The 57,671-nt window shown below is 70.1% G+C and carries 34 protein-coding genes and 3 pseudogenes (1 of these 37 only partly in view); 25 read left to right on the forward strand and 12 right to left on the reverse strand.

Going from position 1 to position 57,671, the window contains the following annotated elements; genetic code table 11:
- The 18 genes from OG912_RS39720 to OG912_RS39805 all read left to right on the forward strand — a co-directional run.
- Positions 1-2,174 carry the 3' portion of a non-ribosomal peptide synthetase gene (locus OG912_RS39720; RefSeq protein ID WP_327713881.1) on the forward strand. It extends 1,645 nt beyond the left edge of the window, so only the last 2,174 of its 3,819 coding nucleotides appear in the window; its start codon lies off the left edge, out of view; the stop codon is at positions 2,172-2,174.
- A gap of 79 nt (positions 2,175-2,253) precedes the next feature.
- The gene (locus tag OG912_RS39725) at positions 2,254-2,976 is read left to right on the forward strand and encodes a thioesterase II family protein (RefSeq protein ID WP_327713882.1); all 723 of its coding nucleotides are present in this window, start codon (positions 2,254-2,256) and stop codon (positions 2,974-2,976) included.
- A gap of 266 nt (positions 2,977-3,242) precedes the next feature.
- The gene (locus OG912_RS39730; protein WP_327713883.1) at positions 3,243-4,253 is read left to right on the forward strand and encodes a threonine ammonia-lyase; all 1,011 of its coding nucleotides are present in this window, start codon (positions 3,243-3,245) and stop codon (positions 4,251-4,253) included.
- A gap of 275 nt (positions 4,254-4,528) precedes the next feature.
- Positions 4,529-4,825 carry a Dabb family protein gene (locus OG912_RS39735; protein WP_327713884.1) on the forward strand — a complete coding sequence of 99 codons (297 nt, stop codon included), beginning with the start codon at positions 4,529-4,531 and terminating at the stop codon, positions 4,823-4,825.
- 10 nt (positions 4,826-4,835) lie between these two features.
- The gene (locus OG912_RS39740; RefSeq protein ID WP_327713885.1) at positions 4,836-6,263 is read left to right on the forward strand and encodes a phenylacetate--CoA ligase family protein; all 1,428 of its coding nucleotides are present in this window, start codon (positions 4,836-4,838) and stop codon (positions 6,261-6,263) included.
- A complete protein-coding gene (gene ilvE, locus OG912_RS39745) occupies positions 6,260-7,291 on the forward strand; it encodes a branched-chain-amino-acid transaminase (protein WP_327713886.1) in 1,032 nt (343 codons plus the stop codon). Before OG912_RS39740 ends, ilvE begins: the two co-directional genes overlap by 4 nt.
- A complete protein-coding gene (locus OG912_RS39750; RefSeq protein WP_326740914.1) occupies positions 7,288-7,929 on the forward strand; it encodes a prephenate dehydratase domain-containing protein in 642 nt (213 codons plus the stop codon). The genes ilvE and OG912_RS39750 overlap by 4 nt, the downstream gene beginning before the upstream one ends.
- Complete coding sequence (locus OG912_RS39755; RefSeq protein WP_327713887.1) at positions 7,917-8,906, forward strand: ornithine cyclodeaminase family protein; 990 nt, start codon at positions 7,917-7,919, stop codon at positions 8,904-8,906. The genes OG912_RS39750 and OG912_RS39755 overlap by 13 nt, the downstream gene beginning before the upstream one ends.
- Positions 8,907-8,931: 25 nt before the next feature.
- Positions 8,932-9,225: a DUF1330 domain-containing protein gene (locus OG912_RS39760; RefSeq protein WP_326740912.1), complete on the forward strand. Its 294-nt coding sequence runs from the start codon at positions 8,932-8,934 to the stop codon at positions 9,223-9,225.
- Complete coding sequence (locus tag OG912_RS39765; protein WP_327713888.1) at positions 9,222-10,073, forward strand: PhzF family phenazine biosynthesis protein; 852 nt, start codon at positions 9,222-9,224, stop codon at positions 10,071-10,073. Before OG912_RS39760 ends, OG912_RS39765 begins: the two co-directional genes overlap by 4 nt.
- A gap of 194 nt (positions 10,074-10,267) precedes the next feature.
- A complete protein-coding gene (locus OG912_RS39770; protein ID WP_326740910.1) occupies positions 10,268-11,206 on the forward strand; it encodes an ATP-binding cassette domain-containing protein in 939 nt (312 codons plus the stop codon).
- Positions 11,207-11,235: 29 nt separating this feature from the next.
- Complete coding sequence (locus OG912_RS39775) at positions 11,236-11,964, forward strand: ABC transporter permease (protein WP_442806636.1); 729 nt, start codon at positions 11,236-11,238, stop codon at positions 11,962-11,964.
- A gap of 401 nt (positions 11,965-12,365) precedes the next feature.
- Positions 12,366-12,677, forward strand: coding sequence for an acyl carrier protein (locus tag OG912_RS39780; protein ID WP_327713889.1), 312 nt, complete (start codon positions 12,366-12,368; stop codon positions 12,675-12,677).
- Positions 12,674-13,924: a cytochrome P450 gene (locus OG912_RS39785; protein WP_327713890.1), complete on the forward strand. Its 1,251-nt coding sequence runs from the start codon at positions 12,674-12,676 to the stop codon at positions 13,922-13,924. The genes OG912_RS39780 and OG912_RS39785 overlap by 4 nt, the downstream gene beginning before the upstream one ends.
- Complete coding sequence (locus OG912_RS39790; RefSeq protein WP_327713891.1) at positions 13,921-14,658, forward strand: thioesterase II family protein; 738 nt, start codon at positions 13,921-13,923, stop codon at positions 14,656-14,658. Before OG912_RS39785 ends, OG912_RS39790 begins: the two co-directional genes overlap by 4 nt.
- 133 nt (positions 14,659-14,791) lie before the next feature.
- Positions 14,792-28,909, forward strand: a complete 14,118-nt coding sequence (locus OG912_RS39795; RefSeq protein WP_327713892.1) for a type I polyketide synthase — start codon at positions 14,792-14,794, stop codon at positions 28,907-28,909.
- 1 nt (position 28,910) lies between these two features.
- Positions 28,911-32,036 (forward strand): type I polyketide synthase, encoded by a 3,126-nt coding sequence (locus tag OG912_RS39800; protein ID WP_327713893.1) that lies wholly within the window; start codon positions 28,911-28,913, stop codon positions 32,034-32,036.
- A 117-nt stretch (positions 32,037-32,153) separates the two neighbouring features.
- Positions 32,154-35,330 (forward strand): AMP-binding protein, encoded by a 3,177-nt coding sequence (locus OG912_RS39805; protein ID WP_327713894.1) that lies wholly within the window; start codon positions 32,154-32,156, stop codon positions 35,328-35,330.
- Between the two features lie 60 nt (positions 35,331-35,390).
- Here the strand turns inward: OG912_RS39805 and OG912_RS39810 are convergent, their stop codons facing one another.
- The 3 genes from OG912_RS39810 to OG912_RS39820 form a co-directional block, all read right to left on the reverse strand.
- Complete coding sequence (locus tag OG912_RS39810; protein WP_327713895.1) at positions 35,391-36,170, reverse strand: thioesterase II family protein; 780 nt, start codon at positions 36,168-36,170, stop codon at positions 35,391-35,393.
- A 344-nt stretch (positions 36,171-36,514) separates the two neighbouring features.
- Complete coding sequence (locus OG912_RS39815; RefSeq protein WP_327713896.1) at positions 36,515-37,360, reverse strand: DUF4097 family beta strand repeat-containing protein; 846 nt, start codon at positions 37,358-37,360, stop codon at positions 36,515-36,517.
- Between the two features lie 109 nt (positions 37,361-37,469).
- Positions 37,470-38,003, reverse strand: a complete 534-nt coding sequence (locus OG912_RS39820; protein ID WP_327713897.1) for a hypothetical protein — start codon at positions 38,001-38,003, stop codon at positions 37,470-37,472.
- 414 nt (positions 38,004-38,417) lie between these two features.
- On the opposite strand from OG912_RS39820, the gene OG912_RS39825 reads away from it, so the two are divergent.
- Both OG912_RS39825 and OG912_RS39830 read left to right on the forward strand, forming a co-directional pair.
- Positions 38,418-38,942, forward strand: a complete 525-nt coding sequence (locus OG912_RS39825) for a hypothetical protein (RefSeq protein ID WP_326740899.1) — start codon at positions 38,418-38,420, stop codon at positions 38,940-38,942.
- Between the two features lie 89 nt (positions 38,943-39,031).
- Positions 39,032-40,177 carry a serine hydrolase domain-containing protein gene (locus OG912_RS39830; protein WP_327713898.1) on the forward strand — a complete coding sequence of 382 codons (1,146 nt, stop codon included), beginning with the start codon at positions 39,032-39,034 and terminating at the stop codon, positions 40,175-40,177.
- Positions 40,178-40,203: 26 nt separating this feature from the next.
- Here OG912_RS39830 and OG912_RS39835 read toward each other — a convergent pair whose 3' ends face one another.
- From OG912_RS39835 to metK, 5 genes are all read right to left on the reverse strand, one after another.
- The gene (locus OG912_RS39835; protein ID WP_326740897.1) at positions 40,204-40,455 is read right to left on the reverse strand and encodes an acyl-CoA carboxylase epsilon subunit; all 252 of its coding nucleotides are present in this window, start codon (positions 40,453-40,455) and stop codon (positions 40,204-40,206) included.
- A gap of 36 nt (positions 40,456-40,491) precedes the next feature.
- Positions 40,492-41,922 carry an adenosylhomocysteinase gene (gene ahcY, locus OG912_RS39840; RefSeq protein WP_327713899.1) on the reverse strand — a complete coding sequence of 477 codons (1,431 nt, stop codon included), beginning with the start codon at positions 41,920-41,922 and terminating at the stop codon, positions 40,492-40,494.
- Entirely contained in the window at positions 41,912-42,769 is an 858-nt protein-coding gene (gene metF / locus OG912_RS39845) for a methylenetetrahydrofolate reductase [NAD(P)H] (protein ID WP_327713900.1), read from the reverse strand. Before metF ends, ahcY begins: the two co-directional genes overlap by 11 nt.
- Positions 42,766-46,236 carry a methionine synthase gene (metH, locus tag OG912_RS39850; protein WP_327713901.1) on the reverse strand — a complete coding sequence of 1,157 codons (3,471 nt, stop codon included), beginning with the start codon at positions 46,234-46,236 and terminating at the stop codon, positions 42,766-42,768. The genes metF and metH overlap by 4 nt, the downstream gene beginning before the upstream one ends.
- 165 nt (positions 46,237-46,401) lie before the next feature.
- On the reverse strand, positions 46,402-47,610 hold the full coding sequence (metK, locus tag OG912_RS39855; protein WP_327713902.1) for a methionine adenosyltransferase: 1,209 nt from the start codon (positions 47,608-47,610) through the stop codon (positions 46,402-46,404).
- Positions 47,611-48,040: 430 nt separating this feature from the next.
- Here metK and OG912_RS39860 point away from each other — a divergent pair, with 430 nt between their 5' ends.
- Complete coding sequence (locus OG912_RS39860) at positions 48,041-48,745, forward strand: thioesterase II family protein (protein ID WP_327713924.1); 705 nt, start codon at positions 48,041-48,043, stop codon at positions 48,743-48,745.
- Between the two features lie 422 nt (positions 48,746-49,167).
- Positions 49,168-51,411 (forward strand): MMPL family transporter, encoded by a 2,244-nt coding sequence (locus tag OG912_RS39865; RefSeq protein WP_327713903.1) that lies wholly within the window; start codon positions 49,168-49,170, stop codon positions 51,409-51,411.
- 792 nt (positions 51,412-52,203) lie between these two features.
- Here the strand turns inward: OG912_RS39865 and OG912_RS39870 are convergent.
- The 3 genes and pseudogenes from OG912_RS39870 to OG912_RS39880 all read right to left on the reverse strand — a co-directional run.
- Complete coding sequence (locus tag OG912_RS39870) at positions 52,204-53,457, reverse strand: hypothetical protein (protein WP_327713904.1); 1,254 nt, start codon at positions 53,455-53,457, stop codon at positions 52,204-52,206.
- On the reverse strand, positions 53,454-54,554 hold the full coding sequence (locus OG912_RS39875) for a HesA/MoeB/ThiF family protein (RefSeq protein ID WP_327713905.1): 1,101 nt from the start codon (positions 54,552-54,554) through the stop codon (positions 53,454-53,456). Before OG912_RS39875 ends, OG912_RS39870 begins: the two co-directional genes overlap by 4 nt.
- 235 nt (positions 54,555-54,789) lie before the next feature.
- A pseudogene (locus OG912_RS39880) lies at positions 54,790-54,959 on the reverse strand (pentapeptide repeat-containing protein); the annotation flags it as partial.
- Positions 54,960-55,043: 84 nt separating this feature from the next.
- On the opposite strand from OG912_RS39880, the gene OG912_RS39885 reads away from it, so the two are divergent.
- On the forward strand, positions 55,044-55,535 hold the full coding sequence (locus tag OG912_RS39885; protein ID WP_327713927.1) for a hypothetical protein: 492 nt from the start codon (positions 55,044-55,046) through the stop codon (positions 55,533-55,535).
- 43 nt (positions 55,536-55,578) lie between these two features.
- Here the strand turns inward: OG912_RS39885 and OG912_RS40205 are convergent.
- Positions 55,579-56,367: pseudogene (locus tag OG912_RS40205) on the reverse strand (IS5 family transposase).
- Positions 56,368-56,703: 336 nt separating this feature from the next.
- On the opposite strand from OG912_RS40205, the gene OG912_RS39905 reads away from it, so the two are divergent.
- The gene (locus OG912_RS39905; protein ID WP_327713906.1) at positions 56,704-57,252 is read left to right on the forward strand and encodes a hypothetical protein; all 549 of its coding nucleotides are present in this window, start codon (positions 56,704-56,706) and stop codon (positions 57,250-57,252) included.
- Between the two features lie 108 nt (positions 57,253-57,360).
- Positions 57,361-57,632 (forward strand): annotated as a pseudogene (locus OG912_RS39910) (helix-turn-helix domain-containing protein); the annotation flags it as partial.
- Positions 57,633-57,671 lie beyond the last annotated feature (39 nt).

The raw sequence follows: 57,671 nt of genomic DNA on the forward strand, positions 1-57,671 counted from the left end.
ACTACATCTTCGAGCACGCGGACCCGCTGCTGGTGCTCGACGCCGAGGCGCTGGCAGGCGTGGACTGGCCGGCCCTTGCGGACACGGCTCCGGACGTCGTCGTCCGGCCCGAGAACGCCCAGTACGTGATCTACACCTCGGGGTCGACGGGGAAGCCGAAGGGCGTCGCGATTCCGCGCGGCGCGGTGGCGAACTACCTGGCCACCAACCAGCGGCGGTTCCCGCTGTCGCCCGGGGACCGGATGCTGTTCAGCACCACCGTGGCGTTCGACATGGCGAACACCGAGCTGTACCAGCCGTTCATCTCCGGCGCGACCATGGTGATGGCCGGCAAGGACGTCGTCACCGACCCGGCGGCCGTGCTGAAGCTGATACGCCGTCACCGGGTCACCGCGGTGCAGGCCACGCCGGCCTTCTGGCAGATGCTGCTGATGCACGACCCGGAAGCGGCGAAGGACCTGCGGATCATCATCGGCGCGGAAGCCGTGCCGGTACGCCTGGCCGAGACACTGGCACGGCAGGCCGCCGAGGTGTTCAACATGTACGGCCCCACCGAGACGGTGACGTGGTGCACCGAGGCACGCGTGAAGGTGGGGGAGGGCGTCCCGATCGGCAGGCCGGTCGGGAACACCCAGGTGTACGTGCTCGACCCACGGCTGCGTCCGGTCCCGCGCGGTGTGCCGGGCGAGCTGTACATCGCCGGCGCCGGAATGGCCCGTGGCTACCAGGGCCGGCCGGACCTGACCGCGGAGCGGTTCGTGCCGTGCCCCTTCGGCCCGGACGGCGCGCGGATGTACCGCACCGGGGACCTGGTGCGCTGGGACCGAAACGGTCAGCTGGAGTACATCGAGCGCACCGACTTCCAGGTGAAGATCCGGGGCTACCGGATCGAGCTGGGCGAGATCGAACACGCTCTGACCGGGCACCCCGGGGTGGCGCAGGCGGCGGCCGTGGTGCGGGAGAACCAGGACGGCGACAAGCGCATCGTGGGCTATGTGATGCCCGAGCCCGCTGTCGCGGAGGCCGCCGGCGGTGTCCAGGCGCTGGTCGACGAACTGCCCGCGTTCCTGCGGGGGCGGCTGCCCGACTACATGGTTCCCGCCACGCTGATCCCGCTCTCGGAGATCCCGCTGACCCCGAACGGGAAGCTCGACCGCATGGCACTGCCCGCCGAGGAAACCGGCACGGACACCGAGGTCAGCCGGGGGCCGCGCAACGCCCATGAGGAGAAGGTGTGTTCCTTCTTCAGCGAGCTGCTGGGCGTGGAGCGGGTCGGCGTCGACGACGACTTCTTCGCACTCGGCGGACACTCGCTGCTGGCGACCCGGCTCAGCGCCCGAATCCGCGACGAGTTCGGCATCGAGGTGCCGCTCAGGACGATCATCAAATTCCCCACGGCGGGCGAGCTGGCGTCGGTACTGCTCGTCGCCACCCCCGGGGACTCCTCCGACTCCCTGGAGGTCGTGCTCCCGCTGAACACCGATCCCGGTACGGGCAAGCCGCCGCTGTGGTTCTTCCACGGCGGAGGCGGCCTCGGCTGGACGTACTTCAGCTTCGCCGCGTACGTACCGGACTATCCCGCCTACGCCCTGCAGGCCCGTGGCTCCGACGGCGTGGACAAGATGGCGGACTCGGTGGAGGAGATGGTCGAGGACTACGTCACCGAGATGCTGAAGATCCAGCCGGAGGGGCCGTTCCACCTGATCGGCTGGTCCTACGGCGGCACGGTCGTCCAGGCCGTCGCCGAGGCGCTCCACCGGCGCGGGCACGAGATCGCCTTCGTGGCCATTCTGGACTCCCAGCCGGGCGGGCACGGCTTCACGGAGATCCACGCAGGCAAGACGCTGACGGACTACCGGGTGGAACTGGAGGAGTTCTTCGGCCAGTACATCGGCACCGACAACCGGCAGGACTTCCTGGACTCCATGGCGAGGGTCCTCGCCAACAACACGAGCCGCATGATGGATTTCGAATCGCCGGTCTACCCCGGCGATGTCATCTTCTTCAGCGCGACGCTCCAGGACCAGTCGTACGCGCACCTGTGGAAGCCGTACGTCCTCGGTTCCATCGAGGTGCACGAGGTGCGCGCCACACACCACGAGATGAACATGCCCTCGGCCGTGGCCGAGGTCATGGCGGTCATCAACCGCAAGCTGGCGGAGCTGCCGGCGTGATCGGACGGCGGTCTGCCGGAACCGGTTCGACGAACCATCGTATGGATGATTGGGGTTGGTCGGGGTGACAGAACCCGGCATGTCTGCAAAGCACAAGGACCAGGCGACGCTGCTGTGCGTGCCGTTCGCGGGAGCGGGTCCTTCGTTCTTCCACCCGTGGCGGCAGCTGGCGGGCGACCGCTGGCGCGTGACCTCGCTCGAACTGCCCGGAAAGGAGCGGCGGATCCTGGAGGACCCGTACCGGAACGTCATCGAGGCGGCCAAGGGCTCGATCGACGACGTCGTCGCGGACCTCGGCGAAGGGGCCCGGACTGTGCTGTTCGGGCACAGTCTGGGTGCGGTGCTCGCCTACGAGCTGGCGCACCTGCTGAGCGCGCGCGGCGTACACGTCGAGCGGCTGGTCGTCAGCGGCTCGCCGGGGCCCTGGACGCAGCGCGAGCGGCGGGCGGCGGGCCTCCCCGACGAGGAGTTCCTCGCCCGCGTCGAGGAGTTCGCGGGGTTCAGGCACGAGGCCCTGGACCACCCGGAGATGCGGGAACTGGTCCTCCCCGTGCTGCAGGCCGACTGCGAGATGCACGAGAGCTACGTCCCGAGCACCGACGAACCGCTGTCGGTGCCGATCTGCTCGCTGCGCGGCGACTCCGACGGCCTGGTCACCGCGGAGGAGGCCCGCCAGTGGCGGGACGCGACCACGTCGGGTGAGTTCAGCTATGTGGAGTTCCCCGGCGACCACATGTACCTGGTCGACCTCGGTGCGCAGGTGCTGGACGTGATCGAGCGGGAATCCAGCGGCGGTCGCTAGCTTGGGCGGGCGGTGGACGTGTGCACCGAGGCCGGCGCGCATGTCCACCGGATACCCGGCGCCGCCGCGGCCCCGCCACGACGCAGGGCATGCGTGTTCCGCCGCCGGGACACGCATGCGCTCTCCGTCACGGGCCCACGCGAACGACCGCGGGCAGCGGAGCGCCGGGACACCGCCGATACCGAGAGCCACCGCTTCGCTCGCCGCCCACGCAGCGTCCTTCCCGCGAAGGCACCCCGAGTCCGCAGAAGAAACGGAGACACATCATGTCGATCGGTGCGCAGGCCGTGGCCGTCGTCGAGCAGCCGTCGCCGCTGACCCATGAAGGAGTGGACGACGCCCGGCGGCGCATCGCCGGCCGCGTGACGCAGACGCCCGTCGTACACAGCGAGGAACTGGACCGGGTGGCCGGTGCCCGGCTGTGGCTGAAGGCGGAGAACCTCCAGCGCGGCGGCTCCTTCAAGATGCGCGGCGCGCTGCTGGCCGTGGAGCGGCTGGCGGGAGCCGGCAGCATCGGCGTGGTCGCGCAGTCCACCGGCAACCACGCCATAGCCGTGGCTCTCGCCGCAGTTCAGTACGGGCTTCCGGCGGTGCTGGTGCTGCCCGTCGACGCCGCCCCGGCCAAGGTGCGGCGCATCAGGGACATCGGCGCCCAGGTGCTCCAGGCGGGAACCACCCTGGCCGAGCGGATCGCGGTCGTCGAGGAACTCAAACACACCCGCGGCCTGGACGAGATCGACCCCTACCAGAACCCGGACGTGGTGGCCGGTCAGGCCACCGCCACCGCCGACCTGCTGCACCAGGTGAGCGCGGCCGCCGGCCGCCTGGACGCGGTGGTGGTGCCCGTGGGCGGCGGCAGCGCGGTGGCCGGCGCCTGCCTGGCCACCGCCGGCCAGAACATCGACGTGTACGGCGCCGAGCCCAGCGCCGTCCCCGCCCTGACCGCGGCCCTGCGAGCCGGGGGGCCGGTCACCGTCGACGTCCGGCCCACCATCGCCGACGGGCTGCGCCCCGACCGCATCGGCCAACTCCCCTACGACCTGGTCCATGACACCGTCGCCGGCGTCTTCACGATCGAGGAGAGCGCCATCGCCGAAGCGCTGCGCCTGATCCTCGTGCACGCCCGGCTGGTCATCGAGCCCGCCGCCGCAACCGCTGTGGCCGGCGCCCTGCGCCTTGCCGCCGAGGGCGGTGCCCGGGACATCGGGGTGCTGGTCTCGGGCGGCAACGTCGACACCGGCCTCGTGGCATCCCTCCTGGGGGACCGGGCCTCCTGAATCCGACTGAATCCGCTTTACCGCTGCCGAACCATTTCCCTGTCCCGCCGGCGGGACAGTCCGGCCGGCGGGCGAAATGGGCTTGCGCATCTCCCCGTCCGTCGCAGCTGACGACGGATCACATCGACCGTGCATCCTACGGGCGGTCCGGGCAGGGCGACAGGGCCCGGCCCGTGGTCCGGAAATCGAAAGTTTTTGGTTGAACGGTTTCGGGCGGAGCGGCATGCTCGTCAATACGCCTGAAAACCAGCCGACATGCTGCACGAAAGGCACTCGTGATCACACACATTGTTCTTTTCAAGCTCAAGGACGGCATCGAGCGCTCCGCGCCTTCCGTGGTCGAGGCCGTGGAGTTCGCCAGGGGGGTCGGCAGCAACGTTCCGGAACTCGTTGACTGGCGTGTGGGCTGGAACACCGTTGACCGGGACATCTCCTACGACTTCGTCGCGCTCGGGGTGCTGCCGGATCTCGCCGCACTGGAGAAGTATCAGGCGAACGAGTACCACCAGGAGTCCGCGCGGAAATGGCGGGCGATATCCGACTGGGTCGTCGCCGACCTGGAAGACCTCTGAAGGAGGATGGGTGTTCACGCAATACGACCCGGAATCCGCTGCGCTCACGGACGAGCTGCGCGGTCTGTTCGACGAGTTCGGTGCGGGGAAGTGGTCGGCCGAAGACCTGGAAAGGCATCAGACCGACAAGCTGCGCGAAGTGCTCGCCTATGTCCGCGCCAATTCTCCGTTCTACCGGGAGAAGCTGAGCGGGATATCTGACGAGGTCATTTCGGGGCTGCGGATCGAAGATATCCGGAACCTCCCCTTCACCACCAAAGCGGATCTGCAGGAGGCCCAGTTCGACCTGCTCTCGCTCCCCGTCTCCGCGGCCTGGACCTTCTACGAGACCACCGGCACCACCGGAAGGCCCACCCCGTGTCCCCGCACCAACGGGGACACCATCCACAACAACTCGGTGCTCACCGCCTACTACCGGGACATCCTCGCGCCGCACGGTGACGGCCAGGTCATCGGCATCTCCGGCCCCACCGAACTGCACGCCACCGGGGACACGTTCGGGGACGTGTGCCGCAACCTGGGTCACGCCGTCGCCAAGATGTGGCCGCACTCGCCGGTGATCGGATTCGACCGCGCCCTGGAGGTCATGCGGCTGCTGCCGGTGACCGGGCTCTTCTGCACCCCGGGCATGGCCCTGCGGCTGGCCCAGAAGGCGGTCGAGGCGGGCCTCGACCCCCGGCGCGACTTCTCCCTCAACGTGCTCATGCTCACCGGCGAGCTGCTGTCACCCAGCCTGCGGGACAACATCGGCGAGCTCTGGGGGGCCGAGGCGCACAACTGCCTCTACGCGTCGCAGGAGGCCTCCGTCCTCGCGGCGGCCACCGCCGACGGAACGCTGCGCATCGCACCGCTGATCAACCTCTACGAGGTGATCGACCCCGTCACCGGTGAGGCGGTGGCGCCAGGACCCGACGGGGTGCGCTACGGCGAACTCGTCATCACGAACCTCTACACCGGCGCGAAGCCCCTCGTCCGCTACCGCACCGGGGACATGGTGCGGATGACCGAGGCCGGGCTCGGCGCCGCCGTGCCGGCGCACTCCGTCGAGCCCGTCGGACGCGTCCGCGACCGGCTCCGCCTCAACGGGCACCTCGTCAACGGCTACGACCTCGAGAACCTGCTGCTGCGCCACTTCCGTGGCTACCTCGACTACCGGATCACCGTTTCCCACGACGACGCGGGTGCCGACCTGCTGTCGCTGACCCTGAACACCGACCCGGACCGGGACCTGGGCGACGACATCGAACGGGCCGTGGCGAGCTGCCGCGAGGAACTGGACACCGCGCTGAGCGTGGACTTCGGCGACCCAGGACCCATCACCAGCACAGGAGCCATGGTCAGCTGGAAGGCCGCCCGCGTGGTGGACCTCCGCGCCCAGGGCGCCGACGCCTCGGCCGAGTCCCACTCGGCCGAGCGGATCGCCGGGACGAGGGCATGACGGCCGGCCCGTCCCTGGCCGACTCCGCCCCCCGGCAGCGGCCGACGCAGCTCGGACTCGGGGCATGGGCGTACGACCGCGGAGAGTTCGTCCCGGCGACCGCCCCCCGGCTGCCGCTCTCCACCCAGGGCCTGCATTACGGGACCGCGGTCTTCGAAGGAATCCGCGCCTACCCCTCGGACAGCGGGCTGCGGCTGTTCCGGGCGCGCGAGCACTACGAACGCCTGCTGCGCGGGTGCCGGATCCTGCGCATCACCGGTATCCCCCCGACGGTCCAGGAGCTCATCGACATCACGGTCGAGTTGCTGCGCAGGAACGCACACGACGGAAACGTCTACATCCGTCCCCTGGCGCACAAGCTCTCCCTGCTGCCGGGCACGCCGCCCGGGGTCTCGCTGGCCGGGGTGTCCGACGCGCTGTCCCTCACCACGTTCGGATATCCGACCTCCGGAAAAGCCGAGGAGGTGCGCTGCGCCCTCAGCGCCTGGCGGCGCCCCGCCGGCGACGCGCTTCCCGTCCAGGCCAAGGTCGCCGGCGGCTATGTGACCAGCGCCCTCGCCTGCGACGAGGCGCGCGCGACCGGATACGACGACGCCATCCTCCTGGACCGCTGGGGCAACGTCGCCGAAGCGAGTACCGCGAACGTGTTCATGGTGCGCGACGGCGTGCTCGTCACCCCGCCGGCCACCGGCGACCTGCTGCCCGGCATCACCAGGGACACCGTGATCACCCTGTGCCGGGAGAGCGGGACGACGGTCCTGGAACGCACCCTCAGTCTTGCGGACCTCTACACCGCCGACGAGGTGTTCCTCACCTCGACCGGCAAGGGAGTGGCCTCCGTGGTCGAGCTGTCCGGCCGCAACATCGGCAGCGGCACCGCAGGACCGGTCACGGCCCGTGTGGCCGCGCTCTACCACTCCGCGACGGGGGCCGGGGACGTCGGCCATCCGGAGTGGCTCATCACCGTCCCGCCGTCCGAGCACCTGCCCCACCACCCACGCACGCCAAGCGAAGGGACCAACCGATGATGCCGTCCGACCTGATCTCCCTCCTGCGCCCCGGCTCCCACCAGCCGGTGGTCATCGGCACGCTCGGACCGCCCGGAACGAGCAGCGAGGTGGCGGCCAAGCGGTACATCGCCCAGGTGACCGGACCCGACGGACCGCGCGTCGACATCCGGATGTACGACACCTACGAGGGGGCGGGAGAAGCGCTCCAGGCCGGTGAGGTGAGCCATATCGTCGTGGCCAACGCCTACAAGGCCGTCTTCCAGTTCTACATGGACCCGACCCTCGAACTGGCCGGGGTGTTCGTGATGGACACCCCGCTGTACGGAATCGCCACGCGGCGGGGAGCCGGACCGGCGCCGGACGTCCCGGTCATCTCCACCCACCCCTCGCCCGAGCCGATCATCGCCCAGCTCCTGCCCGAACGGCACGAGAGCTTCAAGGTGATCCACGAGGACTCCACCAGCGCCGCCGCCCGCGCGGTCGTGGACGGAAGCGCCGATCTCGCGCTGACCACCCTGCCGGCCGCGCAACTGCACGGCCTGGAGTTCATCTCCCGGACCCGGTCCATCTGCATGGTCTGGTCGGTGTTCGGCGCCGCCGCGGTGCGTACGCACAAGAACAAGAACAAGAAGGAGAGCACCCCGTGCTACTCCTGAATGGGGACCAGGTACGCCAGGCCCTGCCCGTGGCGCAGGCGCACCGGGTGGTGGCCGAGGTGATGCGCAGCTACAGCGCGGGCGACGTCGTCCAGCCGGTGCGCACCGTGCTCGGATCCGGCCGGGACACCTCGCTGTTCGCCGCCATGCCGTGCCACGTCGTCGGAGAGCTCGACGCGGGATACGGAATGAAGGCGGTGCTGCACGCGCCCGGCAACCACGCCCGGGGGCTGCCGACCCACGTGGGTCTGGTGGTGGTGTTCGACCCCGAGACCGCACAGCCGCTGGCCCTGATCGACGGTGCGTCCGTCACCGCCCTTCGTACGGCCGCGGCCTCCGCCGTGGCGACCGAGGCCCTGGCCGCCCCGGACGCCGGCGACCTGGCCCTGATCGGGGCCGGCACCCAGGCGCGCAGCCATCTGCTCGCGCTGCGGGACATCCGGCCGCTGCGCAGGGTCCGGCTGTGGAACCGGGGCCGCGCACGGGCCGAGGAGTTCGTGGCCTGGGCGCGGGAGACGGCGGGCATCGACGTCGAGCTGACGGCCACGCCCGCGGACGCGCTGTACGGCGCCGACCTGGTGTGCACGACGGTCGACACGGTCGAACCCGTGGTCCGGGCGGCAGACCTGGCGGACGGCGTGCACATCAACGCCGTCGGCTCCTCCGTCCCGGGCAAGCGCGAGCTGGACGCGGGTGCGGTGGCCTCGTGCACGGTCTTCGTGGACAGCAGAGAGGGCGCCCTGCGCGAGTCCTCCGAGATCGCGGCGCCCGTCGAGGAGGGGCTGGTCCCCGCAGACCGGCCGCTGACCGAGATCGGCGAGGTGCTCCTGGGCAAGAGCCCCGGGCGCACCGGCCCCGCCGAGCGCACGCTCTACAAGTCGCTGGGCATGGCCGCGCAGGACGTCGCCTCCGGATTCGCCGTCGTCCGTGCCGCACGGCTTCTCGGCATCGGCACCGACGTCGAGTTCACCTGCTGAGACCCCACGGAGAAGGACACACCGCATGACGGCACTACTGATCGGCAACGTCGGAGTCATCGGCGACGAGCAGCGCATGGCGGAGTACCGCGCGAAGGTGCTCGACACGCTGCGCCTGTACGGCGGAGGGTTCGTGATCCGGGGCGGGGAGTTCGAGGTGCTGGAGGGCGGGTGGCATCCCGAGCACATGTCGGTGATGGGGTTCCCCACGGCCGAACACGCCCGTCGCTGGTACGCCTCGCCCGAGTACCGTGCCATCGTCCCGCTCCGGGACGGCACGCACATGGACCTGGTCCTGGTCGAGGGGGAGGGCGCGTGACGACGCCGTCGCGCCGCCGGCGTCGCTTCGCTCAGGTCGATGTGTTCACCGAGGTCCCCTACGTCGGCAATCCCGTCGCCGTCGTCCTGGACGGCGACGGGATCTCCGACCGGGACATGGCACAGATCGCGCAGTGGACCAACCTGTCCGAGACGACGTTCGTCGTCCCGCCCACCTCCGGCGAGGCCGACTACAGGCTGCGGATCTTCACCCCGGGCGGTGAGATCCCGTTCGCCGGTCACCCCACGCTGGGTTCCGCGCACGCCTGGCTGGAGTCCGGAGGCACACCGAAGAAGCCCGGGGAAGTCACCCAGGAGTGCGGACTCGGGCTCGTACCGGTGCGGATCTCCGAAGACGGCCTCGGCTTCCGGGCCCCCGCCCTGCGCCGCAGCGGCCCCCTGGAAGACGGGCATCTGGACCGCATCGCCCGTGGGCTGGGCATCGACCGCGCACGGATCGTCGGCCACCAGTGGGTCGACAACGGGCCCGGCTGGGCCGCCGTGCAACTCGCCTCGGCCGATGAGGTACTGGCCCTGAAGCCGGACGAGCAGCACATGGGCGAGCTGGTGCTCGGCGTGGTCGGCGCGTATCCCGAGGACTCGCCCGTGCAGTTCGAGGCCCGTGCCTTCGCGCTGCCCAAGGGTGTGCGCGAGGACCCCGTCACCGGAAGCCTCACGGCGGGGCTCGCCCAGTGGCTCATCGGCGCCGGGAAGGCCCCGCGCGACTTCCGGGTCGGCCAGGGCACCTGCCTGGGACGCCAGGGCGTGCTCACCGTGGAGAGTCACGGCGAGGACATCTGGGTCGGCGGCGCGAGCGTGACCTGCGTCCGCGGCACCCTCGAAGCGTGAGAGCGGCGGTACGAACCGGCACCGGCCGACGGCGGCCGGCCGGTGGGTGCTGTCGTCGGGGTCTGCGGGCGGGCGTTCAACCGGCCGCATTGTGCGCCGGTTTGCCCCCGTACGACGCATGGAATCGCCCGAGCCGGCGGGCATGACAGAGCGGTGACAGGCGGGCGACAGGCCCGCCCGCGACGGTGAGTGGCATGAGACGAACAGCGATTGCAGTTTCAGGGCTGCGGAAGGCATACGGGGACAAGACCGTCCTCGATGGCATCGACTTCGATGTCGCCGCGGGATCGGTCTATTCCCTGCTCGGGCCGAACGGCGCGGGCAAGACCACGACCGTGAACGTCCTGGCGACGCTGCTGACGGCCGACGCCGGTTCGGTGCAGGTCGCCGGGCACGACGTGGCGACCGCGACCAAGCAGGTGCGCGCCGCCATCGGCGTGACCGGTCAGTTCGCCGCGGTGGACGACCTGCTCTCGGGCCGCGAGAACCTGCAGATGATGGTGGCCCTCAAGCGTGTGCGCTCCGGCGGCCAGCTGGTCACGCGACTGCTTGAGCAGTTCGACCTGGTGGAGTCGGCGGACAAGATGGCGCGGACCTACTCCGGCGGTATGCGCCGGAAGCTGGACCTCGCCATGACGCTGGTCGGAAGCCCGGAGATCATCTTCCTGGACGAGCCGACCACGGGTCTCGACCCGCGCAGCAGGCGCACGATGTGGGGGATCGTCCGTGAGCTCGTGGCCGACGGCACCACGATCTTCCTCACCACCCAGTACCTGGAGGAGGCCGACGAACTCGCCGACCGCATCGCGGTCCTGAGCGAGGGCAAGTTCGTCGCCGAGGGCACCTCCGAGGAGCTGAAGCGGCTCATCCCCGGCGGGTACGTACGCCTGCGCTTCAACGACGCGGCCAACTACCACTCCGCCGCCACCGCGCTGCGCGACGCCACGGCGGACGAGGAGACACGCTCGGTGCAGATCCCCAGCGACGGCACCCAGCGCGAGCTGCGCTCCATCCTCGACTGGCTGGACTCGTCCGGCATCGAGGCGGACGAACTGACCGTGCACACCCCCGACCTCGACGACGTCTTCCTCGCCCTGACCGAGCGCACGAGCAAGGAGGCGATCTCCAAGTGAGTACTGTCTCGACGGCCCTGGCCGACTCCATGATCATGCTGCGCCGCAACGTGAAGCACACCACGCGGAACCCCGTCACGGTGTTCAACGCGATCCTGTTCCCGATCGTGATGATGCTCATGTTCGTCAAGGTGTTCGGCGGCGGTTTCAGCGTCGGCGTCCCCTACATCGACTACGCGACGCCCGGCCTGCTCGTGATGACCATCAGCTACGGGATGGGCGCCACCGCGACGGCCGTGAACGACGACATGGCCAAGGGCATCATCAACCGCTTCAAGACGATGGACGTCTCCCGCGGAGCCATGCTGACCGGACACGTCGTCATCACCACGGTGCGCTGCCTGGTGGCCTGCGCGGTCATCGTCGCGGTGGCCTTCGCGATGGGCTTCGACCCCAGCGCGAGCGCCTCGGACTGGCTCGGCGCCCTCGGTCTCGTCGCACTGGTCAGCTTCGCGGCCAGCTGGCTCATCATCGCCATGGGCCTGGCCGCCAAGACCGCGGCGGGGGCCGGCATGGCCGCCACCCCGCTGATCATGCTGCCGTTCCTCAGCAGCGCGTTCGTGCCCGCCGACACGATGGGCACGGGCGTGAAGCAGTTCGTGGAGTACCAGCCCTTCACCCCGATCATCGAGACGCTGCGCGGCCTGCTGATGGGCGGCGTGTCGAGCGGCGACACGATCGCGGCCATCGCCTGGTGCGTCGGGTTCACCGTCCTCGGGTACGTCTGGTCGGTCTCCACGTTCAAGAAGCGAGCCTGACGCGGACCGGCTGAGAACAGCTTGTGCGCGTCCCCTCCCGCGCCGCCTCGACGCCCGTGTCGCCGAGGCGGCGCCGGGCTGTCCGGCCGGGTGCCGGCGCAAGACCGACGGCGCCGTCACCGGGCCGGCTTTCGGACAGCGGGCACGGCGCCGGCGGCCGGTATCAGCATGCAGAGTCAGTGACCGCTCTCAACCCCGTCCGGTCGGCGAGCGCCGCACACCACCGTCACGGGATGGGCGGAAGACGATCACGAGAGACTCGTCGAGCGGCCCCTGGGGAGCTGTCTCGCCGGCGGGACAGCGCAAGGACCCAGGCTCCGTGACGGTGGTGACGATCCGTGGGCGGGGCCAGTCGTGGCCGGCCGGGGCACTCCCGGCAGGCGAAGGAAGGGAAACGGGCAATGGAATCGTCGTCGCAGGTCCACGAGCGAGCCGGACAGGACGAGGCAGCAGAACGCCAGGCCGGTTCGCCGGGCGCGCCGGTGTCACTCGTGCGGGAGATCTCGCAGATGTGGGGAGAGCACTTCAGCGGCCACGAGGTCGGCGCGGATGACGACTTCTTCGCGCTCGGCGGCAACTCGCTGACCGGAATCAAGATCATCGAGCAGGTGGTCCGGGACTACGGCGTCCAGCTGTCCGTACGCGACTTCTACCTGGCGCAGACCCCGGCCCGGGTCGCCGAGCTGATCGAGAAGGGGAGGGCACGGACGTGAGGCTGACGCCGGGGCCCGCGCGCGACGTCGACCTCGACAGCGTCGACCTCTTCGACCTCGACCTCTACACCTCGGGCGACCCGCACCCGGTGTGGGGCGTGATGCGCGAGAAGGCGCCCCTGCACCACCAAGTCCTTCCGGACGGCCGGGAGTTCTGGTCACTTACCCGCTACGAGGACGTCCGCCGCGTGCTCTCGAACCATCGCGAGTTCACCTCGGAGCGCGGCACGGTCCCCACCCATCTCGGGACGGACGACGTCGCGGCCGGCGTGCTGATGACGTCCACCGACCCGCCGCGGCACACCGAGGTCCGCAGGCCGCTCGGCGCCAAGCTCACGGCGCGGGCGGTGAAGTCCTGGGAGGACTCGATCCGCGCGACGGTCGTGCGCTTCCTGGAGCCCGCCCTCGACGGCGAGGTCTTCGACCTGGCCGAGAAGGCGCTCCTCCTGCCGGCGCTGGTCACCGGCCCGCTGCTGGGCATCCCGGAGCAGGACTGGGCGGAGCTCGTCCAGCTGACCGCGATGGTGACGGCCCCCTCGGACCCGCACTTCCAGCTGGGCAGCGAAGCCGCGACCCTCGCCATCTCCCACCACGAGCTCGTCACCTACGTCAAGGACTGGGTCAGGACGCGGCGGGCGACCGGCGAGGAGGGCGAGAGCCTGCTCCACCACCTCATGAGCGTGCGCCCGGGCGGCAAGCAGCTGAGCGACGAGGAGATCGCCCTCGACGGCTACAGCATCCTGCTCGGCGCCAACGTGACCACGCCGCATACCGTCTCCGGCACCGTGCAGGCCCTCATCGAACGGCCCGAGCAGTTCGACAAGGCGGCCGCCGACCTGACGCTCGTTCCCAACCTCGTCGAGGAAGGGCTGCGCTGGACGTCGGCCGCGTGCAACTTCATGCGGTACGCGGTGGACGACGTCGAGATCGGCGGCGGCACCATCCCGGCCCGCGGCGCGGTCGTGGCCTGGATCGGATCGGCCAACCGGGACGAGACCCTCTTCCCCGACCCGCACACCTTCGACATCACCCGGGCCGGTGCCAAGCGCCAGGCCGCGTTCGGCTTCGGGACGCACTTCTGCATCGGCGCCCCGCTGGCCCGGATGACGCTGCGCATCTTCTTCGAGGAGCTGCTCCAGCGCTTCGAATCGATCGAGCTCGCCGGCGAACCGCAGCACCTGCGGTCGTACTTCATCGCCGGGATGACCCACCTCCCCGTCGTCGCCCAGAAACGAAAGACGCCATGACATCCGGATCCACCACCGCCCCCTCGCCGTGGTTCGTCCGGCCGCGGTCCGCCGAGCACGCCGCACGGATCTTCTGCCTCCCCTTCTCCGGGGCCGGGGCCTCCGCGTTCAGCGCCTGGCCCGCCGCGATCGACGACGCCGAGGTCTGCCCCGTGCAGTTCCCCGGCCGCGAGAACCGGCTGGGCCACCCGCACTACGGCACGTACGAGAAGCTGGCCGACAGCCTGGCCGAGGAGTTGGAACCGCTCCTGGACCGGCCCTACGCGCTCTTCGCGCACTGCGCGGGTGCGATGCCCGCGTACGAGACCGTACTCAGGCTCGCCGAACGCGGCCTGCCCGGACCGGAGCGCCTCTTCGTGTCGGGCCAGCCCGCCCCGCACGACGCCTCGCGCGACCGGATGCTCACCATGACCGAACCCGAACTGCGCGCCGAACTCGCTTCGTTCGTCCGTGGCCGCGGCATCGAGCCGAGGCCGGACATGATCGACATGGGCATGATGGTGCTGCTCCGCGACCACGCGGCCGCGGGCGCCTACCGGCGGTCCGAGCCGGTCAAGGTGGGCTGCCCCATCGTCGTACTGCACTGGCGGGACGACTCCGACGTGAGCCTCGCCGAGCTCGAAGGGTGGAGCGCCTACGCGGACTCGGTCGAGTTCCGGGTGCTCGACGGCGGCCACTACGACTTCATGAACGCGCCGGACGACCTGCTGAAGCAGCTGGCCTCCTGGCGATGACAGCGGCCTGTGGCCTCCGGGCACCGGCACACCACCCGGCACACCCGCGGTGAGCACGCCATTCACGCATTGACCGACCGCGGATATCCGCAGCCACACCTGTTCTTCTAAGCAACCGTTGGGGGAGGTCCTGGTGCAGGACGTCGACAAGTTCCGGTCCGATGAGCGACGCACCGACGGCGATGCGCGGGCACACGGGCCGCAGGAGTCCGCTCGCGAGCCCATAGCCGTCGTGGGACTGTCATGCCGCCTGCCCGAGGCCGCGGACCCCCAGGCCTTCTGGGAGCTGCTGCGCAACGGCGGGAGCGGTATCACCGACGTCCCCGCCGACCGCTGGGACGCGCACCGGCTGCTCGACCCCGACGTCACCGCCCCCGGCAGGATCGTCACGACACGCGGCGGCTACCTGGAAGACGTCGCGGGCTTCGACGCCGACTTCTTCGGGATCTCGTTCAACGAAGCCGCGATGATGGACCCCCAGCAGCGGCTGATGCTGGAACTCGGCTGGGAGGCCCTGGAGGACGCCGGCACCGTCCCCGCCCACCTCGCCGGGACACGTACGGGCGTCTTCGTGGGCGCCATGTGGGACGACTACGCGATCCGCCTCTACAAGCACGGAACCCAGCGCCTGGACCGGCACTCCCTCACCGGGCTCCACCGCGGCATCATCGCCAACCGCCTTTCCTACACACTCGGCCTCAACGGCCCCAGTCTCGTCGTCGACGCGGGCCAGTCCTCGGGGCTCGTGTCGGTGCACCTGGCCGCCGAGAGCCTCCGCGCCGGAGAGTGCACCTTCGCGCTCGCGGGAGGCGTCAACCTCGCCGTCGCCCCGGAAAGCACCATCGGCTCCACCAAGTTCGGCGGCCTGTCACCGGACGGCCTGTGCAAGACCTTCGACGCCCGCGCCAACGGTTACGTACGCGGCGAGGGCGGGGCCTGCGTGGCCCTCAAGACCCTGTCCCGGGCGGTGGCGGACGGCGACCGGATCTACTGCGTGATCGAGGGCAGCGCCGTCAACAACGACGGCGCCACACGCAACCTCACCGTGCCCAGCGCGCAGGCCCAGGAAGCGGTCATCCGCCGGGCGCACGAACACGCCGGCACCCGCCCCCAGGACGTCCAGTACGTCGAACTCCACGGCACCGGCACACGCGTGGGCGACCCCATCGAGGCGGCTGCGCTGGGTGCCGCACTGGGCACCGGCCGCCCCGCCGACTCCCCGCTGCGCGTGGGATCCGTGAAGACCAACATCGGCCACCTGGAGGGCGCGGCGGGCATCGTCGGCCTCCTCAAGACGGCCCTCAGTATCTGGCACCGCCAGCTGCCGCCCAGCCTCAACTTCGAGACACCCAACCCCGACATCGCCTTCGACGAACTCCGCCTGACCGTCCAGCAGGACCTCTCCCCCTGGCCCCACCCCGACCGCCCCCTGCTCGCCGGCACCAGCGCCTTCGGCATGGGCGGCACGAACTGCCACGTCGTCCTGCGCGAAGGACCGCAGGACGAGGATGCCGTTGCTTCGGGCGTGGAGCCGGTGGCGGTCACGGTGACGGAAGGGACGTTGCCGTGGGTGGTGTCGGCGAAGTCGCAGGCCGCGCTTGAGGCGCAGGCGGGGCGGTTGCTGGAGCATCTGGACGAGCACGCGGGGGCGTCGCCTGTCGAGGTGGGTCATGCGTTGGCGGTGAGCCGGTCGGTGTTCGATCACCGTGCGGTCGTGGTCGGTCGTGAGCTGGAGGATTTCCGGGACGGGCTGGCCGCGCTGGCTGCGGGTGAGCCGTCGGCCCGGGTGGTCTCGGGTGCGGCGGCTGCTCGGGACGGCAGAACCGTCTTCGTCTTCCCGGGGCAGGGGTCGCAGTGGGCCGGTATGGGTGTGGAGCTCATGGCCGGCAGCCCGGTGTTCGCCCAGCACCTGGAGGCGTGTGCTGCGGCGCTGGAGCCGTACACCGGTTGGAATCTGATTGATGTCCTGAACCAGGTGGAGGGTGCGCCTGCGCTGGACGGTGTCGAGGTCGTCCAGCCTGCGCTGTGGGCGGTGATGATCTCTCTGGCGCGGTTGTGGGAGCACCTGGGAGTGGTCCCGGACGCGGTGGTGGGCCATTCGCAGGGTGAGATCGCTGCTGCGCACATTGCCGGTGTGCTGTCGCTGGAGGACTCGGCGCGGGTGGTGGCGTTGCGTGCGAGGGCTCTGGTCCAGCTCGCCGGTTCGGGCGGAATGGTGTGGCTGTCGCTGCCGTTGGCGCGGGCCGAGGCGGTTGCGGCCCGGTGGGACGGGCGCCTGTCGGTGGCGACGGTCAACGGCCCGTCCGCCACGGTGGTCGCCGGTGACGTCGCGGCTGTGGATGAGCTGCTCGCGTACTGCGAGAAGGAGGATGTGCGGGCCCGCCGGGTGCCGGTCGACTACGCGTCGCACACCTCGCACGTGCACCCGTTGCGGGACGAACTGCGAGAGGCGCTCGCCTCGGTCCAGGCACGCCCGGCGCAGGTGGCGTTCTACTCCACGGTCGAGGGACACCTCGGCGGCCCGGTCGCCGACACGACGGTGATGGGCGGCGAGTACTGGTACACCAACCTGGCGACGGCGGTGCAGTTCCAGTCGGCCACCAACGCGCTGCTGGACGACGGACACACGTTGTTCGTCGAGGTGAGTGCGCATCCGGCGCTCATTCACGCGGTGCAGGAGACGGCCAAGGCCCGTGAGGATGCGGCCGAGGTCGCCGCGACGGGCACGCTGCGCCGGGATGACGGCACCTGGCAGCGGGTGCTGACCTCCCTCGCTACCGCACACGCCCAGGGCGGTGCCGCGGTCGACTGGGCGGGCTTCTACCCGGCCACCCCGCCCACCCACCTCGACCTGCCCACCTACCCCTTCCAACGCCGGCGCCACTGGATCGACCTGCCGACGGACGGCCGGGCCGGCACCGGGTCCGACGCGGCCACCGATGCGCTCCCCGCCGTGCTCGCCGATCAGCGCGAGGACACGGCTCCCGCAGAACCCGCCGCCTCGTCGCCGCTTCTGGACCGCCTCGCGAAGGCGTCCCGGACCCAGGGCGTACAGATCCTCACCGACCGCATCTGTGCGGAGGTCGCGGCCCTCACCGGACGTGTCACCTCGGAGACGGTGGACCGCGACCGCACGTTCAAGGTCTTCGGCTTCGACTCCTTCGCCTCCGTCGAACTGAGGGACCGTCTGAGTGCCCTCACCGGCCTGAAGCTCCCGGCGAGCCTCCTGTTCGACCACCCGACGCCCACCGCCGTCGCCCGCTACCTGCACAGCGAACTGCTGGGTTCCGAGGAATCCGACAGCGCCGCCCCCGCCTCGCCCCTCCTCGGCAGCACGGACGAACCGATCGCGATCGTGGGCATGGCCTGCCGCTACCCGGGAGAGGTCCGTTCCCCCGAGGACCTGTGGCGCCTGGTCAGCGAAGGCGTCGACGCCATCACCGACTTCCCCACCGACCGCGGCTGGGACACCGACCGGCTCCTCGACCCCGACCTCGAACGACCCGGTACGTCGTACGTCGCCAAGGGCGGATTCCTCTCCGACGCGACGGAGTTCGACTCCGACTTCTTCGGGATCAGCCCCCGCGAGGCGACGGCGATGGACCCGCAGCAGCGGCTGCTGCTGGAGACCTCGTGGGAGGCGATCGAGCGCGCGGGCATCGACCCGGCCGCGCTGCGCGGCAGCCAGACCGGCGTGTTCGTCGGCGCCATGGCCCAGGAGTACGGACCTCAGCTGCACGACGGCGCCGCCGGGTTCGACGGGTACCTGCTGACCGGCAACACCGCGAGCGTCGCCTCAGGCCGCATCTCGTACACCCTCGGCCTTCAGGGGCCGGCCGTGACAGTGGACACCGCCTGTTCCTCCTCGCTGGTTTCCATGCACATGGCGGCCCAGGCGCTGCGCAACGGCGAGTGCGACCTCGCGCTGGCCGGCGGTGTGGCCGTCATGTCGACGCCCGGCATGTTCGTGGAGTTCAGCCGGCAGCGCGGGCTCTCGGCGGACGGCCGGTGCAAGGCGTTCTCCGAGGCGGCGGACGGCACCGCCTGGGCGGAAGGCGCGGGCCTGCTGCTCCTGGAGCGGCTCTCCGACGCGCGGAAGAACGGTCATCAGGTGCTGGCGGTGGTCCGCGGTTCCGCGGTCAACCAGGACGGTGCGAGTAACGGCCTCACTGCCCCCAACGGACCGTCCCAGGTGCGCGTCATCCGCCAGGCGCTGGCAGGCGCGGGCCTTTCGGCGCAGGAGGTCGACGCGGTCGAGGCCCACGGGACCGGCACCGCACTCGGTGACCCGATCGAGGCGCAGGCGATCCTTGCCACCTACGGTCAGGGCCGGGAGCAGGACCAGCCGCTGTGGCTGGGCTCGCTGAAGTCCAACATCGGCCACTCGCAGGCCGCGGCGGGCGTGGGCGGTGTCATCAAGATGGTGATGGCCATGCGCCAGGGCCTGCTGCCGAAGACGCTGCATGTGGACGAGCCGAGCCCGCACGTGGACTGGGCCTCGGGTGCGGTGGAGTTGCTGACCGAGAACCGGGCCTGGCCGGAGACCGGCCGCCCGAGGCGGGCCAGTGTGTCGTCGTTCGGTATCAGCGGTACGAATGCCCACCTCATCGTCGAGCAGGCTCCCGTGGACGAGGGTGTCGTTGCTTCGGGTGCGGTGGAGCCGGCGGTGGTGACGGAAGGGACGTTCCCGTGGGTGGTGTCGGCGAAGTCGCGGGTTGCGCTGGAGGTGCAGGCGGGCCGGTTGCTGGCGCACCTTGACGGGCACGCGGGGGCGTCGGCTGTTGAGGTGGGTCATGCGTTGGCGGTGAGCCGTTCGGTGTTCGATCACCGTGCGGTGGTGATCGGTCGTGAGCTGGAGGATTTCCGGGACGGACTGGCTGCGCTGGCTGCGGGTGAGCCGTCGGCCCGGGTGGTCTCGGGTGCGGCGGCTGCCCGGGACGGCAGGACGGTGTTCGTCTTCCCGGGGCAGGGTTCGCAGTGGGCTGGTATGGGTGTGGAGCTCATGGCCGGCAGCCCGGTGTTCGCCCAGCACCTGGAGGCGTGTGCTGCGGCGCTGGAGCCGTACACGGGTTGGAATCTGATTGATGTTCTGAACCGGGTCGAGGGGGCGCCGGCGCTGGAGGGCGATGCGGTCGTCCAGCCTGCTCTGTGGGCGGTGATGATCTCCCTGGCGCGGTTGTGGGAGCACCTGGGGGTGGTTCCGGACGCGGTGGTGGGTCATTCACAGGGTGAGATCGCGGCTGCGCACTTTGCCGGTGTGCTGTCGCTGGAGGACGCGGCGCGGATTGTGGCGTTGCGTTCGAAGGCTTTGGTTCAGCTTGCTGGTTCGAGCGGGATGGTGTCGCTGTCGTTGCCGTTGGCGCGGGCCGAGGCGGTTGCGGCCCGGTGGGACGGGCGTCTGACGGTGGCGACGGTCAACGGCCCGTCGGCCACCGTGGTCGCCGGTGACATCGCGGCTGTCCAGGAACTGCTCGCGTACTGCGAGAAGGAAGACGTACGGGCCCGTCGGGTGCCGATCGATTACGCGTCGCACACCTCGCATGTGCATCCGTTGCGCGATGAGCTGCTGGAGGTACTGGCCTCGGTCCAGGCACGCCCGGCGGAGGTGGCGTTCTACTCCACCGTGGAGGGGCACCTCGGCGGCCCGGTCGCCGACACGACGGTGATGGGTGTCGAGTACTGGTACGCGAATCTGGCGACGGCGGTGCATTTCCAGTCGGCCACCAACGCGCTGCTGGACGACGGACACACCACGTTCGTCGAAGTGAGCCCCCACCCCGTCCTCACGCACGCGGTGCAGGAAACAGCCGAGGCCCGCGAGAACGCGGCCGAGGTCGCTGTCACCGGCACGCTGCGCCGTGATGACGGCACCTGGCAGCGGGTACTGACCTCACTCGCTACCGCACACACCCAGGCCGGTGCCCCGGTCGACTGGGCAGGCTTCTACCCCGCCACCCCGCCCACCCACCTCGACCTGCCCACCTACCCCTTCCAACGCCTGCGCCACTGGCTGGAGCGGACCGGGAACACGGGAGATGCAGCCTCGGCCGGTCAGGCGGCGGTCGAACACCCGCTGCTCGGTGCTGCGGTGGAACTGGCAGGGTCGGATGTCACCGTACTGACCGGCCGACTGTCGCTGCGGACGCACGGCTGGCTGGTCGACCACACGATCTCCGGCACCGTACTGCTGCCCGGCACGGCCTTCGTCGAGATGGCACTCCGCGCCGGTGACGAGGTGGGCGGCGACCACCTGGAGGAACTCACCCTGCAGGCACCCCTCGCCCTGCCCGCGACCGGCGCCGTCCAGCTGCGGGTGGAAGTGAGCGAGCGCGACGACGCCGGACGGCGTCCCGTGGAGGTGCACTCCCGGCCCGACGGCGACGGGACAGGTGCGCCCTGGACCTGCCACGCCACGGGCGTACTCGCCTCGGACGGTCCGGCGCCGTCCTCGTGGGACCCACGGGTGTGGCCGCCGACCGGGGCGGTGTCGGTGGACGCCGATGAGCTGTACCCGTCGCTGGCCGCCCTCGGCTACCAGTACGGCCCCGCGTTCCAGGGGGTGCAGTCGGTGTGGAAGCTGGGTGACGAGGTGTACGCCGAGGTGGTGCTGCCGCAGGAGCGGCACGCCGAGGTGGCCGCCTTCGGCATCCACCCCGCGCTGCTGGACGCGGCCCTGCACGCCGGGCTCCTCCCCGACGCGGGGGCCGGACGGGAAGCGGGTGCGCTGAAGCTGCCGTTCGTGTGGTCCGACGTGCGGCTGCACGCGACCGACGCCACCCACGTACGGGTGCGGCTGGCCCCGGCCGGCCGCGACGCCCTTGTGGTCGAAGTCGCCGACACCGACGGCGCGTTGGTCGCTTCGGTCGGTTCGCTGGCGATGCGTCCCGTTGACCCCGGCAAGCTGAACGGGGCCGGGAGCGGCCACCAGGACGCACTGTTGCGCATGGACTGGGTGCCCAGGGCCGTGCAGGCCGCCGAAGGGGCCCCGACCGGCCCGTGGGCGCTGGTGGGCGACGACGGACTCGGGCTCGGCACTGCCCTGGACGCCACACAGCTGCGGCGGTACGCGGAGCTGTCCGCGCTCGCCGACACGCTCGAAGCGCCCGCTGACACGCTCCAAGCGCCCGCCGGCACCGCCCCCCGGCCCGAACTCGTTCTGGCCTGCCACCTGTCCGACGCGCCCGCGGCCTCCGCCGAGGGAGCCGCCTCCCACGATCCCGCCGCCGCTCGCACCGAACTGCTCAAGACGCTGTCCCTGGTGCAGTCGTGGCTCGCCGACGAGCGGTTCGCCGACACGCGTCTCGCGGTCATCACCCGTGGTGCGGTGACGGCCGGCGGCACGGAGCAGCCCGATCTTGCCTCCGCGCCGGTGTGGGGCCTGCTGCGCACCGCACAGACGGAGAACCCGGATCGCTTCATCCTCGTGGACCTCGATGGGGACGAGCGTTCCCTGCAGGCACTGCCCGCCGCGCTCGCCTGCGGCGAGCCGCAGTTCGCGGTGCGTGGGGGAGAGGTCCTGGTGCCGCGGCTCGTCCGTGCCTCAGCCGACCGTGTGCCGGCAGCCACACCGCCCGTGTGGGACCCGGAAGGCACGGTACTGATCACCGGCGGCACCGGCACCCTGGCGGGCCTCTTCGCCCGGCACCTGGTGACCGAGTACGGCGTACGGCGGCTGCTGTTGGTCAGCCGCCGAGGGCCCGGCGCCCCGGGCGCCGGCGAGCTGGTCGAGCAGCTTGCCGCGCTCGGTGCGACGGCCACCCCGGTTGCCTGCGACGTATCCGACCCCGAGGCGCTGTCGGGCCTGTTGGAGGCGATACCGGCTGAGCACCCGCTTATCGCGGTCGTGCACACGGCGGGCGTGCTGGACGACGGCCTGGTCTCCGCGCTGACCCCCGGTCAGATGGACACGGTGTTCCGGCCCAAGGCCGACGCGGCATGGCACCTGCACCGGCTCACCCAGGACCGCGATCTGACCGCGTTCGTCCTGTTCTCCTCGGTGATGGGTGCCATCGGCGGCGCGGGCCAGGGCAACTACGCCGCGGCGAACGTCTACCTCGACGCGCTGGCCGCCCACCGCCGTGCCCAGGGCCTGCCGGCCACGTCGCTGGCCTGGGGCCTGTGGGCCGAGCGCAGCGACCTGACAGGGGAGCTGGACCGGGCGGACCTGGCCCGCATGGCCCGGTCCGGCCTGCTGCCCATGGGGTCCGAGGAGGGACTCGCCCTGTTCGACGCGGCCATGGCGCTGGGCGGGCCGACGCTCGTTCCCACGCTGCTGGACACCGCGCGGCTCGCCCAGGACGGAACCGGGAACCTGCCCGCGGTACTCGGCACCCTGGTGCGTCCCCGCGCCGCCCGGCGCAGCGCAGCCAGGGGTTCGGCGGGCGGCGGCGCCGGCGGACAGCGGTTCGCCGGGATGTCCGCGGACGACGCGGAGCGCGAGCTGTTGGCGGCGGTACGCGCCCACGTGGCGACCGTGCTCGGACACGCGACACCAGAGGCCGTCCGGCCGGACAGCAAGTTCAAGGACATGGGCTTCGACTCGCTGTCCTCGGTGGAGCTGCGCAACCGCCTGAGCGCGGCGTTCGGCGTGCGCCTGTCGCCTACGGCGGTCTTCGACCACCCGAATCCGGCCGCGATGGCCCGCTACCTGCGCGGCTGCCTGGTCGGTGAGGCGCCGTCCACCGCCCGAGCCGTGGTCACGGCCACCGCGCCGGACGAGCCCATCGCGATCGTGGGCATGAGCTGCCGCCTTCCCGGCGGCGTCGGATCCCCGGAGGAGCTGTGGGAGCTGGTCTCTTCCGGCAGCCACGGCATCGCGGGACTGCCGACAGACCGGGGCTGGGACCTTGAGGGACTGTACGACCCCGACCCCGACCAGCGGGGCAAGAGTTACGTCCGTGAGGGCGGCTTCCTGTACAACGCGGGCGAGTTCGACGCCGGCTTCTTCGGCATCGCGCCCCGCGAGGCGCTGGCCATGGACCCGCAGCAGCGGATGCTCCTGGAGACCACCTGGGAGGCGTTCGAACGTTCGGGCATCCGCCCGGAGTCGGTGCACGGCACCCCGGCAGGCGTGTTCGTCGGCGCCATGCCCCAGGAGTACGGACCGAGGCTGCACGAGGCCCCCGAGGGGGTGGACGGCCTGTTGCTGACCGGCAACACGACCAGCGTGCTCTCCGGCCGTCTCGCCTACTTCCTCGGCCTCGAAGGCCCGGCCGTCACCATCGACACGGCATGCTCGTCGTCCCTCGTGGCCATGCACCAAGCGGCGCACGCGCTGCGCCAGGGGGATTGCACCTTCGCGGTGGCCGGCGGCGTGGCAGTGATGTCCACACCTGGTTATCTCACCGAGTTCAGCAAGCAGCGCGGCCTGGCGCCCGACGGCCGGATCAAGTCCTACGCGGCCTCCGCCGACGGCACGGGCTGGAGCGAGGGCGTCGGAATCGTCCTTCTGGAGCGGCTCTCCGACGCGCGGAAGAACGGCCATCAGGTGCTGGCGGTGGTCCGCGGTTCCGCGGTCAACCAGGACGGTGCGAGCAACGGCCTGACCGCCCCCAACGGACCGTCCCAGGAGCATGTCATCCGCCAGGCGCTGGCCAACGCCGGCTTGTCGGCGCAGGAGGTCGACGCCGTCGAAGGGCACGGCACCGGCACCAAGCTGGGTGATCCGATCGAGGCGCAGGCGATCCTTGCCACCTATGGTCAGGGCCGGGAGCAGGACCAGCCGCTGTGGCTGGGCTCGCTGAAGTCCAACATCGGCCACAGCATGGCAGCCGCCGGTGTCTCCGGCGTCATCAAGATGGTGATGGCCATACGGCACGGGGTGCTGCCGAAGACGCTCCATGTGGACGAGCCGAGCCCGCACGTGGACTGGGCCTCGGGCGCGGTGGAGTTGCTGACCGAGAATCAGGCCTGGCCGGAGACCGGCCGCCCGCGGCGCGCCAGTGTCTCGTCGTTCGGTATCAGCGGTACGAATGCCCACCTCATCGTCGAGCAGGCTCCCGTGGACGAGGGTGTCGTTGCTTCGGGTGCGGCGGAGCCGGCGGTGGTGACGGAAGGGACGTTGCCGTGGGTGGTGTCGGCGAAGTCGCGGGCTGCGCTTGAGGTGCAGGCGGGGCGGTTGCTGGACCATCTTGACGGCCAGGCGGAGGTATCGCCTGTTGAGGTGGGTCATGCGTTGGCGGTGAGCCGGTCGGTGTTCGATCACCGTGCGGTGGTCGTCGGCCGTGAGCTGGAGGATTTCCGGGACGGACTGGCTGCGCTGGCTGCTGGAGAGCCGTCGGCCCGGGTGGTCACGGGCGCGGCAGCTGCCCAGGACGGCAGGACGGTGTTCGTCTTCCCGGGGCAGGGGTCGCAGTGGGCCGGTATGGGTGTGGACCTCATGGCGGGCAGCCCGGTGTTCGCCCAGCATCTCAACGCGTGCGCTGCGGCGCTGGAGCCGTACACGGGTTGGAATCTGATTGATGTTCTGAACCGGGTCGAGGGCGCGCCGGCTCTCGAAGGTGACGCGGTCGTTCAGCCTGCGCTGTGGGCGGTGATGATCTCCCTGGCGCGGTTGTGGGAGCACCTGGGAGTGGTCCCGGACGCGGTGGTGGGTCACTCGCAGGGTGAGATCGCGGCTGCGCACTTTGCGGGTGTGCTGTCACTGGAAGACGCGGCGCGGATTGTGGCATTGCGTTCGAAGGCGCTGGTCCAGCTCGCTGGTTCGAGCGGAATGGTGTCTCTGTCCTTGCCGTTGGCGCGGGCCGAGGCGGTTGCGGCCCGGTGGGACGGGCGCCTGTCGGTGGCGACGGTCAACGGCCCGTCCGCCACGGTGGTCGCCGGTGACATCGCGGCTGTCCAGGAACTGCTGGCGTACTGCGAGAAGGAGGATGTGCGGGCCCGTCGGGTTCCGATCGATTACGCGTCGCACACCTCGCACGTGCATCCGTTGCGGGACGAGCTGCTGGAGGTACTGGCCTCGGTCCAGGCACGCCCGGCGCAGGTGGCGTTCTACTCCACCGTGGAGGGACACCTCGGCGGCCCGGTCGCCGACACGACGGTGATGGGCGGCGAGTACTGGTACACCAACCTGGCGACGGCGGTGCATTTCCAGTCGGCCACCAACGCGCTGCTGGACGACGGACACACCACGTTCGTCGAGGTGAGCCCGCACCCCGTCCTCACGCACGCGGTGCAGGAGACAGCCGAGGCCCGCGAGAACGCGGCGGAAGTGGCCGTAACTGGCACGCTGCGCCGTGATGACGGCACCTGGCAGCGGGTCCTGACCTCACTCGCTACCGCACACGCCCAGGCGGGTGCCCCGGTCGACTGGGCAGGCTTCTACCCCGCCACCCCGCCCACCCACCTCGACCTGCCCACCTACCCCTTCCAGCACGAGCACTACTGGATCGAGCAGACCACCACCGCCACTGATCCCCACTCCCTGGGCCTGAACGCCGTCGATCACGGCATGCTCGGCGCCGCCGTCGCGCTCGCAGACGGCGATGGGCGCGTGTTCACCGGGCACCTGTCGCGGCGCAGCCATCCCTGGCTGGCCGATCACGCCGTGCTCGACACGTCGCTGCTGCCCGGTACGGCGTTCGTCGACCTGGCTCTCCACGCGGGTCAGGTCACCGGCACCCCGCACCTGGATGACCTCACCCTGGAAGCCCCCCTCGGTCTTCCGGCCAGTGGCGGCCTTCACCTGCAGGTGCACGTGGAGGCACCCGACGGCGAGGGCCGCAGGGCCCTCACCATCCACTCCCGACCGGACGACGCCACTCCCGACCGGCCCTGGACCCGCCACGCCACCGGCACCCTCGCCCCCCAGTCCTCCGCCCCGGTGGATCCGGCCGAGTGGGCGGAGCCGTCGGCCTGGCCGCCGGCGGGCGCCGCTTCCGTGCCCACCGACACCCTCTACGACCAACTCGCCGACCGCGGCTACCACTACGGCGCCGCCTTCCAGGGCCTGACGGCCCTCTGGCGTGACGGCGACACCCTCTACGCCGAGATCACCCTCTCCGACGACGAGCCCGCCGCCGACCACTACGGCATCCACCCGGCCCTCTTCGACGCCGCGCTCCACCCGATCATCGGCACCGGTCCCGAGCAGGACCAGGACCGGATGCTGCTGCCGTTCGCCTGGTCGCACGTGCGGCTGCACGCCGTGGGTGCCAGGGCTCTGCGCGTACGGATCAGCCCTGCCGACGCGGGAACGCTGCGTCTTCAGCTCGCCGATCCCACCGGGCAGCCGGTCGCCGACGTGGCGTCGCTGGCCGTCCGGCCGATCACCACCGAGCACTTGGCGAAGGCCATCGCATCGGGCAAGGACGACCACCTGTTCCGACTCGCCTGGACCCCCGCGCCCGTCGTGCGGGAACTCGAGAGCGGCCACGTGGCGTTCCTGGGAACCGACGTTCCCCGGGTCCTGGTCGCGGCGCTGCCCGACGAGGCCACGGCCGCGCGTCATACGGGGCTGGCGCAGCTGCTCGCGGACCGCACCGCACCCCTCCCGGACCTGGTCGTCGACACCGGCCTGCTGAGTCGATCCCGCACGGACGAGGATGTCCCCGGGGACGCGCGCAGGGCCGTTCAGTACGCCTTGGATCTGGTCCAGTCGTGGCTGGCCGAGGAGCGGCTGGCCGACAGCCGGCTGGTGATCGTCACCAGGCGAGCCGTCGCCGTCGACCCCGGCACCGAGACACCCAGCCCGGCGGACGCCGCCGTCTGGGGCCTGATCCGTACGGCCGAGAACGAGAACCCGGGCCGCTTCACCCTGATCGACCTGGCGGACGAGAACACCGTCTCCGCCACGTCGTTCCGTGCGGCTCTGGGCAGCGGCGAGCCGCAGGCGGCCGTACGCGACGGCGATCAGACGCTGTACGTGCCCCGGCTCGTGCGGGAGGTCCCGCCGGCCCCGGACGCCGACGCGGCGCCGGAGTCCGCCAAGGGCGGCACGGTCCTGATCACCGGCGGCACGGGCACCCTCGGCAGGCTGTTCGCCCGCCACTACGCGACGGCTGGGCGGGCCGGTCATCTCCTGCTGACCAGCAGGCGCGGCCCGGACGCTCCGGGAGTGCACGAACTCGCCGCAGAAATCGGCGAGTTGGGTGTCAAGGTCACCATCGCCGCCTGTGACACCGCCGACCGCGACGCGCTCGCCGCGCTCCTTGCGGCCGTCCCCGCGGATCACCCCCTCACGGCCGTCGTACACACCGCCGGTGTGCTCGACGACGCCACCATCGGCTCCCTGACGGCGGAGCGCGTCGAGCGGGTGTTCCGCCCCAAGGTGGACACCGCCTGGCACCTGCACGAACTCACCCGTGAGGCGGACCTCACCGAGTTCGTCCTCTTCTCCTCCGTGGCGGGCGTGCTGGGCACCTCGGGCCAGGGCAACTACGCCGCGGCGAACGTCTTCCTCGACGCGCTGGCCGAGTGCCGTCGCGCGGAGGGACTGCCCGCGACCTCGCTGGCCTGGGGACTGTGGGGCGACAACAGCGGCATGACCGGCCACCTGGACGACGTGGACCTGAACCGGATGGCCCGCCTCGGGATCAAGCCCATCACGGCGGAGGAAGGGGTGGCGCTGTTCGAGGCCACCCGTGGCGGCGGGGCAGCCTGCCTGGCCCCGGCGAAGATCGTCCCCGCCCTGCTCCGTACCCACCTGGAGAACGGCACACTTCCCGCCGTCCTCCAAGGGCTGGTGCGCGCTCCCGTCCGCAAGGCCACCCAGGCCGCGTCGACCGGCGCCGCGACCCTGCGCGACCGCCTCGCCGTGATGTCACCCGAGGAGGCCGAGGACACCCTCGCCACCCTGGTCCGCAGCCAGATCGCGCTCGTCCTGGGCCACAGCAGCACGGACGGCATCGAGCTGGACAAGGCGTTCAAGGTCCTCGGTTTCGACTCGCTGACCGCCGTGGAACTGCGCAACCGGCTGACGGCATCGACCGGACTGCAGCTGCCGCCCACCCTCGTCTTCAGCTACCCCTCCCCACGAGAACTGGGGCGGCACCTGAGCGGCCTGCTGCGTCCGGCAGTGGACCCCGCCGTGGCCGAGGACGCGCGGATCCGGGAAGTGCTGCGGACCGTACCCATCGAAAGGCTGCGCGGCGCAGGGCTCCTGGACCTGGTGCTGTCGTGCGCCGGTCCGGCCGGGCCGGACGCCGCCGGTCAGGCGCCGTCCATCGACACGACGGACACCGACATCGACGCATTGGCCGCCCTCGACCTGGACGCACTCGTCGACATGGCCCTGGACGAGAGGGGTATCTGACATGAACAGCTCCGCAGACCGCACAGCCGAGGGCGGGGACCGGGTCCAACGGGCACTCCGCGCGCTCCTGGAGGAACGCGACCGTCTCCGGCAGGAGAACGACGACCTGAAGGCCGGCCGCGCCGAGCCCATCGCCGTGGTGTCCATGGCGTGCCGCTACCCGGGAGGCGTGTCCTCGCCCGAGGAACTGTGGGAGGTGGTCCGCGACGGCCAGGACATGGTGGAGGAGTTCCCGCGGAACCGCGGCTGGCGGGACGTGTACGACCCGGACCCCGACACCCTCGGCAGCTCGTACACACGCCACGGAGGATTCCTGCGGGACGCGGACGCGTTCGACGCGGGGTTCTTCGGCATCAGCCCGCGCGAGGCACTGGCGATCGACCCGCAGCAGCGCCTGCTCCTGGAGACGTCGTGGGAGGTCTTCGAGCGGGCGGGCATCGTTCCCGCCGATGTGCGCGGCGCCGACGTCGGCGTCTTCTCCGGAGTGATGTTCCCCGAGTACGGGATGCGCTTCCTGGAGGCGAGCGGGAACGACCTGGAGGGCTACCTGCTGCACGGCAGCGCGATGAGCGTCGCCTCCGGACGGGTCGCGTACGAACTGGGCCTGACCGGACCGGCGGTGACCGTGGACACGGCCTGCTCGTCCTCGCTGGTGGCCATGCATATGGCGATGCAGTCGCTGCGCTCGGGAGAGAGCTCGCTCGCACTGGCGGGCGGGGCGTCGCTGATGGCGACACCCGCGATCTTCGTGGAGTTCTCCCGCCAGCGCGGTCTGGCGGCCGACGGCCGGTGCAAGTCCTTCGCGGACACGGCCGACGGGACCGGCTGGGCCGAGGGCGTGGGCGTGCTGCTCCTGGAACGGCTGTCCGACGCCCGCCGCAACGGCCACCCGGTCCTCGCCGTCCTGCGCGGCTCCGCGGTGAACCAGGACGGGGCCAGCAACGGGCTGACCGCTCCCAACGGCCTCGCCCAGGAGAAGGTGATCCGCAGGGCGCTGGCCAACGCCGGGGTCTCGGCATCCGAGGTGGACCTGGTCGAAGCCCACGGCACCGGAACCAAGCTGGGTGATCCCATCGAGGCAGGCGCGCTGCTGGCGACGTACGGGCAGGGCCGGCCCGAAGGCAGGCCGCTCTGGCTGGGATCCCTGAAGTCGAACATCGGTCACTCCATGGGCGCCGCCGGAGTCGGCGGGGTCATCAAGACCGTACTGGCCATGCGCCACCAGCACCTGCCCAGGACCCTGCACGTGGACACGCCCTCCCCGCACGTGGACTGGTCGTCGGGGGCGGTCGAACTGCTGGTGGAGGGACGGGAGTGGACCCGGCCCGACGGTCCCCGGCGGGCCGCGGTGTCGTCGTTCGGCGTCAGCGGCACCAACGCGCACATCATCCTGGAAGAGGCCCCGCAGCAGGCCCCGCAGCAGGAACAGGCCGTCGAGGGCGGCGCGGCCCCGGGAGCCCTCGTGCCCTGGGTGCTGTCAGGCAAGAGCGCAGCGGCCGTGGCGGGACAGGCCCTCAAGCTGCACGACTTCGCCGCCGCCGATCCGGATCTCGACATCGCCGACGCCGGCTGGTCGCTCCTGTCGAGCCGGAGCCGGTTCGACCACCGCGCGGTGGTACTCGGGCACGGCCGGGACGAGTTGCTCAGCGGCCTGACGACGCTCGGCGCCGGCGAGGAGTCCGCTACGGTGGTGCGCGGCAGGGCGCGGGAGCTCGGCGGGACGGTCTTCGTGTTCCCCGGGCAGGGTTCCCAGTGGGTCGGCATGGGCCGTCGGCTGTACGAGACCTTCCCCGTCTTCGCGCAGAGCCTCGACGCGTGCGCGGCCGCGCTGGCCGAGTTCGTCGACTGGTCACTGATCGACGTGGTGCGCGGGGTGCCCGGGGCACCGACGCTGGACCGGGTGGACGTGGTGCAGCCCGCACTGTTCTCCGTGATGGTGTCCACGGCCGCGTTGTGGCGCTCCTGGGGTGTGGAACCGGCCGCGGTGGTGGGGCACAGCCAGGGCGAGATAGCCGCTGCCCACGTCTGCGGCGCCCTGTCGCTGCGCGACGCCGCCAAGATCGTGGCGCTCCGCAGCAAGGCCCTGGTGGATCTGATCGGGCACGGCGGGATGGCGTCGGTCGCGGAGTCCGCGGACTTCGTGGCGGAACACCTCGCGCCGTGGCAGGGCCAGGTGAGCATCGCGGTGGTCAACGGGCCCAGCTCCGTGGTGGTGTCCGGGGAACCGGACGCGCTCGACGAGTTCGTCGAGAAGATGAAGGCCGACGGCGTCCAGGCCAAGCGGATAGCGGTCGACTACGCGTCCCATTCGCACCACGTGACCCGGGTCCGCGACCAGGTGATCGCCCCGCTGACCGACATCGGCCCCACGACGTCGGCGCTGCCCTTCTACTCGACCCTGTACGGCAAGGTCATCGACACCGCCGGGCTGAATGCCGACTACTGGTACAACAACCTGCGCGAGAAGGTCCTCTTCGCCCCCTCCGTACAGCAGCTGGCCGAAGACGGGTTCCGGGTGTTCATCGAGATGAGCCCGCACCCCGTGCTGACCGTCCCCGTCCAGGAGATCGTCGAGGACCTGGACGCGGTGGTCCTTTCGTCGTCGCGGCGCAACCGCGACGAAGTGGAAGCCGTGGTCGGCTCACTGGCCCAGCTCCACGTCCAGGGCGGGACCGTGGACTGGGACGCCCTGTTCGGCACGCGCCGGCGGGTGAATCTGCCGACGTACGCGTTCCAGCGTCAGCACTACTGGCTGAACTCCTCGCACCCGGGGGCGACGGCGCACGTGCCCGCGCCCGAGCCGGCGCCGGCCGTGGCGGACGACGAGCCCGTCACCCTGTCGGAGCTGGTCGCCCCGCTGCCCGACGACGAGGCGACGGTCCTCGTCCTGGACCATGTCCTGACGAAGGTCGCCGTAGTGCTCGGACACCCCTCCGGCGAGAGGGCCGACCCCGACCAGGAATTCAAGGACATGGGCTTCGACTCGCTGCTCTCGGTGCAGCTGAGCAAGGGCCTGACGTCGACGACCGGACTCAAGCTGAAGCCGAACCTCGTGCTGCGGCACCCGACACCGAGGCGGGTCGCCGGGCACCTCGTGACCGCGATGGCCGATGTCCGCCGGCGGTGAATCCAGGGTGTGCGGGGCCCCCGTGGCCCCGTACACCGTCCGAAACAGCTGACCCACTTCCGTGACGGCGAAGGCCTTCTCCGAACGCCTTCGCCTTCCGGCCGCTTTGCTGAGGAGATGATTTCTGTGCGTTCGTTCGGTGCGTCGTCTGCGCACAAAGGGTTGTGGCGGGCGCAGGAAATGTTTCCCGACACCCTGAACCATGCGCTGACCATGTGGAACGTGAACGGCGCGCTCGACGCGTCGGTCATGGAATCCGCGTTCCTGCACGTGATGAACGAGGCGGAGGTGCTGCGCGTCAACTTCGTCGACGACGGCAGCGGGCTGCGCCTGGTGCCCAGGGAGCTGGGGGACTGGCGACCGTTCTTCCTCGACCTCGGCGCCGAGGACGACCCGGAGCGGGCGGCGCGCGAAGCGCTGGCCGAGATGGTGCGACAGCCCTTCGCCCTGGACCGGGACCTGCTGTTCCGGCTGGGGGTGGTCAGACTCGGGGCGGCCCGCTCCGTGCTGGTGATCATCTACCACCACCTCATATCGGACGGATTCGGCGCGGCAGGCCTGCTGTCGCGGCGCCTCGCCGAGGTGTACACGGCGCTGTCGCGGGGTTCGGACGTACCGGAGCTGCCGCACCCCTGGGACGTCGAGTCGTTCACGGCCGAGGCCACGCAGTACAACGCCTCCGAACAGTTCGCCGAGGACACGGAGTTCTGGCGCGACTACCTCGCGAACGCGCCGGCCCCCGCGCAGGTCCCGCGCGCCACGCTGCCCGAGACGACGCGGTCCACGCTCTTCGAACCGACGTGCGACGCCGACCGCTGGGGCGAGCTGACCGAACCCATCGGCATGGTGAGCCGCACGCTGGCCGTGCCGCGCGCCGAGGCGGCCGCCTGGACCGAGACCGCGAAGTCCATGGGCGTGTGGATGTCGTCGATGCTGACCGCGGCCGTGGCGGTCTACCTGCGGCACCGCTGCGACCGCCCGGAGTTCCTCCTCTCGCTGGCCGTGGCCAACCGGGTCGGGGTGGCGAGCAGGACGCCCGGTCTGGCGGTGAACGTGGTGCCGGTACGGGTGAAGGTGCCGCTCGGCGCGACCTTCACCGAGGTCGCCGACGCGATCGGCGACGAGACGTACGAGATCTTCGACCACGCAGCCTGCCACTACTCGGAGATCCAGCGCGTCAGCGGAACCGTCCTGGGCGATCGCGGCAGCTTCGGCGCCGTCGTCAACATCGTCGAGTTCTCCGAACACCTCCAGTTCGCCGACAACCCGGCGCGCTTCCTCGGCGGGACCACCGGGACCTTCGAAGAACTGGCGATCGGCGTCTACACCGACGGGACCGGCGACGGCGACCTCTTCATCCGGCTCGACGCCCCCGCGAGCCTGTACTCCCGCGCGGAACTCCGCTTCATCGGTGAGGACCTGATCGCGCACATCAACGCCGTCGCCGCCGCCGGCGAACAGCCCGTCGGCGCGCTGGACGTGGTGGGCGGCGTCGAGCGGAACCAGGTGATCACGCCGCCGGACGGCACGGCTGCGCCGCTGCCGGGGCTGACGGTTCCGGAGCTGTTCGCCCGCCAGGTGGAGCGAGCCCCCGACGCTGTCGCGATGGTGTCCGGGGATACGAAGGTCTCCTACCGGGAGCTGGACGAACGCTCCGGCCGCCTGGCAGAGGCGCTGCGACGCCGACGGGTCGGACCCGAGACGGTGGTGGCGGTCGCGCTGCCCCGGTCGGTCGATCTGGTGGTCGCCCTGCTGGGAGTGGCGAAGGCGGGCGGAGCCCATCTGCTGGTCGACCCGGCGCTCCCGGCCGAGCGGCTCACGTCGATGGCCGGTGACGCCTCGGTGAGCGCGCTGCTCACCGGTGCGGCGACAGCCGAAGCGCTCTCCGGTGCACTGGGCGTGCCGGCGATCGTGTTCGAGGACATCAGGCCGGACACCGTCGGGGACGCCGACGCTGCGGCACAGGCTCCGGTCCCGGTGCGTCAGGACGGCCTGCTGGCCGTGGCGTACGGCTCCGGCCTGACCGGTGAGACCGTGGCAGTCGGCGTGACGCACCGGAACATGGAACGCTTCGTCCTGGACCGCGGCCGGCGCGATGCCGGCACCGGCACCGTGCTGTGGCACGCGCCGCACGCCCATGACGCGCTTCCCGTCGAGGTGTGGGTTCCCCTGCTGAACGGCGGCCGGGTGGTCGTGGCGCCCGCGGGCGAGCTGGACGCCGACGCGCTGACCGAGGTGCGAGCGGCACACGGGATCTCCGCGGTCCGGCTGCCCGCACACCTGTTCTCGGCGATCGCGGCGGACCGCCCCGAGCGCCTCGCCGGGCTCCGCGAGGTGTGGACCGGCGGTGACCGCGTGTCCGCGGCCGCGGTGCGCCGGGTGCGAGAGGCATGCCCCGGACTGACGGTCCGCAGCGGTGACGGCCCGGTGGAGACGACCGTGTCCGACCACCCGGCGGACCACACGGCCCGTTACGTGCTCGGGCCGGGCCTGGCGCCGGTCCCCGTGGGCGTGACCGGTGAGCTGTACCTCGCCGGCCCCGGCGTGGCACGCGGATACCCGGGGCGGCCCGGGCAGACCGCGCAGCGCTTCGTGCCCGGCCCGTACGGTCCGCCCGGCAGCCTCATGTACCGGACCGGGGACCGGGTGCGCTGGAGCACCGACGGCCTCCTCGACTACGTGGGCCCGGCCGACGCCCATGCGGACATCCGCGGCAGCCGGGTCGTACTGGCCGAGGTCGAGGAAGCGCTGGCCGAGCACACCGGCCTCGCGCAGTCGGTGGTGGCCGTCGGCAAGGACGCCTCCGGGCAGCAACGCCTCGTGGCCTATGTGGTTCCCGCGGCCGGCCGGACCGTCGCGGCCGACGAACTGCGCCGGTTCGCCGCGGGACGGCTTCCGGAGTTCATGGTTCCGTCGGTGTTCGAGGTACTGGAACGCCTGCCGCTCACCGCCGGCGGAAGGGTGGACCGGGCGTCGCTGCCGGAGCCCGCGTTCGACGGTGAGAAGTACCGGGCACCGCGCGACCACACCGAGCGGGTGCTGGCCGAGGCGTTCGCCGACGTACTGGAACTGGACCGGGTGGGGATCGACGACGACTTCTTCGACCACGGGGGCAACTCGCTGCGGGCCATCAGGCTGACCGGCCTGATCCGCGCGGAGCTGAACCAGGAGGTGCCCATCCGCACGTTGTTCGCGGTGCGCACCATCGCCGGTCTGACCGACACGTGGAAGGACCTCGCCCGGTCCAGCAGGCCCACTCTGCGCAGGAGGACGAAGGAAGGCGCGGTGCTGTAGGCGTTCCTTCGCGACGACGCCCCGGCCGGCCCTGCCGACCGGGGCGTCGTCGGCGATCGGCTAGCGGACCGCCTCGGCAGCCGAGAGGTCCCGGACGGCCCCGGAGACGAGGTCGGCGACCTTCTGGCGGTGTTCGTCGAGATAGAAGTGGCCGCCCTGGAAGACGTGCAGGGCGAACTCGCCGGTGGTGTGCTGCTCCCAGGCTTCGGCCTCGGCGATCGTGGTGTGCGGATCCTCGGTGCCGACCAGCATGGTGATGGGGCAGTCGAGCCGGACACCGGTGGCCCGGGGGTGGGTCTCGATGGCCGTGTAGTCGCCCCGCACGGCGAAGAGGATCGAGGCCCTCAGGTGCTTGTTCTCCAGGTAGACGGGGTCGGTGCCGCCGACGGAGCGCAGCTCGTCGATGATGCCTTCGTCGTCACGGAGATGGACCGTTCCACCGCGCAGGAGCGAGGGCGGCGGGTAGCCGGAGACAAGCAGCCGGGCGGGCGGCGCGCCGGCGTCGTCCTGGTAGCGGCGGGCCACCTCGAAGGCGAGCACGGAGCCCATGCTGTGACCGAAGAAGACGGTGGGCCGGCCGTCCTCGCTGCGCCGCAGCGCCGCGTAGGTCAGGTCGGCGAGTTCGGCGAGAGTCTCGACGCAGCCCTCGGCACGCCGGTCCTGCCGTCCCGGGTACTGGACGGTGAGCACATCCAGTTCCGGTGAGAGAGCTTCCGACAGTGCGTGGAAGTAGCTCGCCGAACCCCCGGCGTGCGGGAAGCAGACGATGCGGAACTCACTGTCGTCGTTGGGGTGGAAGCGGTGTATCCACTGACCGTCGAACGTGCCTGACTCTGTCATGCCCAATCCTTCTGTCTCTGTGCTGAATTCGGTCCGCTGCGCAGGAGCGGTTCGAGCGCGACGGAACTGGACGGGAAGGAGCCGGTCATCCGGACAACGCGAGGCTCCCTGCGTGTCCCGCCGAAGGGACACGAGGCCCGGCCCGCACGGATGCCGCGATGCATCGGTGCACGCCGGCCAAGGGGGCGTACCGATACGGTTCTTCGTGCCGATCCATGGTGGCGACACGGTCGGCGGAATTTCAACCGTGTCCGGAGTCGGGGCTCCCCTGCGGGTGCCGCCGACGCGTGCCGGCGACCGAAGCGATTCACGCCGGGAAACGGACGGGGCGGCATCGCGGTGCGTCAGGACTTGGCGCGGATGATGTCGATGTTGCCGTACCGGGTGCGGGCGCGGACCTTGACGGAGCTCTCGCTGTTGGCCGGGGCCTCGGAGGAGGGGAGCATGTTGCGTACCTGGCCGGAGCTGGAGGTGGCGTCGAGCCAGGCGGCGGTGCCCTCGCGGATACCGATCTCGATGGCGCCGTACGAGGTCTCCAACTGGACGTTGCCCTGGACCACTTCACCCACCCGCAGGCTGCCGTGCGCGGTGGTGGCGGTGACCGAGTCCCTGGCGTGCGCGATGTCGATGTCGCCGCTGGCGCCCTTCACCCGCAGCTCGCCGAGGACCGAGCCGACGGTCGTGGTGCCATGCGAGTTCTTCAGGACGGCAGGTCCCTCGACGGTGCCGACGCGGACGCTGCCGGTGCTGGTGGTGATCTCGGCGGAGCCCTCGACCCGCTCCACGGTGACCGCGCCGTGCGAAGCGGTCAGCCGCAGCGGCCCGGTCTCCTCCAGACGGACGTCACCGGCCGAGTTCTTCACCTTGACCTCGCCGAGCCGGCCCTCGCCGCTGATCTGGGCCCAGGAGCCGGTCAGGTCGATGTCCGAGCCGGTGGGCAGTCCGACCGTCACGTCCACGACGCCGGGGCGGCGCAGCGCGTTGCGCGGCTTGGGCGTCTTCACGATCAAGGTGCCGCCGGCGTAGGTGACCTCGGTCTCCTTGGCGGCGCGGACGTCCAGGCTCTTGCTCGGGTCACGGGGCTGCACCTCGACGGTCGTGTCGAGCCGGTTCCCGGCGGAGAACCGGATGGAACCGGCCTCCACATGCGCGGTGACGGAGATCGCTTCGGGCGTGTCGAAAGAAGGCATGGCTGTCCCGTCCTCGTGAGTCGTTGCGGCGTCCCCGCTGGTGGGACGTGAAGGGAATGACGAGTGGTGCGAGCGAGATGGCGCGGGCGAAAGGGGCGGGGCGGCCCAGTCAGCGCACCCAGCCCGTGATGCTCTGCCCGGCCGACTGGATCTGGGTCCGGGCCTGCTCCGTCGTACGCGGCCGGTTGCCGCCCTCGACCGCGGCCGACACCGCACGCACCAGCCACGCGTTGACCGACAGGCCCTCACGGCCCGCGGCCTCCTCGGCGCGCGCCTTGAGAGGGGCCGGCAGCCGAAGATTGACGCGAGCGGTGCCGCCCTCCTCCCCTTCGGCCAGGCCCGCAGCCGGGGCCATGACTGGCTCGACCGGCATGGTCGCAGCCTCCATGGGGCCCTCCGCGGGCGGCAGCATCACCACGAAGTCGGGGTCGAGGCCCCGCAGCCGTACATCGACCGAACCGGGTGCGAGCTCCCGGGTGACCTCCCCCATCGCGGCGGACAGCACATTGAGCATCGTCAGCCGGGTCGCCGACTCGAGGGGAGCCGTCAGCCGCTCGGCCAGCTCGCGTGCATCTTGTCCGCCGGCCTCGGCGGCCACCGCGAGTTCACGGCGAAGCGAGTCGACATACGGGGTGAGGTCCATGACGTCATCATGGCACCACAGTGGCGCCATGCGCAAGTCCGAATGACGCCTCGTATGAGGTGAGCGCAGGCCGGGCGTTGTTTCCGGGCTGGCGCCATGGGGCGTTCGCCCCCGTCGTGAGAGGGGGAGCGGCGCTGATCACGCGCCTTCAGCTGCCTGTTCGTGGCTCCAGGCGTGAGCCCCGGTCGACTCGCCGCTGAAGTGCGCAACGGGCGCGTACGCGGAGAGGTCGTCCGACCTGCCGATTTACCGCCCCTTCTGCGTCGTGGCACCACTTCGAACATCAGTGGCACCGCTTCGGGCTCGTGTTGGTGCCAAATGTGTGCCATCATGGCATCATCGGTGGTGCGCCATTCGGCTTCCGAGGCCGGGATGCGCGTTTTCGCGGGATGACTGATCGAAGAGGTGGGGACGATGGAGACAGCACAGAGTCAGCAGCACGCGGCACCTGGCGCCTTCGTCGCCTTCGCTCGCTTCGTGCTCTGCGGCGGCGGAGTGGGACTCGCGTCCAGCTTCGCCGTGGCGGCCCTGGCCTCCTGCGTTCCATGGGCCCTGGCCAACGCCGCGGTCACCGTGGCTTCCACGCTTCTCGCCACCGAGCTGCACGCCCGCTTCACCTTCCGCGCAGGCAGTCGCGCGACCTGGCGCCAGCACGCACAGTCGACCGGCTCTGCCGCAGCCGCGTACGCGGTGACCTGCGCGGCCATGCTCGTCCTGCAACTGCTGGTGGCGGCGCCCGGCGCGGTGGTCGAGCAGGTCGTCTACCTGTCCGCCTCCGCCCTCACCGGCATCGTGCGGTTCGCAGTGCTGCGCCTCGTCGTCTTCGCGCGGAACCGTCCGCGGACCGCGGCCACCACCCGCACCACCCTTCCCGCGCCCGCGGCCGTGGCCCGTGCCACGGCACCGGCCGACCCGGCGGTTCTCTGCCACGCCGCCTGACCGCTTCGCCACGCGGATCGCGGCCGAGAACTCCGTCCCGCACCGGCCCGACGCCGAGCCGGGCCCAACAGATGTGAAGGAGCAACAACATGCCCATCAACCTTTCTGACCAGGTGCAGGACCATGCGCAGGACCAGGTGCAGGATCGCCCGGAGCTGTGGAGGGCGATCGAGGAGATCGCCGAGTCGGGCTTCGTCGGGGTGCAGCTGCGGGTGAACGACGAGCAAGGCGAGTGGGTCGGCAGCGCCGGGACCCGTGAGCTGGGCCGGAGCGCCAAGCCGCCGGCCGACGGTCACTTCCGTACCGGCAGCACGACCAAGAACTTCATCGCGACCACGGTGCTCATGCTGGTGGCCGAGGGCAGGATCGGCCTGGACGCCCCGGTCGACGCCTACCTGACCGAGTTCGGGCTCGACCGGCGCATCACGGTGCGGATGCTGCTGCAGCACACCAGCGGGATCTTCAACCACACCGGCGAGCTCTACGAGGACGGCACGATCGTGCTGGGCGTCCCCTGGCAGGGCAAGGAGTGGGTGGACAACCGATTCCACACGTACCTGCCCGAAGAGCTGGTACGGCTGTCGCTGTCCAAGCCGGCGCGGTTCGAACCCGGGACGGGCTGGAGCTACGCCAACACCAACTACGTACTGGCCCGGCTGGTGATCGAGAGGGTCACCGGCCGCTCGTTCGCCGAGGAGTTGCAGCGGCTGATCCTTGGGCCGCTGGGGATGACCGGCACCGTGGCGCCGGGCGCCTCGTCGGACATTCCCGAGCCGCACAACCACGGCTACTACCGCTACGAAGACGCCGGGCAGGAGAAGACGATCGATGTCACCCGGCACAACCCCACCTGGGTATCGGCCGGTGGCGACATGATCTCGACCACCCAGGACCTGCACACGTACTTCTCCGCGCTGATGGGCGGCAAGCTTCTGCCGGCCGCGCTGCTGGCCGAGATGCGCAGGCCGGAGGCCACGTTCGGCTACGGCCTGGGGGTGTTCGCGCAGGACATGGGACCGGGCGGCGGTACCGTCTTCCACCACAACGGCGCCACCATGGGCTCGGCGGCGCTGATGTACAGCACCGCCGACGGCAGCAAGACCCTGACTGCCGGACTGACCTATGTGGGCGATGCCGACCTGTCGATCGCACCGGCGTTCCAGGACGCCCAGCAGAAGCTCGTCAACGAGGTGTTCGGCGGCCGGCAGGCCGATCTGTCCCGGCCGGCGGCCTGAACATGGGTGACCCGTGCGCCTTGAGGTCAGGGGGTGCGGGGCAAGGCGGCCCAGGACACCGGAGTGCAGGGGATGCGGTCTCGGTGCCAGGTGGCACGGGACGGTTCGGCCGGGACCGGGCCGGAGCCGGCGGCCGCCTGGGCAAGGGCAAGGACGGCGGCGGTGACGGCGGCCAGCTCCTCCCGGGAGGGGGCGCCGCGCACGACGATGGCCATCGGCGTGCGGGTCCCCGCCGACACGACCGCCGCTGTGGACCTCCTGGTTTCTGTCGGTGTCATGGGGCTGCCTCCCACATGGGCGCTTCTCGGGGCCGGTCAGTAGCGGTAGTGGTCGGACTTGTACGGGCCGTCGACCTCGACACCGATGTACGAGGCCTGCTCGGGGCGGAGCGTCGTGAGCCTCACGCCGAGCGCGGCGAGGTGGAGACGGGCGACCTTCTCGTCGAGGTGCTTGGGCAGCACGTAGACATCGGTCGGGTACTCCTCGGGCTTGGTGAACAGCTCGATCTGGGCCAGCGTCTGGTCCGCGAACGAGTTGGACATCACGAACGACGGGTGGCCGGTCGCGTTGCCCAGGTTCAGCAGGCGGCCCTCGGACAGCACGATGAGGACCTTGCCGTCGGAGAACGTCCAGGTGTGGACCTGAGGCTTCACCTCGTCCTTGACGATCCCGTCGATCTTCGCCAGGCCGGCCATGTCGATCTCGTTGTCGAAGTGACCGATGTTCCCGACGATCGCCTGGTGCTTCATCCGGGCCATGTCGGCGGCCATGATGATGTCCTTGTTGCCCGTCGTCGTGACGAAGATGTCCGCCTGCTCCACGACGTCGTCGAGGGTGGCGACCTGGTAACCGTCCATCGCCGCCTGCAACGCGCAGATCGGGTCGATCTCCGTGATGATCACCCGGGCACCCTGCCCCCGCAGCGACTCCGCACAGCCCTTGCCCACATCGCCGTAACCACAGACAACGGCGGTCTTGCCACCGATCAGGACATCGGTGGCACGGTTGATGCCATCGATCAGCGAATGACGGCAGCCGTACTTGTTGTCGAACTTCGACTTCGTCACCGCGTCATTGACATTGATCGCCGGGAACAGAAGCGTGCCGTCACGGTGCATCTCGTACAACCGGTGCACACCCGTCGTGGTCTCCTCCGTCACACCACGGATCTCCGACGCCAGCGCCACCCAGTTGATCGAGGTGGCTCCCAGCAGTCGCAGAATCGCGCCGAGTTCGTCACTGTCGGCGGTCGACGGGTCGGGCACCGCGCCCGCCTTCTGGTACTCGACGCCCTTGTGGACGAGGAGGGTGGCGTCACCACCGTCGTCGAGAATCATGTTCGGGCCACCGGTGGGGGTGTTCGGCCAGGTCAGCGCCTGCTCCGTGCACCACCAGTACTCCTCCAACGACTCGCCCTTCCAGGCGAACACCGGGATGCCCGCGGCGGCGATCGCGGCGGCGGCGTGGTCCTGGGTGGAGAAGATGTTGCAGGAGGCCCAACGGACCTCGGCGCCGAGCGCGACCAGCGTCTCGATCAGCACAGCCGTCTGCACGGTCATGTGCAGCGAACCGGTGACACGGGCACCGGCCAGCGGCTGCGCCGCGGCGTACTCCTTGCGGATCGACATCAGGCCGGGCATCTCGTGCTCGGCCAGGGTGATCTCCTTGCGGCCGAAGGCTGCGAGGGACAGGTCCGCGACCTTGAAATCCGTGAAGCCGGTGGACACGGCGGACTCAGCAGGCATGAAGGCTCCTTGAGCTCTGTACGGCCCGGTGGATCTCCAGGGCCGCGGCGGATCGGTTGAGGGTGATGTAGTGGAGGCCGGGGGCGCCTTCGGCGAGGAGGCGCTCGGCCATCGCGGTGGCGTGGGCCACGCCGATGGCGTGTCCCCGGGCCGGGTCGTCGCGGACGGCTTCGAGGCGGTGGGCCAGGTCCTCCGGGAACGCCGCGTTGCTGAGCTGGGCGAAACGGCAGATCTGACGCACATCGGTGGCGGGCATGATCTCCGGGATGATGGGGATGCCGCACCCTGCCGCCGCCACCCGGTCGCGCAGCCGCAGGTAGTCCTCCACGTCGAAGAACATCTGCGTGATGGCGTAGTCGGCCCCGGCCCGGCACTTCGCCACGAAGTGCTCGATGTCGCTCTCCCAGTCGGCCGAGCGCGGGTGGCGCTCGGGGAAGGCCGCCACTCCGATGGTGAAATTCCCGAGCGAACGCACCAGTTCGACGAGTTCGTACGCGTACGTCAGCCCCCGGGGGTGCGGAGTCCAAGGGCCCCGGGGGTCGCCCGGCGGGTCGCCGCGCAGCACCAGGACGTCCCTGACCCCGGCGTCGGCGTACTGGCCGACGATGTGCCTCAGCTCGGCCACCGAGTGTCCGACGGCGGTGAGATGGGCGACCGGCCGCAGTGTCGTCTCCGTCGCGATGCGCTTGGTGATCTCCACCGTACGGTCCCGGGACGTGCCGCCCGCGCCGTACGTCACGGAGACGAAGTCCGGCGCCAGCGGCTCCACCCGGCGGATGGCGTCCCACAGCGTCTGCGTCCCGGCCTCGGTCTTGGGCGGGAAGAACTCGAAGGAGTACGTGGTCATGGCCGGGCTCCTCCTGCGTTGAAGTAGCTGGCTTCGGGGTGGTGGATGACGATGGCGTCGGTGGACTGCTCGGGGTGGAGCTGGAACTCCTCCGACAGGTGGACCCCGATGCGCTCGGGCTGGAGCAGGTCGGCGATCTTCGCCCGGTCCTCCAGGTCCGGGCAGGCCGGATAGCCCAGCGAGTAGCGGCAGCCCTGGTACTCGGTACGCAACATGGCCTGCAGCGACGCAGGATCGCCCGCCGCGATGCCCAGCTCGGAGCGGACCCGGGCGTGCCAGTACTCGGCGAGGGCTTCGGCGAGCTGGACGGAGAGGCCGTGCAGTTCGAGGTAGTCGCGGTAGGAGTTGGCTTCGAAGAGCTTGGCGGTCTCGCCGCCGATCTTCGAGCCGACGGTGACGACCTGGAGGCCGACCACGTCCACCTCACCCGACTCCTCCGAGCGGAAGAAGTCCGCCAGGCACAGCCGGCGGCCGCGGCGCTGGCGCGGGAAGGTGAACCGGGTGCGCTCGCTGCCCCGTTCGTCGAGGATGATCAGGTCGTCGCCCTTGGAGACACAGGGGTAATAGCCGTGGACGACGGCCGCTTCGAGCAGGTTGTCCGTACGCAGCCGGTCCAGCCACTTCCGCAGCCGTGGCTGCCCCTCGGTCTCGATGGTGTCGCCCTTGAGGCCCCATTGGCCCTTGAAGAGGGCGCCTTCGTCGAGCCAGGAGGCGTATTCCTTGAGCTGGATGCCCTTGACGACGCGGCTGCCCCAGAACGGCGGGGTGGGGACCGGGTTGGTGACGGCGACGTCGGAGCGGACTCCTTCCTCGGGTTCCTCGACCTCCAGCACGGCTGTGTCGCGCTTGGGTACCCGGCGCTGCTTCAGCTCGGGAAGGGTCGCGCCGGGGACGCCGCGTTTGACCGCGATGAGCGCGTCCATCAGGCGCAGGCCTTCGAAGGCGTCGCGGGCGTAGCGGACCTCGCCCTCGTAGATCTCGTGGAGGTCCTGTTCGACGTAGGCGCGGGTGAGGGCGGCGCCGCCGAGGATGACGGGGTAGTCGGCGGCGAGTTTGCGCTGGTTGAGCTCCTGGAGGTTCTCCTTCATGATCACGGTGGATTTGACCAGGAGGCCGGACATGCCGATGACGTCGGCGTTGTGTTCGTCGGCGGCTTCCAGGATCGCGGAGACGGGCTGTTTGATGCCGATGTTGACGACGTTGTAGCCGTTGTTCGACAGGATGATGTCGACGAGGTTCTTGCCGATGTCGTGGACGTCGCCGCGGACGGTGGCCAGGACGATGGTGCCCTTGCCCTCGGCGTCGGACTTCTCCATGTGGGGTTCCAGGTGGGCGACCGCGGTCTTCATGACCTCGGCGGACTGGAGGACGAACGGGAGCTGCATCTGGCCGGAGCCGAAGAGCTCGCCGACGACCTTCATGCCTTCCAGGAGGGTGTCGTTGACGATGTCGAGTGCGGGGCGGGTCTGCAGGGCCTCGTCGAGGTCTGCTTCCAGGCCCTTCTTCTCGCCGTCGATGATCCGGCGCTGGAGGCGCTCGTCGAGGGGCAGGGCGAGGAGTTCCTCGGCCTTGCCCTCCTTCATCGACTTCATGTTGACGCCCTCGAACAGTTCCATGAGCCGCTGCAAGGGGTCGTAGCCCTCGGCGCGCCGGTCGTGGATGAGGTCGTGGGCGACCTTGACCTGTTCCTCCTCCAGCCGGGCGATCGGCAGGATCTTCGAGGCGTGGACGATCGCGGAGTCGAGTCCGGCTTTGACGCACTCGTCGAGGAAGACGGAGTTCAGGACGACGCGGGCGGCCGGGTTGAGGCCGAAGGAGATGTTGGACAGGCCCAGTGTGGTCTGGACGTCGGGGTGGCGCTTCTTCAGCTCGCGGATCGCCTCGATGGTGGCGATGCCGTCCTTGCGGGATTCTTCCTGCCCGGTGCAGATGGTGAAGGTGAGGCAGTCGATGAGGATGTCCGACTCATTGATGCCCCAGTTGGCGGTGAGGTCCTGGATGAGGCGTTCCGCGATGGCGACCTTGTGCTCGACGGTGCGGGCCTGGCCCTCCTCGTCGATGGTCAGCGCGATCAGCGCGGCGCCGTGCTCGGCGGCGAGGCGGGTGACCTGGACGAAGCGGGACTCGGGGCCGTCGCCGTCCTCGTAGTTCACCGAGTTCAGGACCGCGCGCCCGCCGAGCTTCTCCAGACCGGCCCGCAGCACGGGCAGCTCGGTGGAGTCCAGCACGATCGGAAGCGTCGAGGCGGTGGCGAACCGGCCGGCCAGCTCCTTCATGTCGGCGACCCCGTCACGGCCCACGTAGTCGACGCAGAGGTCGAGCATGTGCGCGCCCTCACGGATCTGGTCGCGCGCCATCTCCACACAGTCGTCCCAGCGCGCCTCCAGCATCGCCTCCCGGAACTTCTTGGACCCGTTGGCGTTCGTCCGCTCACCGATCGCGAGATACGAGGTGTCCTGACGGAACGGCACCGTCTGGTAGAGCGAGGCGGCGCCGGGCTCGGGGCGCGGGTCGCGGACGGTGGGAGTGAGGTTGCGGGCCCGCTCGACGACCTGGCGCAGATGCTCGGGCGTCGTCCCGCAGCAGCCGCCGATCAGGGACAGGCCGTAGTCGCTCACGAAGGCTTCCTGCGCGTCCGCCAGCCCCTCCGGGCCGAGCGGGAAGTGCGCACCGTCCTTGGTCAGCACCGGCAGACCCGCGTTCGGCATGCACATCAGCGGCGTACGCGAGTGCCGGGCCAGATACCGCAGGTGCTCACTCATCTCGGCCGGGCCCGTCGAGCAGTTCAGCCCGATCAGGTCGATGCCCAGCGGCTCCAGGGCGGTCAGCGCGGCGCCGATCTCCGAGCCGAGCAGCATGACGCCGGTCGTCTCGAAGGCGAGCGAGCAGATCAGCGGCACGTCGATGCCCAGGGCGTCCATCGCCCGGCGCGCGCCGATGAGGCTGGACTTGGTCTGGAGCAGGTCCTGCGTGGTCTCCACGATCAGGGCGTCCGCGCCGCCGGCGAGGAGGCCCTCGGCGTTCTGCTGGTAGCCGTCGCGCAGCACGTCGTACGCGATGTGGCCGAGCGAGGGGAGTTTGGTGCCGGGCCCCACCGAGCCCAGGACCCAGCGCGGGCGGCCGTCCTTCGCGGTGAACTCGTCGGCGACCTCGCGGGCGATCCGGGCACCCGACTCGGACAGCTCGACGATCCGGTCCGCGATCTCGTACTCGTTCGCCGCCGAGTGGTTCGCGCCGAAGGTGTTCGTCTCCACGCAGTCCACACCGACCGCGAAGTACTCCTCGTGCACCGAGCGCACGATGTCGGGGCGCGTGACGTTCAGGATCTCGTTGCAGCCTTCGAGATTCTCGAAGTCCTCCAGCGTGGGGTCCTGCGCCTGGAGCATGGTGCCCATGGCACCGTCGGCCACCACCACACGGGTGGCGAGCGCCTCGCGGAGGGCTGCGATACGGGCCGGGGCGCTCATGCCGCGACGCCCGCGAGCGGCTGGTTGGCGAACCAGCCGGGACAGTCCATCGGACGGTCGGCGGCGATGGACCCGGTGACGGCGATGCGCACGTTCAACTCACCTTCAATGTCCAGGATTTCATGATCGGCGGGAGTGGTGCTGCGGGTGCCGCCCCGAGGGCGGTCACACTCCTGCCGCGCTGCGCAGGGCCTCGACGCGGTCGGTGCGCTCCCAGGTGAAGCCGGGGAGTTCGCGGCCGAAGTGGCCGTAGGCAGCGGTCTGGGCGTAGATCGGGCGGAGCAGGTCGAGGTCGCGGATGATCGCGGCCGGGCGGAGGTCGAAGACCTGCCGGATCGCTCGCTCGATGACGGCCTGGGCGACGAGAGCGGTGCCGAAGGTCTCGACGAACAAGCCGACCGGCTCGGCCTTGCCGATGGCGTACGCGACCTGCACCTCGCAGCGCGCGGCAAGGCCGGCGGCGACGACGTTCTTGGCGACCCAGCGCATGGCGTAGGCAGCCGAACGGTCGACCTTGGAGGGGTCCTTGCCGGAGAAGGCGCCGCCGCCGTGCCGGGCCATGCCGCCGTACGTATCGATGATGATCTTGCGGCCGGTCAGGCCGGCATCGCCCATCGGGCCACCGATCTCGAAGCGGCCGGTCGGGTTCACCAGAAGGCGGTATCCATCGGTCTCCACCTTGATGCCGTCGTCGGAGAGGTCGGCGAGGACCTTCTCCACGACGTGTTCGCGCAGGTCGGGGGTGAGCAGGCCGTCGAGGTCGATACCGGGGGCGTGCTGCGAGGAGATGACGACGGTGTCCAGGCGGACCGGGATGCTGCCCCGGTACTCGACAGTGACCTGGGTCTTGCCGTCGGGGCGCAGGTAGGGCACGGTGCCGTCCTTGCGGACCTCGGTGAGGCGGGCCGCGAGCCGGTGGGCCAGATGGATCGGGAGAGGCATCAGCGTCGGTGTCTCGTCGCTGGCATACCCGAACATGAGGCCCTGGTCGCCCGCGCCCTGTTGGTCGAGTTCATCGGCTTCGCCCCCGACCCGCTTCTCGTACGCGGTGTCGACGCCCTGCGCGATGTCCGGTGACTGGGCGCCGATGGACACCGACACCCCGCACGACGCGCCGTCGAAACCCTTGCCGGACGCGTCGTATCCGATCTCCAGGATCTTCTGCCGGACCAGGCTTGCGATATCGGCGTAGGCGGACGTGGTGACCTCGCCCGCGACGTGGACCTGTCCGGTAGTGATCAGGGTTTCCACCGCGACGCGGGAGGTGGGGTCCTGGCTCAGCAGGGCGTCGAGGATCGTGTCGCTGATCTGGTCGGCGATCTTGTCGGGGTGGCCCTCGGTCACCGATTCCGAAGTGAACAGACGTCCGGGCATCGTTGCGTCTCCTAGCGGTTTCGGCCTGTGCTCCCTGTCGATCGGGAACGAACGTAACCGCCTCCGCTAGAGGAACCCTGTAACCGCCCCTGCTGGAGGGACCTTCGGGCACCCGCCACAAGGGGCTCATCCCGGTCGCCGGCAGGCTCTCCAGCGCCTTGCGAGCAGTCGTCGAGGACGTAAGGGAATACTCGCGATAGCTCCGGGGGACTGTAAAAGCCCTCCGAAGCACCGAACTGCCCGTCGGTGTCCTCCATCCCCCCCCCGTGAGCGGCACCGGCGGGCCTTCTCGCCGCCCGCTGCCGGTTCGGCCGGGGTGTTTTACGCGCGGACACCCGGTCGGGGCCGGCACAGACGAAGGGACACAGCGACAGTGAACAGCACGTGGTTCCGACGCTTCACCACGGCCGAGGGCAACGGTCCCCGGCTCGTGTGCTTCCCGCACGCGGGGGGCTCAGCGACGGCGTACATGCAACTGGCACGTACGCTGCCCGCCCACTTCGACATGGTGGCCGTGCAGTACCCGGGACGTCAGGACCGTTACCGCGAGGCGCCCTTCACGTCCGTGGCCCCCCTCGTCGAGGCAGTGGCCGGTGAACTGGCCCGCGAACTGGCCGCGGACCCCGGACGGCCGTATGCCCTGTTCGGCCACAGCATGGGCGCGCTGGTCGCATTCGAGACGGCCCGACTGCTCGCCGGGAGTGAACTGCCCAGCCCCCAGCGGCTGTTCCTCTCCGGCCGGGGCGCGCCGGACGTCCGCGCCAAAATCCGCTACGACCTCTACGACGACGACGCCGTGCTGGCCCAGGTGCGCAGGCTGGGCGGCACCGATCAGGTCATGCTCGACAACCCCGACGTCCTGGAGATGGTGCTGCCGGCACTGCGCGCCGACTACCGGGCCCTCGGCGCGTACCGCTGGAACGGGGGAGCGCCGCTCGCCACTCCGATCACCGCCCTGATCGGGGACAGCGACCCGGTGGTGACGGTTGAGGAGGCTCGGACATGGCGGGAGCAGACCAGCGGCGACTTCGCTTTCAAGGTCTTCCCCGGCGGCCACTTCTACCTCACCGACCACGTCGACCAAGTCGCCGCGACCCTCGTCGAAGGGCTGCTCGCCGCCACGTCCGCCGCCTGACCGCACGTCCCTGTCGGGCTGTCAGTCATCCCGCACCACCCGAGGGGGCGTCGGCGCCCCCGCCACCCTGAGGCCCGGGAGTGGACGACCGGTGCAGACCACAAAGAACAGACCGCGATGCCTTTTCTCTGGGGCTACGCTGCGCCTGCCTACGCGTGAAGACGATGTGGCCCGGGGGTGGCGAACGGCCCAACGGCCGAGAGCCGAGACACTCAAGGGCCTGCCGACTGGCCCCAACTAGAGCCTCAATCAACTAACTTGGGCCACATTTCCACAGGTGAACCCAGCAATCTTCACATGCGTGGGCGGATCGTTATGCCGCACGCGGATGACCTGTTCCCAATCGAAGAAACCGTCTCAGCGGTTTGTTATAGTCCCAGGGACCTGCTTACCTTCCGATCCCCGACGGGAGCCCCTTAGCCGTGGCCACCTTCCTCTACAAACTGGGCCGCCTCGCCTTCCGACGGCGGGGGTTGATGACACTCCTCTGGGTGCTGGTCTTCGCCGGCGTCGGCTATGCCGCCTCCGCCGCCTCCGCCCCGCCGGCAGACACGTTCTCCATGCCCGGCACCGAATCCCAGAAGGCGTTCGACCTCCTCCGGAAGAAGTTCCCCGCCGCCAGTGCCGAGAGCGCCAGCGCCCGCGTAGTCATCCGCGCACCTCAGGGCCACAAGATCTCCGACCCCGAGACCAAGACCAAGGTCGAAGCCCTCGTCGCCGACCTCACGAAGGCCCCCGGCGTCATCGGCGCCACCAACCCCTACCAGGCCAGGACCGTCAGCAAGGACGGCACCACCGCCTACGCGGTCGCCACCTACAAGGACCAGGCCCCCAAGCTCGGCGACAAGCAGCACAACGGCCTCGACGCGGCCCTCGGCAGGGGCCGGGACAGCGGCCTCACCGTTGAAGCGGGTGGCGACGCCGTCAAGATCGATGCCAGTGCGGGCAGCGGCGAGCAGATCGGCATCCTGATCTCCGCACTCGTCCTGTTCCTCACCTTCGGCTCGCTCATCGCCGCCGGCATGCCCCTGCTCACCGCGCTGTTCGGCGTCGGCGTCGGCATCTCCGCGATCACCGCCCTCGGCTCCACGCTCGGCCTGTCCAGCACCACGTCCACGCTGGCGATGATGATCGGCATCGCCGTAGGCATCGACTACGCCCTCTTCATCATCTCCCGCTACCGCTCAGAGATCGCCGAGGGCCGTGAGCGCAGCGAAGCCGCCGGACGCGCCGTCGGCACCGCAGGCTCCGCCGTCGTCTTCGCCGGCCTCACCGTGATCATCGCGCTGGCGGGGCTCGCCGTCGTCAACATCCCGATGCTGACGAAGATGGGCATGGCGGCCGCCGGCACGGTCGCGATCGCGGTGCTCATCGCGCTCACCCTGGTCCCCGCGCTCCTCGGCTGGGCCCCTGTCCGGGTGCTGCGCCGCATCGAACGCAACCAGCACAAGGGCAAGCCGCTCTCGGCCCGCCAGCAGCGCAAGGCAGCCAAACTGGCCGCCCGCACCAAGCCCAACCTCGGTTCCCGCTGGGCCGGTTACGTCCTGCGCCACCCGGTGGCCGTGCTGCTGGTCGGCGTGGTGGGCCTCGGAGCCATGGCGGTTCCGGCGGCCGGCCTGGAGCTGGGGCTGCCCGGCGAGGGGACGATGGCTCCGAGCACCACCCAGCGCAAGGCGTACGACATGCTGTCGGAGTCCTTCGGCCCCGGCTTCAACGGCCCCTTGATGATCACCGTCTCCAGCAAGGACGCCAAGACCGCCGCCACCACGCTGGGCACCGACCTCGCCAAGCAGAACGGCGTCGAATCCGTTTCCCCGGCCAGCCCCAACGAGGCCAATGACACCTCCATCCTCAACGTCGTGCCGAAGACCGGCCCCACCGACTCCGAGACCGAGGACCTCGTCCACACACTGCGCGGTCTCGCCGGCGGCGAGGAGACCAGCACGGGCGCCACGGAGATCCTCGTGACCGGCCAGACGGCCATGTTCATCGACTTTTCCAAGACCCTCGACGACGCCCTCGTGCCCTACCTGGGTCTCGTGGTCGGCCTCGCCTTCCTGCTTCTGATGCTGGTCTTCCGCTCCGTGCTGGTCCCGCTGAAGGCGGCCCTCGGCTTCCTGCTGTCGGTCAGCGCGTCGCTCGGCGCGGTGGTCGCGATCTTCCAGTGGGGCTGGCTGAAGGACGCGTTCAGCGTCGAACAGGCCGGCCCGATCATGAGCACCATGCCGATCTTCATGATCGGTGTCGTATTCGGCCTGGCCATGGACTACGAGGTCTTCCTCGTCTCCCGGATGCGCGAGGCCTACGCCCACGGCGCGAGCCCCGACGAGGCGGTCGTCACCGGCTTCCGCCATGGCGGCCGGGTGGTCAGCGCAGCGGCCGTCATCATGGCCAGCGTCTTCTCGGGCTTCATCCTGGACGACAACAGCCTCGTCAAGATGATCGGCTTCGCCCTGGCGGCCGCCGTTCTCCTGGACGCGTTCGTGGTCCGAATGGCCATCATCCCGGCCCTGTTCGCCCTGCTCGGCAAGTCGGCGTGGTGGCTGCCGCGCTGGCTCGGCGCCATCCTGCCCAATGTCGACATCGAGGGGGAGAAGCTGGGCAAGTACCTGGCGTCGGCCCCCCTGACGTCCGGCAAGCGGCGTGAGCAGGAGTACGTCAGCTGACATACCGCGTCCATTGTGGTCTGCGGCCCCGCAGCAGATCCGCGACGACGACTTCACTATGGACTTGACCGGGTCCTTGAGCCGAGTGTGCGCTGTAACAACGCGCCGGGCTGACTTGCGTTAGCCCAACGAGCCGGTGGGCCGGCGGAAACGCTGCTGGGCGATACAGGCCCGCGGTGCGGGCCATGCCAGGCACCCGAGCCGCGTACGCGCGTCGGAGCCGCCCCACACGAAGGTGGAGCGGCTCCGAGTGCCGCTAGCGGTGTCAGACGAACAGTGGTTCGTGAGGCCCGCCGTCGCGGTAGTGGGCGCCGGGGTACGGGGCCTCGGTGGCGCTTGCGTCACCGAGGCTGCCTTGCCGCGCCCAGCTCCCGCCCGGGTGACGGCGGTGTGCCGCCATCCAGAACACGCAACCGTCGAGATGGCCCAGGGACGCGATGTCTGTCAGGTGCCTCGCCCTGGTGCGTGGACGCCGCATGTCCTCCCCCTACGGTCGTTGGGACCGGTCAGCTGCAGGGCACGTCCTCGTGGCACACCGCCGTAGTCTCCAGCTTGTCGAGCATCCGGATCTCGATCTTCTCCATTACGTCCACCTCCTTCGCTTCTGCTCGTCGCTTCTGCGTTTCTGTCCTGGCTCAGGCGCAGCGCGGGCAGCTCTGGGCAGTGGTCTCCAGGCGGTCCAGCGGCCGGATCTCGATCTTCTCCATCGCTTCGTTCACCTCCTTTCGCTTCGCTTTCGTGGACGGATGGGTCGCCCGGGGGCGGCACGCGAAGCGCGTGCCCCCGCGGGAGTCAATGGGCCCGGCGCAGACGCCGCTCGACGCGCGGTCCGTGCCGACGCCACCAGGCACGGGCCCAGACGGCCTGGGCGGTGCTCAGGGCGAGGACGACAAGCAGGCCGTCGAGCCTGGCGGTCGCGGAGGCCCCGGCGAACAGACGGCTCAGGGCGTCCACGACGAGGGAGACGGTGACCGGCAGCGTCAGGAACGCCGCAACCGACAGACACAGGGCCGTACCCACGACGAGGATCACGCTGTAGAAGCGGACCGCGCGCCGCTCGCGCCCTGACAAGCCCAGACTCGGGTCCTCAACGCCCCTGCGGCGCCAGGGGGATAGCAGGCGGGCCAGAATCCAGCGGGCGTACGCGGAGCCGTCGCGGTAGAGATTGGCGCAGCCGAACAAGTCCTGCATCACGAAGTAGACATCCGTCCGCATGAACACAAGGAGCTGCGGCGGGATCATCACAAGGGACAGCAGCACGAACGCGCCGAGAAGTCGGGCCACAGGGTCCGGCGGCCCGGCCGCGGCGAGGACGAGTACGCCTGTCGCAGCCGCACCGAGGTTCAGTGCCATCCCGGAGAGGTAGACCGTGACCCTGGTCCGCCGCTCCATCGCCCACACCCCACTCACGTCGGTCTGGGCGACCAGAAACTGCAGCCGAGTGCCCAGACTCATTCGCGAGGGCACCTCGACGGCGCGGGCCGTGGCCAGATGCGCGAACTCGTGCAGGAAGATCAACGCCCACGCCAGCGCCGCGTTCCCCAGGACAACCGCGCTACCGGAGGAGCTCCAGATCAGGTCGTCGTAGCGAGGCAGCAGCGCGGGCTCGGCGACCACCACGAGCATCGCGGCAACGGTGAGCAGCAGGACGGCCACACCGGTCAGCGGACTCAACATCCAACGCACATGGCCAGGTTCCAGCCACGGGAAGCTGGGCGTCGGGCGGCCCACATCCGGAAGCCGTACACCGTTGACGGCCGCGACGAACCCCAGCGAGGCCAAGGAGCCTACGAAGTCGGCGACGTCGACGTCCGCATCGAGGTCCCGGCGCAGCAGCCGGTGCGTCTCGGCGACCGTGTGTCCCGCTGACAGCAACAGCACGGCCCGGTGGGCGACGTCGGGGACGCTCACGAAGTCCCCGGTCACCACCCGTCCGATCACCCAGGTGCCATGGCCGTCGTCATGGGGCCGCATGCTCAGTTCGCGCAGGCTGATGCGGGTGTCACCGGTGACGGTCGGCGCCCCGGTCGTGTCGGTGCCGCTCACGCCGCCGCCCCGCAGACGGAACAGTCCGGCCGGGGCGTGCCGCCGTTGACGAACGGTTCGTCGAGCGCGACCAGGTTGATGGCGTACACCCGCCCCGAGGGCAGCTGCGGCACCCCGGTCAGCAGGGAGATGACGCCATGCGCGGCCAGGAGCCCGGACAGCCCCGCCGGCGCGGCGCCGACCGCGTTCGCGACCGGCCTGCTACGGCTCTTGGCATCGATGGTGTTCATGCCGATTCGGGCCGCCTGCTCCTCCTCCTCGAGCAGGACACACTCGCGGCAGGAACCCTCGCCCGGCCGGTAGACGCCGACCGAGACGAGCGGACCGTGGTAACCGGCGTCCACCCACGGCGTGTCGAGCGCCACGCAAGCACGGTTCGTCCAGTCCCGAAGCTCCGAGGGTCGGTCCGCCGAGAGCAGCAACACGTCGCAGGATGTGGCGAGTTCCGCCACATCCGCCTCGGTACGGATACGGGAGTGGCTACCGGTGACCGTGACGTCGGAGTTCAGTTGGCGCAGCCGCTCCACGGCCGCGTCGACCTTCCGCCGGCCGATGTCGTTCTCGGTGTACAAGGTCTGACGGTTGAGGTTGGACAACTCCACCTCGTCGAAGTCGACACAGTTCAGTGTGCCCACGCCGCTGGCCGCCAGCGCCATGGCCGCTGCCCCACCCGTGCCGCCAAGACCCACCACGGTCACCGTGGCCCGGAGCAGGGCCAGTTGAGGTTCCCAGACCGTCGCTCGCGGCGTCAGGTCCATCCAGCGGAAATACCGAAGGCTGCGGCTGTATCGCTCCAGGTCTCGGTCGGTCAGCTCCTCCGGTACGGCCGCGCCCGCGTCCTCAACATAGCCGGACCGTACGAATGCCTCCACGGCCCGACGCACGGCATCCACGGATTCTTCCGGGTGCAGCTCAAGAACCCGCGCCGCAACCTCATGCGGGCTGCGGGTGCCGTCCATGCTGCCCAGCAGCGTCCACACCGCTCCCGTAGGATCCTTCACCTCAGCCGCGACCCCGAAGGACACCCCGCCCAGGCGGATGCCCCCGTTCGCCAACCGATACGGAGCGTGTTCCGGCTTCACCCGCGGCCGCGCCATGCCGACGACATCGGCTGCGTCCCCGCGCGGAGCGCCGGATGTACGTGTGGTGACTCGCGACCGCATGGTTGTTTTCCCCTCGACGGTCCTGAAGGTGGTTCCCGACACCGCGGCTGCGGCGTCACATCCCAAGAGAACCGCAGGCCCCCCGAGGCCGGTACCTCAGACCTCTGAGGTACCGGCCCGCTTTATGGCTGTCGTGACAACATGAACTTTGCCCACTGTTCTGAGTGCGGACGCCGCCGAGCCGGAATGCTGAGGAGTCCGAGCCGAGTTTGTCGACAGCCTGGGAGAGTCACTCAGTGTGAAGCCGGGGGCCTCGCGGTGGGCTCCGGCCTCTTCAACGTGCTGCCGGCGGTAGACGACGACCAGAGCAACGAGCGCGCCGACTCCAGCGACCACCCCTACGAGCTCGTAACGCGATCATGAGCGGGGCACTTCGGGATCCTCGTGGGCTGCGCGCCGCGACGGGCGTGGCATCGTGTGCGGATGAGTCACGTGAACAACGCTGCCCGTTCCTCCGAAGGCGCCTGGGTCTTCGGTCTGGAGGAGATCCCCGCCGCTGACGTGAGCGAGGACGGCTCGATGCAGCAGGTCGCTCCCGTCTTCGGTAGGACTCTGATCAGGGCCCCCGAGGACACGCCACAGGCTTTGCGATGGGCAGCGGAGGAGTTCGTTGACCAGTGCGGGCCTGACTGGGCAGTCTCGTCTGTGCTTCTGCAATGGCTCAGGATCGAGGCCGGCGACGAGCTGCTCCTGGGCGTGGAAAGCTGCGTCCTGGAGCGCGTCTCCGACGATCAGATTCGCCTTCACGCCAACTACAACCAATGGGACGATCTGGTCGTCCCTGTCTCAGTTGTTCGACGCATGCTGGTCGACATGGCGCACTTCATCGTCACGGAGGCCGGCCACCCGCTGCCTGCCTGGCGCATCAGGCGACTGGGAGAGCGGGACTGGAGCCGCAGGCGCGATGCCGAGTAGGTCGACACGCGCGACCTTGACCCAATTCTTCCCATCGTGGTGATCACTCACTTGTCTTCTTGAGCCGCCGCCGGCAGATGAGGCTGAAGGCGAGGGAGACGAAGGCGTCGTGGAGTTCGGTGCGGCGTTTGAAGCGGTGAAGCAGGGCGAAGGTCTGCTCGACGACGTAGCGGAGTTTGCCCAGGCCCTTGATGTTGGGTGACCTCTTGCGGGAGATGACGGACAGGATCTGTCGGTGACGCAACTCGTCGCGGTGGGCACTGGAGTCGTAGCCCTTGTCACCGAGCAGGTCTTTTGGTCGTCGGCGGGGCCGGCGTCGGGGCGGCCCGCGATGGGCGGGATGCCGTCGACGAGGGCGAGGGTCTGGGTGACGTCATTGACATCGGCCGCGGTGGTGATGACTTTGAGTGGGGTGCCGCGTCCGTCGCAGATCAGGTGGTGTTTGCTGCCTGTCTTCTGCCGGTCGACTGGCGACGGGCCGGCGTCGGGCCCCCTTTTTCGCGCGGATGTGGGAGCCATCCCCGCACGCGCGCGACCAGTCGAGTTCGCCGGCCGCGTTCAGTTCGGCGAGCAGGATCCGGTGCAGTCGGTCGAAAACCCTTGCCTTCTGCCATCGGTCCAGGCGACGCCAGCACGTCTGCCCTGAGCCGAACCCCATCTCCAGCGGCAGCAGTTGCCAGGCTACGTCGTTGTAAAGGACGAACAGAATGCCCTGCAGACAGAGCCGGTCCGACACCGGCCGAGGCCCCGGTGACCGCTCCGGCCACGGCGGCAGCAACGGCTCTATCAGAGCCCACAACTCATCGTCCACGATCCACGGTCGAGTACCCACACCCTCACGAACGGCCGAATCGTCACACTGGTAACGCCCAAGCAGGACACTTCAACAAGATCGTGAGCCTTTTCCAACCTCACGTTGAGGTGTGTTGGGGGACAGAGGCTGCCTGGACCATCGTTGCGATGCCACCTGCCGGAGTGAGCGCGACCCGATCCGCTGCCTGCGCCTTCGATCCTCGCCGGCGTCTCGCCCCTGGCAGGCGGTGCCACCACTGTCGCCCAGGGTTCGCTCCGGATTCTGGATCGGGCCCCGCAGGCAGGCGCGTGGTGCCCCCGCAACGCGCCTTGCGAGAATGCTGCCTGCACGCATGTTCGATCGGGGGTGGGTTCGTTGGTCTGGTTCGCGGAGAGGTTCCTCTGGGACGGGGAGCGTCCTGAGTGGGCGTGGGTCCCATCGAAGTCCGTGGGGCCCATACGGTTTGGTCAGAGCAAGGAGGAAGTCTCAGCCGCTCTGGGCGAGCCGATCACGGGGTGGGGCGAGATGTATGCGCGTTGGTATCCCTTCTCCGGAGTTGGCATCGACACCTACTACGACCAGGAGTCCCAGACCTTGGCTGCAGTGGCTGTTGACGCCTGCCGGGGCCCCCAGGTCAGCCTCGACGGCACTCCTCTGGTTGGCCGGCTGCCCTCGGAACTCGAACCCTGGCTTGAGGAGACCGCGTCAACACTTGAGGATCCGACTCTGCCCGAGTATGTCGACGGGCTGCGCTTCGGGCCCCGCGGGGAGCCGTATCTCCTCAGTCTGGGATTGATCCTGCGCTGCCAGCAGAACGGTGACCACGCCCGCTGTCGCCCCGTGTTCCTTGCTCCTCAGTGGGCCATGCGAGGCCAGGAATGGATCGAGGACTTGGTTCCCGAGAGGGAGTGGCTGACGTATTGAACCGCTTCGTGACGGGTGGTTGGGTCTGCTGCCCCTGCGGCGGGCATGAAGAATGTTCCTGGTAGACGGGTTCCCGACCATGATCACCAGCCCGCCAGGAGCTTTCGCGTGCTTGTCTACCCGTCCGGCATTGATCTGTCCAGCCGCCCCCTGCAACACCTCTCCGGTCTTCTCGCAGGTCACCGCCGTCGGATCGGCTCCCGGTGGCGTCGCCTCACCTGTGGCCGGCAGTCCCTGCTCGTCCTGGCCCACCTGCGCTGCGGCGACACCTACGCCCGTCTCGCAGCGGGTTTCCGCGTCGGGATCGCGAGGTCTACCGGTACATACGCGAGGCCGTTGACCTCATGGCCGCTCTCGCGCCCACGCTAGAACGGGCCATGACAGATCGAATGTCCGACGACGCCCGTCTGGCCTCGTCC

Source organism: Streptomyces sp. NBC_00464 (assembly GCF_036013915.1).
In the GTDB taxonomy this organism is placed as follows: domain Bacteria; phylum Actinomycetota; class Actinomycetes; order Streptomycetales; family Streptomycetaceae; genus Streptomyces.

What these genes read in the sequence shown, in the direction of transcription:
- OG912_RS39810 (WP_327713895.1), bottom strand. Translation starts at nt 36,170, where the DNA reads ATGACAGAGTCAGGCACGTTCGACGGTCAGTGGATACACCGCTTCCAC.
- OG912_RS39815 (WP_327713896.1), bottom strand. Translation starts at nt 37,360, where the DNA reads ATGCCTTCTTTCGACACGCCCGAAGCGATCTCCGTCACCGCGCATGTG.
- OG912_RS39830 (WP_327713898.1), top strand. Translation starts at nt 39,032, where the DNA reads ATGCCCATCAACCTTTCTGACCAGGTGCAGGACCATGCGCAGGACCAG.
- metF (WP_327713900.1), bottom strand. Translation starts at nt 42,769, where the DNA reads ATGACCACGTACTCCTTCGAGTTCTTCCCGCCCAAGACCGAGGCCGGG.
- OG912_RS39750 (WP_326740914.1), top strand. Translation starts at nt 7,288, where the DNA reads ATGATGCCGTCCGACCTGATCTCCCTCCTGCGCCCCGGCTCCCACCAG.
- OG912_RS39775 (WP_442806636.1), top strand. Translation starts at nt 11,236, where the DNA reads ATGATCATGCTGCGCCGCAACGTGAAGCACACCACGCGGAACCCCGTC.
- OG912_RS39820 (WP_327713897.1), bottom strand. Translation starts at nt 38,003, where the DNA reads ATGGACCTCACCCCGTATGTCGACTCGCTTCGCCGTGAACTCGCGGTG.
- OG912_RS39790 (WP_327713891.1), top strand. Translation starts at nt 13,921, where the DNA reads ATGACATCCGGATCCACCACCGCCCCCTCGCCGTGGTTCGTCCGGCCG.
- OG912_RS39800 (WP_327713893.1), top strand. Translation starts at nt 28,911, where the DNA reads ATGAACAGCTCCGCAGACCGCACAGCCGAGGGCGGGGACCGGGTCCAA.
- metK (WP_327713902.1), bottom strand. Translation starts at nt 47,610, where the DNA reads ATGCCCGGACGTCTGTTCACTTCGGAATCGGTGACCGAGGGCCACCCC.
- ilvE (WP_327713886.1), top strand. Translation starts at nt 6,260, where the DNA reads ATGACGGCCGGCCCGTCCCTGGCCGACTCCGCCCCCCGGCAGCGGCCG.
- OG912_RS39760 (WP_326740912.1), top strand. Translation starts at nt 8,932, where the DNA reads ATGACGGCACTACTGATCGGCAACGTCGGAGTCATCGGCGACGAGCAG.
- metH (WP_327713901.1), bottom strand. Translation starts at nt 46,236, where the DNA reads ATGAGCGCCCCGGCCCGTATCGCAGCCCTCCGCGAGGCGCTCGCCACC.
- OG912_RS39885 (WP_327713927.1), top strand. Translation starts at nt 55,044, where the DNA reads ATGAGTCACGTGAACAACGCTGCCCGTTCCTCCGAAGGCGCCTGGGTC.
- OG912_RS39725 (WP_327713882.1), top strand. Translation starts at nt 2,254, where the DNA reads ATGTCTGCAAAGCACAAGGACCAGGCGACGCTGCTGTGCGTGCCGTTC.
- OG912_RS39875 (WP_327713905.1), bottom strand. Translation starts at nt 54,554, where the DNA reads ATGGCGCGGCCGCGGGTGAAGCCGGAACACGCTCCGTATCGGTTGGCG.
- OG912_RS39805 (WP_327713894.1), top strand. Translation starts at nt 32,154, where the DNA reads ATGATTTCTGTGCGTTCGTTCGGTGCGTCGTCTGCGCACAAAGGGTTG.
- OG912_RS39770 (WP_326740910.1), top strand. Translation starts at nt 10,268, where the DNA reads ATGAGACGAACAGCGATTGCAGTTTCAGGGCTGCGGAAGGCATACGGG.
- OG912_RS39780 (WP_327713889.1), top strand. Translation starts at nt 12,366, where the DNA reads ATGGAATCGTCGTCGCAGGTCCACGAGCGAGCCGGACAGGACGAGGCA.
- OG912_RS39730 (WP_327713883.1), top strand. Translation starts at nt 3,243, where the DNA reads ATGTCGATCGGTGCGCAGGCCGTGGCCGTCGTCGAGCAGCCGTCGCCG.
- ahcY (WP_327713899.1), bottom strand. Translation starts at nt 41,922, where the DNA reads ATGCCTGCTGAGTCCGCCGTGTCCACCGGCTTCACGGATTTCAAGGTC.
- OG912_RS39835 (WP_326740897.1), bottom strand. Translation starts at nt 40,455, where the DNA reads ATGACACCGACAGAAACCAGGAGGTCCACAGCGGCGGTCGTGTCGGCG.
- OG912_RS39825 (WP_326740899.1), top strand. Translation starts at nt 38,418, where the DNA reads ATGGAGACAGCACAGAGTCAGCAGCACGCGGCACCTGGCGCCTTCGTC.